This window comes from Dyella sp., assembly GCF_036746095.1.
Taxonomy (GTDB): Bacteria; Pseudomonadota; Gammaproteobacteria; order Xanthomonadales; family Rhodanobacteraceae; genus Dyella_B.
The window spans coordinates 1-51,980 of the sequence record NZ_DAIOEU010000034.1 but is presented as its reverse complement, the minus strand read 5'-3'; the positions used below and the strand labels follow the sequence as shown (position 1 = coordinate 51,980).

67 protein-coding genes are annotated in these 51,980 nt (G+C 60.2%); 45 read left to right on the top strand and 22 right to left on the bottom strand.

All coding sequences use genetic code 11. The features are described 5' to 3' along the window. Both V7M64_RS14250 and V7M64_RS14245 read right to left on the bottom strand, forming a co-directional pair. A partial coding sequence (locus tag V7M64_RS14250; RefSeq protein ID WP_333679943.1) for a site-specific integrase occupies positions 1 to 1,192 on the bottom strand: 1,192 nt, incomplete at its 3' end. Positions 1,193 to 1,357: 165 nt separating this feature from the next. Further along, positions 1,358 to 2,065, bottom strand: a complete 708-nt coding sequence (locus V7M64_RS14245; RefSeq protein ID WP_333679941.1) for a hypothetical protein — start codon at positions 2,063 to 2,065, stop codon at positions 1,358 to 1,360. On the opposite strand from V7M64_RS14245, the gene V7M64_RS14240 reads away from it, so the two are divergent. Together V7M64_RS14240 and V7M64_RS14235 are read left to right on the top strand one after the other, a co-directional pair. Beyond that, positions 2,064 to 2,657 (top strand): hypothetical protein, encoded by a 594-nt coding sequence (locus V7M64_RS14240; RefSeq protein WP_333679940.1) that lies wholly within the window; start codon positions 2,064 to 2,066, stop codon positions 2,655 to 2,657. The genes V7M64_RS14245 and V7M64_RS14240 overlap by 2 nt on opposite strands. Positions 2,658 to 2,720: 63 nt before the next feature. Continuing rightward, complete coding sequence (locus V7M64_RS14235) at positions 2,721 to 3,182, top strand: hypothetical protein (RefSeq protein WP_333679938.1); 462 nt, start codon at positions 2,721 to 2,723, stop codon at positions 3,180 to 3,182. 1 nt (position 3,183) lies between these two features. Here V7M64_RS14235 and V7M64_RS14230 read toward each other — a convergent pair whose 3' ends face one another. Both V7M64_RS14230 and V7M64_RS14225 read right to left on the bottom strand, forming a co-directional pair. Beyond that, a complete protein-coding gene (locus V7M64_RS14230; RefSeq protein ID WP_333679936.1) occupies positions 3,184 to 3,468 on the bottom strand; it encodes a hypothetical protein in 285 nt (94 codons plus the stop codon). After that, positions 3,465 to 4,664, bottom strand: a complete 1,200-nt coding sequence (locus tag V7M64_RS14225) for a DNA methyltransferase (RefSeq protein ID WP_333679935.1) — start codon at positions 4,662 to 4,664, stop codon at positions 3,465 to 3,467. The genes V7M64_RS14230 and V7M64_RS14225 overlap by 4 nt, the downstream gene beginning before the upstream one ends. Positions 4,665 to 4,741: 77 nt before the next feature. Between V7M64_RS14225 and V7M64_RS14220 the strand changes: the two genes are divergently transcribed. Beyond that, positions 4,742 to 5,491 carry a hypothetical protein gene (locus V7M64_RS14220; RefSeq protein ID WP_333679934.1) on the top strand — a complete coding sequence of 250 codons (750 nt, stop codon included), beginning with the start codon at positions 4,742 to 4,744 and terminating at the stop codon, positions 5,489 to 5,491. 23 nt (positions 5,492 to 5,514) lie between these two features. Here the strand turns inward: V7M64_RS14220 and V7M64_RS14215 are convergent, their stop codons facing one another. The 15 genes from V7M64_RS14215 to V7M64_RS14145 form a co-directional block, all read right to left on the bottom strand. Next, positions 5,515 to 6,000 carry a hypothetical protein gene (locus V7M64_RS14215; RefSeq protein ID WP_333679933.1) on the bottom strand — a complete coding sequence of 162 codons (486 nt, stop codon included), beginning with the start codon at positions 5,998 to 6,000 and terminating at the stop codon, positions 5,515 to 5,517. Continuing rightward, a complete protein-coding gene (locus V7M64_RS14210) occupies positions 6,000 to 7,943 on the bottom strand; it encodes a DNA cytosine methyltransferase (protein ID WP_333679931.1) in 1,944 nt (647 codons plus the stop codon). The genes V7M64_RS14215 and V7M64_RS14210 overlap by 1 nt, the downstream gene beginning before the upstream one ends. An 8-nt stretch (positions 7,944 to 7,951) precedes the next feature. Further along, positions 7,952 to 8,296: a hypothetical protein gene (locus tag V7M64_RS14205; protein WP_333679929.1), complete on the bottom strand. Its 345-nt coding sequence runs from the start codon at positions 8,294 to 8,296 to the stop codon at positions 7,952 to 7,954. Positions 8,297 to 8,316: 20 nt separating this feature from the next. Next, positions 8,317 to 8,523 carry a hypothetical protein gene (locus V7M64_RS14200; protein WP_333679927.1) on the bottom strand — a complete coding sequence of 69 codons (207 nt, stop codon included), beginning with the start codon at positions 8,521 to 8,523 and terminating at the stop codon, positions 8,317 to 8,319. Between the two features lie 3 nt (positions 8,524 to 8,526). Then, positions 8,527 to 8,922, bottom strand: coding sequence for a Gp49 family protein (locus V7M64_RS14195; RefSeq protein WP_333679925.1), 396 nt, complete (start codon positions 8,920 to 8,922; stop codon positions 8,527 to 8,529). A 41-nt stretch (positions 8,923 to 8,963) separates the two neighbouring features. Next, complete coding sequence (locus V7M64_RS14190) at positions 8,964 to 10,712, bottom strand: YqaJ viral recombinase family protein (RefSeq protein ID WP_333679924.1); 1,749 nt, start codon at positions 10,710 to 10,712, stop codon at positions 8,964 to 8,966. Then, positions 10,709 to 11,755, bottom strand: a complete 1,047-nt coding sequence (locus tag V7M64_RS14185) for a hypothetical protein (RefSeq protein ID WP_333679923.1) — start codon at positions 11,753 to 11,755, stop codon at positions 10,709 to 10,711. The genes V7M64_RS14190 and V7M64_RS14185 overlap by 4 nt, the downstream gene beginning before the upstream one ends. 20 nt (positions 11,756 to 11,775) lie before the next feature. Continuing rightward, positions 11,776 to 12,072, bottom strand: coding sequence for a KTSC domain-containing protein (locus V7M64_RS14180; RefSeq protein ID WP_333679922.1), 297 nt, complete (start codon positions 12,070 to 12,072; stop codon positions 11,776 to 11,778). Positions 12,073 to 12,142: 70 nt separating this feature from the next. Further along, on the bottom strand, positions 12,143 to 12,952 hold the full coding sequence (locus tag V7M64_RS14175) for a DUF2303 family protein (RefSeq protein ID WP_333679920.1): 810 nt from the start codon (positions 12,950 to 12,952) through the stop codon (positions 12,143 to 12,145). Positions 12,953 to 12,957: 5 nt separating this feature from the next. After that, positions 12,958 to 13,296, bottom strand: coding sequence for a hypothetical protein (locus V7M64_RS14170; protein ID WP_333679918.1), 339 nt, complete (start codon positions 13,294 to 13,296; stop codon positions 12,958 to 12,960). A gap of 37 nt (positions 13,297 to 13,333) precedes the next feature. After that, complete coding sequence (locus V7M64_RS14165; protein WP_333679916.1) at positions 13,334 to 13,630, bottom strand: hypothetical protein; 297 nt, start codon at positions 13,628 to 13,630, stop codon at positions 13,334 to 13,336. Further along, positions 13,627 to 13,851 carry a hypothetical protein gene (locus tag V7M64_RS14160; protein ID WP_333679915.1) on the bottom strand — a complete coding sequence of 75 codons (225 nt, stop codon included), beginning with the start codon at positions 13,849 to 13,851 and terminating at the stop codon, positions 13,627 to 13,629. The genes V7M64_RS14165 and V7M64_RS14160 overlap by 4 nt, the downstream gene beginning before the upstream one ends. A 41-nt stretch (positions 13,852 to 13,892) precedes the next feature. Further along, positions 13,893 to 14,288 (bottom strand): hypothetical protein, encoded by a 396-nt coding sequence (locus V7M64_RS14155; RefSeq protein WP_333679914.1) that lies wholly within the window; start codon positions 14,286 to 14,288, stop codon positions 13,893 to 13,895. 2 nt (positions 14,289 to 14,290) lie between these two features. Beyond that, positions 14,291 to 14,533: a hypothetical protein gene (locus V7M64_RS14150; protein ID WP_333679913.1), complete on the bottom strand. Its 243-nt coding sequence runs from the start codon at positions 14,531 to 14,533 to the stop codon at positions 14,291 to 14,293. Between the two features lie 169 nt (positions 14,534 to 14,702). Further along, positions 14,703 to 15,599: a S24 family peptidase gene (locus V7M64_RS14145; protein WP_333679912.1), complete on the bottom strand. Its 897-nt coding sequence runs from the start codon at positions 15,597 to 15,599 to the stop codon at positions 14,703 to 14,705. A 159-nt stretch (positions 15,600 to 15,758) separates the two neighbouring features. On the opposite strand from V7M64_RS14145, the gene V7M64_RS14140 reads away from it, so the two are divergent. The 38 genes from V7M64_RS14140 (at position 15,759) to V7M64_RS13955 (ending at position 43,904) form a co-directional block, all read left to right on the top strand. Beyond that, positions 15,759 to 16,094 carry a hypothetical protein gene (locus V7M64_RS14140; RefSeq protein ID WP_333679911.1) on the top strand — a complete coding sequence of 112 codons (336 nt, stop codon included), beginning with the start codon at positions 15,759 to 15,761 and terminating at the stop codon, positions 16,092 to 16,094. Between the two features lie 241 nt (positions 16,095 to 16,335). Then, a complete protein-coding gene (locus V7M64_RS14135) occupies positions 16,336 to 17,292 on the top strand; it encodes a phosphoadenosine phosphosulfate reductase family protein (protein WP_333679910.1) in 957 nt (318 codons plus the stop codon). Next, on the top strand, positions 17,289 to 17,675 hold the full coding sequence (locus tag V7M64_RS14130; RefSeq protein ID WP_333679909.1) for a hypothetical protein: 387 nt from the start codon (positions 17,289 to 17,291) through the stop codon (positions 17,673 to 17,675). The genes V7M64_RS14135 and V7M64_RS14130 overlap by 4 nt, the downstream gene beginning before the upstream one ends. A gap of 193 nt (positions 17,676 to 17,868) precedes the next feature. Then, entirely contained in the window at positions 17,869 to 18,774 is a 906-nt protein-coding gene (locus V7M64_RS14125) for a DUF1376 domain-containing protein (RefSeq protein WP_333679907.1), read from the top strand. Next, entirely contained in the window at positions 18,774 to 20,561 is a 1,788-nt protein-coding gene (locus tag V7M64_RS14120; protein ID WP_333679905.1) for a toprim domain-containing protein, read from the top strand. Before V7M64_RS14125 ends, V7M64_RS14120 begins: the two co-directional genes overlap by 1 nt. After that, the gene (locus V7M64_RS14115; protein ID WP_333679903.1) at positions 20,558 to 21,040 is read left to right on the top strand and encodes a hypothetical protein; all 483 of its coding nucleotides are present in this window, start codon (positions 20,558 to 20,560) and stop codon (positions 21,038 to 21,040) included. The genes V7M64_RS14120 and V7M64_RS14115 overlap by 4 nt, the downstream gene beginning before the upstream one ends. Continuing rightward, positions 21,037 to 21,300 (top strand): HNH endonuclease, encoded by a 264-nt coding sequence (locus tag V7M64_RS14110; protein ID WP_333679902.1) that lies wholly within the window; start codon positions 21,037 to 21,039, stop codon positions 21,298 to 21,300. Before V7M64_RS14115 ends, V7M64_RS14110 begins: the two co-directional genes overlap by 4 nt. A 20-nt stretch (positions 21,301 to 21,320) precedes the next feature. Next, entirely contained in the window at positions 21,321 to 21,527 is a 207-nt protein-coding gene (locus tag V7M64_RS14105; protein ID WP_333679901.1) for a hypothetical protein, read from the top strand. Between the two features lie 15 nt (positions 21,528 to 21,542). After that, positions 21,543 to 22,265 carry a hypothetical protein gene (locus tag V7M64_RS14100; protein WP_333679900.1) on the top strand — a complete coding sequence of 241 codons (723 nt, stop codon included), beginning with the start codon at positions 21,543 to 21,545 and terminating at the stop codon, positions 22,263 to 22,265. A gap of 221 nt (positions 22,266 to 22,486) precedes the next feature. Then, positions 22,487 to 23,032 (top strand): glycoside hydrolase family 19 protein, encoded by a 546-nt coding sequence (locus V7M64_RS14095; protein ID WP_333679899.1) that lies wholly within the window; start codon positions 22,487 to 22,489, stop codon positions 23,030 to 23,032. Further along, entirely contained in the window at positions 23,029 to 23,322 is a 294-nt protein-coding gene (locus V7M64_RS14090; RefSeq protein WP_333679897.1) for a hypothetical protein, read from the top strand. Before V7M64_RS14095 ends, V7M64_RS14090 begins: the two co-directional genes overlap by 4 nt. After that, complete coding sequence (locus tag V7M64_RS14085) at positions 23,319 to 23,684, top strand: hypothetical protein (RefSeq protein WP_333679895.1); 366 nt, start codon at positions 23,319 to 23,321, stop codon at positions 23,682 to 23,684. Before V7M64_RS14090 ends, V7M64_RS14085 begins: the two co-directional genes overlap by 4 nt. After that, on the top strand, positions 23,674 to 23,841 hold the full coding sequence (locus V7M64_RS14080) for a hypothetical protein (protein WP_333679894.1): 168 nt from the start codon (positions 23,674 to 23,676) through the stop codon (positions 23,839 to 23,841). Before V7M64_RS14085 ends, V7M64_RS14080 begins: the two co-directional genes overlap by 11 nt. A gap of 32 nt (positions 23,842 to 23,873) precedes the next feature. Continuing rightward, positions 23,874 to 24,173, top strand: a complete 300-nt coding sequence (locus V7M64_RS14075; protein ID WP_333679893.1) for a hypothetical protein — start codon at positions 23,874 to 23,876, stop codon at positions 24,171 to 24,173. A 22-nt stretch (positions 24,174 to 24,195) separates the two neighbouring features. Next, a complete protein-coding gene (locus V7M64_RS14070; protein WP_333679892.1) occupies positions 24,196 to 24,513 on the top strand; it encodes a hypothetical protein in 318 nt (105 codons plus the stop codon). Then, entirely contained in the window at positions 24,506 to 25,951 is a 1,446-nt protein-coding gene (terL, locus tag V7M64_RS14065) for a phage terminase large subunit (protein WP_333679890.1), read from the top strand. Before V7M64_RS14070 ends, terL begins: the two co-directional genes overlap by 8 nt. Then, the gene (locus V7M64_RS14060) at positions 25,948 to 27,957 is read left to right on the top strand and encodes a hypothetical protein (RefSeq protein WP_333679888.1); all 2,010 of its coding nucleotides are present in this window, start codon (positions 25,948 to 25,950) and stop codon (positions 27,955 to 27,957) included. The genes terL and V7M64_RS14060 overlap by 4 nt, the downstream gene beginning before the upstream one ends. A 40-nt stretch (positions 27,958 to 27,997) precedes the next feature. Next, positions 27,998 to 28,282, top strand: a complete 285-nt coding sequence (locus tag V7M64_RS14055) for a hypothetical protein (protein ID WP_333679886.1) — start codon at positions 27,998 to 28,000, stop codon at positions 28,280 to 28,282. Positions 28,283 to 28,285: 3 nt separating this feature from the next. Then, positions 28,286 to 28,699, top strand: coding sequence for a hypothetical protein (locus V7M64_RS14050; RefSeq protein WP_333679884.1), 414 nt, complete (start codon positions 28,286 to 28,288; stop codon positions 28,697 to 28,699). Between the two features lie 13 nt (positions 28,700 to 28,712). Beyond that, a complete protein-coding gene (locus V7M64_RS14045; protein WP_333679882.1) occupies positions 28,713 to 30,137 on the top strand; it encodes a hypothetical protein in 1,425 nt (474 codons plus the stop codon). Positions 30,138 to 30,147: 10 nt separating this feature from the next. Further along, positions 30,148 to 30,777 carry a hypothetical protein gene (locus V7M64_RS14040; protein WP_333679880.1) on the top strand — a complete coding sequence of 210 codons (630 nt, stop codon included), beginning with the start codon at positions 30,148 to 30,150 and terminating at the stop codon, positions 30,775 to 30,777. Between the two features lie 359 nt (positions 30,778 to 31,136). Then, positions 31,137 to 32,207, top strand: coding sequence for a hypothetical protein (locus tag V7M64_RS14035; RefSeq protein ID WP_333679879.1), 1,071 nt, complete (start codon positions 31,137 to 31,139; stop codon positions 32,205 to 32,207). A gap of 9 nt (positions 32,208 to 32,216) precedes the next feature. Continuing rightward, complete coding sequence (locus V7M64_RS14030; protein WP_333679877.1) at positions 32,217 to 33,152, top strand: hypothetical protein; 936 nt, start codon at positions 32,217 to 32,219, stop codon at positions 33,150 to 33,152. 55 nt (positions 33,153 to 33,207) lie between these two features. After that, positions 33,208 to 33,744, top strand: coding sequence for a hypothetical protein (locus V7M64_RS14025; protein WP_333679875.1), 537 nt, complete (start codon positions 33,208 to 33,210; stop codon positions 33,742 to 33,744). 72 nt (positions 33,745 to 33,816) lie between these two features. Next, a complete protein-coding gene (locus V7M64_RS14020; protein WP_333679874.1) occupies positions 33,817 to 34,383 on the top strand; it encodes a hypothetical protein in 567 nt (188 codons plus the stop codon). Then, positions 34,380 to 35,075, top strand: coding sequence for a DUF6682 family protein (locus tag V7M64_RS14015; protein WP_333679873.1), 696 nt, complete (start codon positions 34,380 to 34,382; stop codon positions 35,073 to 35,075). The genes V7M64_RS14020 and V7M64_RS14015 overlap by 4 nt, the downstream gene beginning before the upstream one ends. Further along, positions 35,062 to 35,679: a hypothetical protein gene (locus tag V7M64_RS14010; RefSeq protein WP_333679872.1), complete on the top strand. Its 618-nt coding sequence runs from the start codon at positions 35,062 to 35,064 to the stop codon at positions 35,677 to 35,679. The genes V7M64_RS14015 and V7M64_RS14010 overlap by 14 nt, the downstream gene beginning before the upstream one ends. Before the next feature lie 9 nt (positions 35,680 to 35,688). Further along, a complete protein-coding gene (locus tag V7M64_RS14005) occupies positions 35,689 to 36,123 on the top strand; it encodes a hypothetical protein (protein ID WP_333679871.1) in 435 nt (144 codons plus the stop codon). After that, the gene (locus V7M64_RS14000; protein ID WP_333679870.1) at positions 36,123 to 36,740 is read left to right on the top strand and encodes a hypothetical protein; all 618 of its coding nucleotides are present in this window, start codon (positions 36,123 to 36,125) and stop codon (positions 36,738 to 36,740) included. Before V7M64_RS14005 ends, V7M64_RS14000 begins: the two co-directional genes overlap by 1 nt. A 19-nt stretch (positions 36,741 to 36,759) precedes the next feature. Then, entirely contained in the window at positions 36,760 to 37,926 is a 1,167-nt protein-coding gene (locus tag V7M64_RS13995; protein ID WP_333679869.1) for a hypothetical protein, read from the top strand. 17 nt (positions 37,927 to 37,943) lie between these two features. Next, a complete protein-coding gene (locus V7M64_RS13990) occupies positions 37,944 to 39,590 on the top strand; it encodes a hypothetical protein (RefSeq protein ID WP_333679868.1) in 1,647 nt (548 codons plus the stop codon). A 397-nt stretch (positions 39,591 to 39,987) separates the two neighbouring features. After that, positions 39,988 to 40,740, top strand: a complete 753-nt coding sequence (locus V7M64_RS13985) for a hypothetical protein (protein ID WP_333679866.1) — start codon at positions 39,988 to 39,990, stop codon at positions 40,738 to 40,740. Positions 40,741 to 40,751: 11 nt separating this feature from the next. Further along, a complete protein-coding gene (locus V7M64_RS13980) occupies positions 40,752 to 41,486 on the top strand; it encodes a hypothetical protein (protein ID WP_333679864.1) in 735 nt (244 codons plus the stop codon). 63 nt (positions 41,487 to 41,549) lie between these two features. Further along, positions 41,550 to 41,843 (top strand): DUF2845 domain-containing protein, encoded by a 294-nt coding sequence (locus tag V7M64_RS13975; protein ID WP_333679862.1) that lies wholly within the window; start codon positions 41,550 to 41,552, stop codon positions 41,841 to 41,843. Positions 41,844 to 41,869: 26 nt separating this feature from the next. Continuing rightward, entirely contained in the window at positions 41,870 to 42,211 is a 342-nt protein-coding gene (locus V7M64_RS13970; protein WP_333679861.1) for a hypothetical protein, read from the top strand. A 12-nt stretch (positions 42,212 to 42,223) separates the two neighbouring features. Then, the gene (locus tag V7M64_RS13965) at positions 42,224 to 42,394 is read left to right on the top strand and encodes a hypothetical protein (protein WP_333679859.1); all 171 of its coding nucleotides are present in this window, start codon (positions 42,224 to 42,226) and stop codon (positions 42,392 to 42,394) included. Between the two features lie 68 nt (positions 42,395 to 42,462). Continuing rightward, a complete protein-coding gene (locus V7M64_RS13960; RefSeq protein ID WP_333679858.1) occupies positions 42,463 to 42,939 on the top strand; it encodes a GNAT family N-acetyltransferase in 477 nt (158 codons plus the stop codon). Beyond that, the gene (locus V7M64_RS13955) at positions 42,939 to 43,904 is read left to right on the top strand and encodes a hypothetical protein (RefSeq protein WP_333679857.1); all 966 of its coding nucleotides are present in this window, start codon (positions 42,939 to 42,941) and stop codon (positions 43,902 to 43,904) included. The genes V7M64_RS13960 and V7M64_RS13955 overlap by 1 nt, the downstream gene beginning before the upstream one ends. Here the strand turns inward: V7M64_RS13955 and V7M64_RS13950 are convergent. Further along, the gene (locus V7M64_RS13950; protein ID WP_333679856.1) at positions 43,901 to 44,308 is read right to left on the bottom strand and encodes a type II toxin-antitoxin system HicB family antitoxin; all 408 of its coding nucleotides are present in this window, start codon (positions 44,306 to 44,308) and stop codon (positions 43,901 to 43,903) included. The genes V7M64_RS13955 and V7M64_RS13950 overlap by 4 nt on opposite strands. A 268-nt stretch (positions 44,309 to 44,576) precedes the next feature. Here V7M64_RS13950 and V7M64_RS13945 point away from each other — a divergent pair, with 268 nt between their 5' ends. Together V7M64_RS13945 and V7M64_RS13940 are read left to right on the top strand one after the other, a co-directional pair. Next, on the top strand, positions 44,577 to 46,796 hold the full coding sequence (locus V7M64_RS13945) for a lytic transglycosylase domain-containing protein (RefSeq protein ID WP_333679855.1): 2,220 nt from the start codon (positions 44,577 to 44,579) through the stop codon (positions 46,794 to 46,796). Between the two features lie 497 nt (positions 46,797 to 47,293). After that, on the top strand, positions 47,294 to 48,985 hold the full coding sequence (locus tag V7M64_RS13940) for a hypothetical protein (RefSeq protein ID WP_333679854.1): 1,692 nt from the start codon (positions 47,294 to 47,296) through the stop codon (positions 48,983 to 48,985). Here the strand turns inward: V7M64_RS13940 and V7M64_RS13935 are convergent. Continuing rightward, positions 48,958 to 49,602: a hypothetical protein gene (locus V7M64_RS13935; protein ID WP_333679852.1), complete on the bottom strand. Its 645-nt coding sequence runs from the start codon at positions 49,600 to 49,602 to the stop codon at positions 48,958 to 48,960. The genes V7M64_RS13940 and V7M64_RS13935 overlap by 28 nt on opposite strands. Before the next feature lie 256 nt (positions 49,603 to 49,858). On the opposite strand from V7M64_RS13935, the gene V7M64_RS13930 reads away from it, so the two are divergent. Next, positions 49,859 to 50,662 (top strand): DNA adenine methylase, encoded by an 804-nt coding sequence (locus V7M64_RS13930; protein ID WP_333679850.1) that lies wholly within the window; start codon positions 49,859 to 49,861, stop codon positions 50,660 to 50,662. Between the two features lie 10 nt (positions 50,663 to 50,672). Here the strand turns inward: V7M64_RS13930 and V7M64_RS13925 are convergent, their stop codons facing one another. After that, on the bottom strand, positions 50,673 to 51,107 hold the full coding sequence (locus V7M64_RS13925) for an Arc family DNA-binding protein (RefSeq protein WP_333679849.1): 435 nt from the start codon (positions 51,105 to 51,107) through the stop codon (positions 50,673 to 50,675). A gap of 137 nt (positions 51,108 to 51,244) precedes the next feature. Between V7M64_RS13925 and V7M64_RS13920 the strand changes: the two genes are divergently transcribed. After that, entirely contained in the window at positions 51,245 to 51,595 is a 351-nt protein-coding gene (locus V7M64_RS13920; RefSeq protein ID WP_333679847.1) for a hypothetical protein, read from the top strand. The last annotated feature ends 385 nt before the right edge of the window (positions 51,596 to 51,980 follow it).

Sequence of the window (51,980 nt, the reverse complement as noted above, 5' to 3'; positions counted from 1 at the left end):
CTTCCTTGACATGGAAGGGGTCACAAGTTCGATCCTTGTACCGCCCACCATCTTCTAAGCCAGTATTTTCAAGGTGTTGCGTCAACACTTGGAAATCGGGCTTTTTCCTTACTGACCCCGGTATGACCCCGGCTAATTTGGGTACAAGCGCGGCAAGCTCCTGCATCATCGTTTCCAGCGCCGTCGCCGCTTTCCCTAAATAATCCGGATCGAACTTGGCGTAGATCTCCGAAGTGCCGGCGCGCTTGTGGCCGATCTGGCCCGAGACTTCCCATGAAGGCACGCCACGGCGCCTCATCTCGGTGGCCACCGTATGCCGGATCACCTTTGGCGCGAACCATCCGGGCAGCCCTGCCGCATTCCTGAGTTTCCTCCAGCTCGTCTTGACCGACTTCACCTGTTTGCCGCGCCAGTGGACATACGTCCCGGTGGGGTTCTCCGCTTTTAGAACGACTTCCAATGTCGGAATCAATGGCACCACTGGGCGATATTTCTTCGTCTGCTTGCGACCTGGCGGATTAAGCTGAATCAGCTTCGCCTGAAAGTCGACTTGCTGTGGTGTCAGGTCTCGAGCGGCATCGCCGCGGCAATCTGTGCAGAGGCGAATGATGCAGTACAGCCAGATATGCGAGGACGTTTCAGGGATGGCATTTAGAAAGGTCGCCATCTGTTGAAGTTGGCTGATGTGCGGGTAGGGATCACCGATCGGCGGAAGCTCGATAAAGGGCACCTTGGTGATTTCCTGATTTTTCCATGCACGATTAAGCGCCGCTTTTCCATGGGCTACATAGCGCCGTGCGGTCTGCTCGCTAAGCGCTTTGCCCAAAACAAGCCATGAAAGAAAGTCCTCCTGTTTGGAGAGGGTGAGGTCCGAGACGACCGCATCGTTGCCGAAATATTCCTTCCACAGTGCATTGGCTCGTTTCGCTGGATCCTTGCTGGCAAGTGCTTCGCCGCGTTTACGCATGTAGCGGTCAAGAACGATAGCAATCGTTATTTCTTCTGGCGCCACGTTCTTGATTGTGGCCTCGGACAGGATGATATCCCTGGCTTTTACTCGGGCTTCTCCAATATCCGAAGTGCCCGTAGAGCGGCGTTGTTTTTCACCGTTGCTCCGCCACTCGAGATACCACTTGTCTGATCCTGTGCGTTTGACAAGGGCATATTCGTCGGTGATACGTATGCGTGGCATTCCTGTCTCTCTAGATATTGGGCAATGATGGCTTCGGTGTAGAAGGCGCGGCGCCCGATGGTGATGTGGCCTATCTGCCTAGCCTTTCTGTAGCGCGCAAGGGTTATCTTGGAGAGTTTCAGCTTCTCCGCGGCCTCTTCTTCCGTGAATAGCTCGGGTAACTTCTCAGCTGCGCCCATGTTTCATCTCCAATCGCTTGAACTCGATCACCCACACCCAGGAGTTTGCATCCCAGCTGCCGGCGCCGTTGAGCAATTCCCAAAGGGCTGCGAAGGCCGCGCGCGCAGTTTCACGCATCATGGGGCCCGGCGTGCCCTTACGGTCGTATCCGAACACCGACCCGGGCGAAAGTTTGAATTCGTGCATGCTCTCGGCCCGCGCGTCGGCTTCGCTGATGTCCTGCAGCCTCTCCACGCGCACGCCGGCCACTTCCAGCGTGATGCGGCTGGCCCAGCGGGGCATGTGGATGGAAGGACGCCATGGCGTTGGACCGTCGGCACCTTCCCAGTCAGGTTCGCCATCAGCGCGGTAGTACATGTTTTCCAACATCTCCGCGCGTTGCTCCTCGAGCGGAATTGCAACGCGCTGGCCGTCTACCTCTCGCCAATGGCAGGTAATGGGTTCACCGTCCGGATACGTCGAGTCGTCGCAATAGAAGGTTTCGCGCACCCATAGCCGATCACCAGGCTGGCCATAAGGGCAAGGGAAGAGCACGTTGCCTTCTTCATCTCCCCACTTGCCATCGTCGCAGTCGACAACGAACGATAGGGCAGCCGCTTGGGCTGGTTTACACACTCGGCGCGTCTGCGTCTTGCGGCCTTCTAGGATCGCCCTCACCATGGAGCCGGAGAACAGGATGGGGAGTTCACGCATGAGCGTAGATCCGGGATTTTGGGATTGGAAGATCGGCGACGTTGCCACCTGGGCTGCGGCGGTCGGATCGGTACTCGCGGCAGTCGCCGCGTTCAGGGCGGCGCGCGATGCGTTGCGCATATCGAACGAAACGGCTCAGCGAGAATCCATTCGCTTTGCCCGGCGAGCTGAAGTTAATGCTGCCCATATCTTTACGGAGCTGGCATTGGTATATGAGTTTTCTAAGTTCATTCTTCCGCTCGCGAGCGCCCTCGCTAGCAGGAAGCTCGGAGAAGATGCGACGATTTCCCACGCCAAGCGCATCGCTGAGCTGGCGAAAGAGTGGGAAGCGCTCGTTGCGCGAGTAGATATACCTAGCCTGAGAGAGCTTCCAGACGAGTGTGCTCCAGACACTGCCGGTGCGATTAGCTCCGTTCGCTATGTCTGTTACCTGATCACCTTGATGTACGACGAATGGTGTAAAAAGAAGGATCTCGACAATCTCACTAAAACCGCGGAGGAGGTTATGAAGCGCTGTTACGAAATCCAACAGAACTTTCGGCCTTATGCCGCTTATGCCAAGCGGGTGTTTAAGGCGGAAATTGATGTTTGATCGATCAATCATGTAATAGCTCCGGGAATGCGTTCACGCGGCTCCTATTGCGATAATGGCCCTATGGCCACCCAATCGAAGTCCAACCCCTACCGAGGCCTGTCTCGCAGGACCCTCTACGACGCTGCGCAGAAGCGTGCTGGCGAGCTGATGCAGCCAGGCCCGAAACGTACGGCCAAGGAACGCGCGGCCCTGGCGCTCGATACGGCACACCTGCTGCTGGTGTTGGCCGGGCACGTCGATACCAAGGAGTTCGCCTCGCAGAGCCCGCGGAAGTCCATAAGGGAAGGCAAGCCGCTGGCAGAGGCGTTCGCCGAACTCCACAGCAAGCTGGCCAGCAGCACGCGTTATGCCGTGTTCGTTGACGCCGCTGACGCGGCGCTGGGCGAAGAACGGCAGCGCTCGGTTGCCGACAGCGCTATGGTGCATAGCCTCTACCATGCGGCCGTAGCGTCCGATGAGGGCCTTGTGGACGCACTGGCCAAGCTGCAGGAGCTGCACGAGCGGCGGCGGCGCAAGCGGTAGCTTAGTCACTGGCTTCATCCTCCATCGGTGCGCTCGGCTCCGTCATTTCAACGTAGGCCGACATAATCAAGAGAAATAGATGCTCAGAGCCGCGCTTCTGCGCTTCTTCGCCGAGCTGCATGGCTGCTTCGAGATGGCTTATTTGTTTGGCCTTGGCAACCTGTTCAATCGTGGTGCGCCATTCCGCCATCTTTGCCGGGTACTGCTCACCCCACAGGAACTGCATCGCTTTGCGGATGCGATACAGCTCGGCGGTGATGCCGATGGCCTTTTCTTCCTTGCTCATGCTGTTGCTCCAAGAGGAAGGCCAGGCTGGATGGCTGCAATGCGCCGCTCGGCGATCGCTACGTGCTCCGGCTTGAGTTCGATTCCAACAATGCTGAAGCCCTCAGCTACGGCCCCACGGCCGGTGCTTCCACTTCCCAAGAATGGATCGTGGACGACGCCACCTCGAGGTGTGACCAGGCGGCACAGCCAGCGCATCAGATTGGTAGGTTTTACGGTGGGGTGGTTATTGCGAACAGGTCCAGGTGCACCATCGTTGCGCTGCGTCAAGTGCTGGCCACTGGTGTTACTGACCATGCCACCTTGCTGGAGAGGAAGGTCGTCGCAGCCATCGTCACGGTCGGCACGAGTCGCCTTGGCGCAGTAGAAGAAGCGTGCGGCGGACTTGTCCGACTCAATGCGAGGTTCGGCTGACTCGCGTCTGCCGATAAAGCCGCCGTACATGACGGAATCGGAGAACCCGTTGGTAGTCGGCTCATCACCATGCACCTTGCACTGTTGGCCCGGCGCATCCGGAAATGCCTCAAGCACCTCCTCGCTACCGTCATGGATCACGTTGGCTGGCCAGCGACCAAGCGCCTGGGCTTGGGCAACTTTCCTCGCTGTGCGAGCCGCATGCTCCGCGCGTCTCGATTCGTCGTGCATCCAAGGACGATCCCACTCGGGACCGCCGCAAGTGCTCGACATGTCCGTTGGCCCATTCAGTCGCCCACCGCCAAGCTTGTCGTCCGTCGGCACCCGGCACGCATCTATATTCAGCGCGCCTGTGCCATGCTGAAGGACGGTCGCCGCGACCGTGCCGATGAGCGGCTTGCGAGCCAGGATGATCGGCTCCCATGCTGGCTTGAGGGCTGTTCCCCATCCTTCCCAGTCGCCATCAAGGTTCTTCGACTTCGGAAAGCCAGATCCATACATCCACATCAGCGTGTCACGGATTTCCCAGCCGGCATCCTCGATCGCGCACATCATTCGATGGAAGGTGCGTGTACCGCCAAACGCCAACAGATGCGCCCCAGGCTTCGCTGCGCGCAAAGCCGCACGCCACGTCTCCGGATCGAACGCAACGCCGCTGCTATCCCATTCCTTGCCCATGAAACCCAACTCGTAGGGTGGGTCTGTGACGATGGAGTCCGCCCAAGCCTCCGGCAGCGTGCGCAGCACATCGCGGCAGTCGCCCACGTGGATGGTCACACTCATGCTGCTATCCCCGGCGGCTGCAGACTGCCCGAGCTGCGTGCTACGGTTTGCAGCAATTCAGGTGCTGGGGGACGACGGTGAACTGGCTTCGACGGATGCGCGGCCGCACAGGGCTGGTTGTAGGGTGGATTGGCGCCGTATTGCTTGGATACTGGGCTGGGTGGGCGACATTTCGCCTTCCCGTGTACGCGTGTGGTCCGTTCAATAGCGATCGTTTCGCGCTTTGGGCAGCTGCTATAGCTGGTAGCGCGGCGGCTGGTGCGACGTATTACGCCGCGCGGATCGCGCTCAGCGGCGGCAAGGAGGCAATTGAGAATGAACGCAGCCTCAGAGATCAAGAGGCGCAACAAGTTGAGGAGGAACGGAAGCGTAAAGCTGCCAATGTCGCCCACCTCATTGTTCCGTCCCTTTACGAACTCGCATTCGGCGTAGTGTTCTGGCATCGCCTTGCGGGAGACAGCCGGTTCACAACCAGCTTGGTTTCCAAGTATATGTTGTCGTTCAATCTCGACACCCTCAATGCCGCAGCCGAGAAGGTAGATCTTCTTGACGCAGTGGCGGCGCGGAATTTCTCCATCATTCTTGGCCTTGCGCGCAACCTGCACGATCAAATGGCTGCGCTGCAGCCTGAAATCGTGTTGCCCGACAACGCCCACATGACGATAGTTCGAGAAGGCATCGCGCGAGCGACCGCGGAGATGCGGGATAACGCGGTAAACGTATATCTCTTCTTCAAGCAACTTGCTGGAGACATGTCCCCAATGGAGTATCCTCGCGAGAGGGCTGAGCGTGAATACGAACGCCTCGCTGCGCAGTTCGAGACGTGAATTTTCTTTGTGCGTCGACGAGCTCATGCTGCAACCTCTGCAGCGGTAGGCGGACATACCCAGATGTACTTGTTGCGGCCAGCTCGGCCGGTGCGGCTGTCCATCCCGCTGCGGCTGTAGCCGGCGCGCCGCCACCCATCGAAGCGGTAGGTGTTGCCGGTGTGCAGGTCGGCGTCCTGGTAGCTTATGGCCGCCGCCACGCCCAGCCCGGGAAACACCAGTTCGCGCCACAGCCGAAGCACAACCCGGCACGCCCACCGATCGCTGGCGCACAGGCGACTCAGCTCGATGGCGTTCGCTCGGGTGAGGTGAGATAAACCGCCACCCACACGCTCACGGATGAGGCTGGAAGTGCATGCGAGGCCAACAGGTTTCCCATGCACAAGCAACGCGTGACAGTGCAACGCAGCGCTGTTGCCGCGTTCCGGCCCCATGGGGTGCTGCCACACCTGGAGCAACTGGTTTGCCTCGGTCAGGTTGATGGTGTCGAAGGCGGCGAGCGGGAACATCACGCGTCCTCCATCAGCGCGCGGAATAGCGAGGCGGCGGTGCGGCATGGCACGGCGTTACCGATTTGCTTCGTGATCTCTGTGCTGTTGCCAGCGAAGTCATAGACCTCTTCGCCATCGTCGAACGACATGGCGCGCGCGAGCTCTCGGTAATTGAGCATCCGGTAGAGGATGTCGATGCGAAACGTCTGTGTCGCGGGTTGAGCAATAGCAAGTTCGCCACGGTTGGCGCCGGTGATTGTCCGCAGGGGATCGTCCACGCTGTAGACGCGCCCCTCGCCGTGGTGCGTCAGCGGAAACACAAAAGGCTCGGCCAGTTGAATGTGCCCGTGCGCGGTTACTGTGGGCAGCGGATCAGTGAGTGCATGCGTACGCGGCGTCTGGCCTTCACGCTCTCCAAAGTTCGGTACCAGGAATGGCTGCGCAAGACCCGCGTTCTGCTTGCTCACGATCGTGTGCACCGGCTCATCGGTACTGCGCACACCATTGGCGCCGCTGCCCGTTTGGTCCGTGCGGATGATCACTGGCTCAGCCAAACCGAAGCGTGGCTTGGTCGTCACTGCGGGTACCGGCTGGTCAACGCTCAGCGCCGTGAGACCACTACCACCGCCGTAATAGGGCGCCAGGATCGGATCGGCCAAGTAGCCAGCGCCGCGTGTGGTTGCGGTGGGCATGGGGTGATCAATGCCCTGTGCGTCACGGTTCTGGAAGCCGTTGCGTGACACGATCAATGGCTGGATCAGTTGCGGCCGCGCGTTGCCCGGGCGCTTCTCCGAGCAGGCACCTCCGGTGGTGATTGTCGGTACCGGGTCGGCAACCGCCTTGGCCGTGCCGTTGACGCCCATCAGCAGCGGCGTCACGAAGTGCGGCGCCGCCCCGTTTCCGCCGCCAACGATGGTCGGCACCGGCTCGGAAACGTCTCGCGCGGCACCACCGCTGGCGGTCGCCATCACAACGCCGACATGCGTGCCGCCGGCAGAAATGGTCGGGACCGGATCTTCTATAGTGCGCGCCGAGCGTTCGACCTGGTCGTCCGACGTTCCACGAAACTGGGCGAGCATCGGATCAACCTCACTCGCGGCAACGTCGAGCACAGGGGGGCGCCCGTCGAGTAGCGCCTGCAAGGCGTCGATGTAGGGCTTCGGCCAGTTGTAACGCTGCGCACCGGCGAGGATGCGGCGCAACGTATTCGGTACCAACGGCTTCTTGCGGGTGAAGATCGACTTGCCCGGCTGGTCCCAGTCGATGATTTCGATGGCGCCACGCCATTGCTTGCGTGAGCCGAGCAGGTCGGTGGTTGCCTTGCGGGCATGGGTTGGCTCAGGCCAGCGCAGACGCTTGCCATCGCTGCGGCCGATCAGGAAAAAGCGCTGGCGCGTGGTGGCATCGCCGAAATCGGCACAGCAGAGGTCGCGCCAATCGATCCGGAAGCCGATAGACCGCAACGCTTCGCTCCAGGCGCGGAAGTATTCGCTTTTGCGAGAACGTATCGGGCGGCCGGTGGTGAGACTGCACGGCCCCCAGTCGACAAACTCAGGCACGTTCTCGATCAGGAGGCGCTTCACGCGCAACTCGGTACACCAGCGCACGACGTGCCAGGGATCCATGCGCTGCTGATCGGAGACGGGCTTACCGCCACGGGCGCGGCTGTGATACGTGCACGTAGGCGAAGCGATCAGTGCGTCTAGGTAGCCCTCCGGTACAAGCTCAATCGGTCTAGCGCTTTCCAGATCGGCGCAATGATGGCGGAAGCCGGGGTAATTGCGGCTGTGCGTTTCGATAGCGGTGGGCCAATGGTTGACCGAGACCACCTCCAGCTGCACCCCCATCTTCTTGGCAGCGCGCATGGCGCCAGTGATCGTGCCACCCGCGCCACACCACAGATCAGCGATCAGTTTCTTGCGCGTCTTGGCACGAATGCCGATATTGGAGCCGTCTGCCATGACTCAACTCAATCCTGATTCAACCGTTGCAGGCACCGAATCGTCGTGTCATCCGGCACGTCAACTTCCAGCGCGAATTCGAAGGGGCGATCGGGGTTTGGCTTGATGCGCATGGGCCACGCCGGCAACGGCAAGTCATCCCCGGATTCATCGTGCGGTGCTACGCCCACAAGCCAGCCGTTTGCATGAGAGGGGCAGTACTGACCGAACACGATCAGGCTGCAGTGCTCGCTGGCAGATTCCACCAACCACTCGATAGGGTTGCCGCTGGCGCAGTTGTCGAAATCGTCGCCGCCAGGCGTCACTTCGCCAAAGGTGTCGTCGCTGTAGCCGCCGAAAATTAGAGTTTTCATGTTTGGTGTCCGATCTTCGTTCATTGATGCGCTACCTTTTCGGCGCGCTTGTTGGTGGAGAACCCGCATTGCTCGCAGGCCTGTCCAAAGTCGGTTTCCTGGAGAAGGCCATGACCGTTGGGGCACAGTCCGCTGCGAATCTTGAAATCGCTTTCTACGAATCGGCGGGCGTCATCGTCGGTTCCGCCGAGCACGTGGATCCGTGAGATGTCGATGCGCTCGATCATCGATCACGCCTCAGTGCTGGCCGCAAGCTTGTCGCGCAGGCGGAAGCCCAGCAGCATCCACACTTTCTCGGCCGCGTTCTCGAACGCGATCTTGCGGCCGATTTCTGCGTTGAAGTTCTCCGGGCTGGCGCAGGCGCTTTCGCCGGTGACAGTGAATCCGTTGCGCAGAATCAGCACGCAGAAGGTGAGAAGGCCAAGTTCTGGCGGTATGGGGCGGATCTGCGCGGCGTTGATGGTGACGCCATTGGCGAACGCGCCATCTTCCAGCATCTTTGCATCGCCCTGGGCGGCGGTGAAAAAGTGCGTGCTGACGATTTCGGCTTCGATCTCCGCGAGCGTTACGCGCGGGGCCGTGAGACCTTTGGCCTGAATGTCCTGTTCGATCGTGTCGATTTTCATGGGTGGGTCCTTTTTGAAAAATCGTTCTTGCGCATTCGACGTCATGCCGCTTTGAGCGGGGCTGTGTGATGGTCCGCAGCGGCGATCAGCGAACGCTGCATGGCGGCGCACATGGCGGGGAAGGCGTTGGCGGGATAGAGCTTTGCGGCGCGCTCCATGCCGACGGGGGCGAAGCCCAGCTTGGCCAGGCCTTCGGCGGTGATCGCAAGCGGGGCGATCAGCGTGTTGATATCGCCGAGCCGCAAGGTAGAGGTGGGTGGTTTTGCTATGACCCTTCCCGGTTCTCCAGCCGCCCGAAGCTCCCCGGTGTAGTCGCCCATGCCTCCGCCGGCAGGGAGCGACGCCTGCTCGGGTTCGATGGCTCTCGTCGTGGTGTCATTCTGCTGCGCACTTTGTTGACGTGCGGCTTTCTCGGCGCGCACTTGTTCACGTTGTGCGTCCAGCTTGGCCTGCTCGTGCTGCCGATGTTCGGTGATGCGCGCCGCGATTAAGTTGCGCAAGTCTTCCGGTGCCTTCGTCGTGCACAGCTGCACGCGATCAGGGAACAGACTGGCGTAGGTCGACTGGTCGGCAAGGATGGCAACGTTGGTTCGTACCCGCTCGGCCATCTGGTTGGCGGTGATCTTGACGTTGGCCACCGCGGCATTTATGGCTTCCTGCATGTTGGCAATGGAGCGCTTGCCCTTGATGGCAGCGCCCATCTCATGCGCCAGGCCATCGGGAGCGCGAAGCGCACATTCGCCGAGCGTTGCATTGAGGGTGTTGTAGTGGTCAAGCACGGCCAGACGCCCGGCATCTACGATTTCGCCGCGGCGCGCTTCCTTGCGGTCTTTCACCAGCTTGTCCAACTCCAGCCGAATGCGGCGCGTTTCTGCAGATACGTCGTCGATGGTGCGAAACACGGCTTCAATGTCAGCGGTTTGGCTAAGCGCGTGAGCTTTGGCGGCTTCCAGCTTGTCTTCGACCGTCTTGGCCCATTTCACCGTCTGTTCGGCATCGGCGAAGTCTTCATCGGTTTGAAGGTCGCGGTTGATGCCATCCAGCACGGCCATGGCGTGCGCCTTGAAGTCGGCCAGATTGCTGGCGGTGACCATGCCGGTGACTTCAATGCGCAGGGCTGGCAGCGTTTCGGGCGCGCGGCCGATGGGCAGCGGGGCTGCGGAAGGTTCTGGCTGGTAGACGGCTACATCGGCAGCGAATTGGTCCCAGCCGGCAATGATTCGGTCACGCAGACCCAAGTCGGGGTAGTACCAGCAGTGATGCTCTTCGATGAGGTGATCGCCTTCCCACTTCGATGCCATGAAGAGCACGCGCTGTGCGCTGGATACCAGGCACTGATGCTCCATCTGGATGCGATAGAGTTCTGGCAGCAACTGACCAGCGTGCCGTTCTCGGTGCTCGGGCGCGACGGCTTCGATCTCGACGAAAGCGGCACGTAGTGCTTCGTTGAGGGACTTGTGCTCGAAAGCGGTGTCTTCGAGCAGCGTCAGGCCATCGAACGACGCGGAATAGCGCTCTTCCTCGCCCACGCACGGATACAGATCTTCGCCAACGATGCTTTCGGCGATCGCACGGGCCTTGGCTTCGTAGTCGTGACCGGCATCAAGGATGCGCTCCTGCACGTAATCGCTGAACTCACGCTGGAGGCCACTGGCAACCTCCCTCAGCAGCTCCGTGCGTTTCTTGTTGTTGGACGCGCCAAGCATGGCTGGGGCGTCGCTGGCGTTGAAGTGGGTGGCACGGTGTGCGTGCCACTCCGGCGTACCTTGAACGAGGTTGAGGACCTTCATGGGGCGGCACTCCCATTCGCCCACGATGCGATTTCTGCCATCTGCGCATCGGTAAGCAGTTCTTTGGTCTGGATCATGGCGATCAGATCATTGACGGCCTTGCCACCTTCGATGGCCTTGCGCCATGCATCCTTCTTTTTGGCGAATGATTCTTCGCTGCACGTCGGCAGCGTTTTCAAATCAGCGCCCTTGGTTTGTTCGGCTTTGTTCTCCATGACACTCTTCCACGAGGATTCACCGTCGCGGATCGCGCCGTAGATGCCCCGGAGGTTGACCAGCTCTGCCGGCGAACAGGTATCCAAGGTGTGACCCAGGAATTCGGCCAAGTCAGTGGCCTTGACGCCGATTTCTCCGAAGGCATCGGCGATGCGTTTGCGTTCGGCGTTGGGATCGCGTGCGGCTTCGTCCAGGCGGATCGATTTGATGATGCTTTCGGCTTCGTCCTGCAGGTCGCCTGGAATGATGCGCAAGCCCAGGGTACGGATTGCCTTGGAAATTTGCGCGGCGCGCTTGTTCAGCAGATCATCGTCGGTGGCAGGCACCGTATACACCGGTTTGTTATAGCTGTTCTTGCGCACGCTAATGTAGGTGCCGTCGTCGGAGGGTTTCGACCGTTCGACGGTTTTGGTGACGCGTACATCGAGCGGATAGGTGAGGTTGGATTCCAGGTCGGTGACGGAGACACGGTGAATTTCCTTCACGTCGTCCTCGAAGACCATACTGGTCTCCACCAGCACGTTGGTCATGCAGCGCAGCGCGACTTCCACGAAGCGGATGCCCAAGCCCTCCACGCCATTGCCGATGGGTTTGCGGTAGTAGGCGCTTTTGTTATTGGCGAAGCTGGGGCGCTTGCATTCTTTCAGCAGATCCTGGCGCACTTGATCCCACTGGCGTGGGCGGCGCAATGCCATCACGTAACGCGCTTCGACCATGGCCTTTGCTTGCGCAGCCACAGCGGTGGAAGATGTTTCAGGGATTGCAAGAGTGGTGTTGGTGCCGTCGAACTCCTGTCGAACGGCGAGGGCTTGAGCGGAGGAATTCATCGAATGGGTCTCCTAGCGCTTTAAGCGGCCGTTGCCGGCAATACATCGACCCGCCGATACGGGTACTTATCCGCATGCGGTTTGATGTGATCGCGGAAGTGTTTGCCCAGCGACTCGGCAGCCCTGAACGCTGCGAAGTCTTCGGATGAGAACCCGCTGTAGTGATAGAGCGAACCCGGAGTTTTGTCGCTGCCATAGCCTTTGAAAAAGCGGATCGCGAGCGTATTCGTCGTGGGATCGTGGCCGATGCTGTGAATCTGCGACGATTGAACGTCGAGCATGTCTATGCGGGGCGCGCTTTCCTTTGTGGCACTCATGCTTGAATCCTTTGCCGGCTGTCCGGCCGGCTCGGTGTTGTATGGGTGACGTAGCGAAACGGTGCTGTCGCTATTTGCCGGGTTCGAAGGTGCCAATGGTCAGCGTGGCGCTATCACCAAGCTGATCGCCAAGCACTTGCTTGAACTCGTGTGCGATGTCTTCCTGTACCTGTTCTTTCTGCAACCAGCGCAGCACGAGTGCAGGCTTGTCGCCGCCCGTCAGCACGGAGAGCTTCAGGGTGAAGGTGCGTTCGCTGAGGCTGTCGTAGGGTGTGGTGACAAGAAAGAACGCGGTGGGCAATGCGTCGGAGCTGGAGGCTTCGACTTCTTCCAGCGCACCGCGACTCGCGGTGAAGTCACCTTTGACATGGGTTTCTTCGGCCTTGGTGGTGATCTTCAGTTTGCGAATAGCCGTGATGGCGCGGGCCAGGGAGTTGTTGCCATCGGCAAACTCCACATTCAGTACGTGATGCCAGTCTTCCAGCCAGTCGATCAAGTCGGCCTGGCTGAAGCGTCTGCCATTGGCTTGGGTGAGCGCCAGATAGGCAGCCGTCGGCTGCATGGACAGCGTTGCGCGCCAGTCGGCATGTCCCGGAAACTCTTCATCACCAAGGTTGAAAAACACCGTGGCAGCCATGCGGTCAACATCGACGAATCCGGGGTAGATTCCTGCGGTCTGCGCTTTGACGTAGCTGGCAAAGTCCAGCAGCGAATTGGTTTTAAGCGAGCCGCGGAAGCGTTGCCGAGATCCCTGGTAGGGCTCCAGCGATTCGAGGTGTTCGTCTTTGGCCAGGGTAATCAGGTCTGCCTGATCGGCACGAAAGCGACGTGCGCCGGCCGCGGTGACGGCAGTGTCCTGAATGAGCTTGATATCGTCCATGGCGCTCAGCCCTCCGCCTTCTTGGGAGCACCTTTGAACATGCTCTCTTGTTTATCAGGGAACACGCTTAACACGCCGCCGGTACCGACGTAGACGGGAGTCTCCGTGGCGTTTTCTTCAGTGACCTTGCCGTTTGGTGTTGGCTTGGTCATCTTGATGGCGTGCTTGATGTGCACTTGGTTGCTGGTGCCGATCTGCTTGAGATCGAAGGTGAGCGTTACCTTGCCCGGCTTGCCGGTGGTCACCGACCCAAGTGCCACATCGGCAAGGCTGCGCGTGACCTGGTTGATAAAGATGCCGGCGTCCAATTCGCCGAACAGGTCGTATAGCTGGTTTTGTTTCATGGGTTGCTCCATGGTGGGGCGGCTCAGTGGCGAGCCATCAGGGATTGGGTGAGGTGCCAGCCGCGGCAGAGTGGGGACAGGGGGAGGGAGATTCCTCTGCCGCAGCTGGCGAAACGGTGGAATGCATGCGTGCGCGTTCGAGCAATGCTTTGCGCTCGTGAAATCGCGTGGAGCCTTCGCCTTCCATGTGTGCACGCTGGATGTCGCCCATGGCTTGGAGTAGATGTTCGCCATGCAGGTGCGAGAGTGTGATCAGGATGATGTCGTGCGCTTTGCGCAGTTCTTCCACCAGTTCATCCTGAAGCGTTGCGGTGCAGGGTGCTGGTGTGTTCACGCGCACACCTGGTGCGTGTTCTGACGGAGTTGCGCGTAGCTGTCGGCGATGATGCGCGCTGGGCTTCGCTGGCCAGCGTTGTAAGTGTTGCGCGCATGACCTGCCGCTTGCTGGGCGGCGTCGATGGAGTAGCCCATGCGCTTGGCGGCAATCAGCGTGGCTTCGAAAACACCGGCGGCTTTGGCGGCGTTTGTGGCATGCAGTTGAATGACATTGCTCACGGGGCGATCTCCTTTCGATGGATGAAGGACGTCGAGGGGTGTCATGCGGCGTTGTCCCAGACGTAGGCGGCGAAGTCGTTGGCTGCCTGTTTCTGCGCGCGATCCATCCACCGTTGAAGTGGCGTCGTGCCGGCGCGCTTGGTGTGTGCCCAGGTTTCAAACTTGACTTCGAGTGCGTCCAACTGCGTGACGATCCAGTCCAGGCGCCGAGTGTCGGAAGGGAGGTCATTACGCTGGGGCAAGCCGCGAACCATCAGGTGCGATAGCAGCGTGGCAATGTCGGCGCCGGTGTCGGCCAGGAAGTCGTTGATCTGCTCGCTGTCTTCGAGCATGGCTTCCAGGGCGGCGGTTTCGGCTTCGGCGTCGCGGGTGGCTAGATCATCGTGATGCTGGCGTTGACGGTCAGCGTAGTCGACGAAGCAGGGGATGGTGTTCATGCTCATGCCTGCTTGCCTTCCGTGCTGATTGCGAGCAGCGAGGCAGTGCGGTCTTCCTGATCGAGCACGCTATGGAGTGTTACGGCCACTTTGTCAGCCAGCGCGGCATATACGTTGCTGCGGCTCATACCTTGATGCAGGGCTTGCACGGCGGTGCGGCGATGAAAGGGTTGGCTGAGAAACACCGCGGCGAGTGCCGGATCGATATCGCGGATCAGTGCGGCGGCATTGGCGATGGAGTTCATGCTCATCTTCCTTGCCGGTGGTGACCGGCGATGAGCAAATATTACGGAATACCGTTTACCAATGTCAACGGTATTCCGTAATTAATTTTAGAACGATAGAGTGTAGAAAATGGATGGCCTAAAAAAAGCCCGCACGTGGCGGGCTTGAGACGGAACAGAAAAAGGTGCTTTAGTCGATCCAGCCGGCAATCCAGCGGATACGGCCAGCAATCTCAAGCCTTCGCGACGGGTCGAGACGCTTGGGTTTACGCCACCTTGGGTCGGTGCCGTTATCGCTCTTCGCATACCACATGCCGTCCAGCTCCATCAGTCGCTTGGCAAACAACTCACCATCATAGGTGATCACGAAGAGGCCACCATCACGCGGTTGGGTGTCGCTGGTGTCGAACAGGATGGCATCACCGTCTTTGATGGTAGGCTCCATGGAATCGCCCTTGCCATAGACAACGGCCAAATTCTTCGCGTTGAGATGTTTTCGGCGCAGGCTCTCGGAGCGGAATTTCAGTTTGTGGGTTTCGGCGTATTCGTCTGGCACGGCGCCGTCGCCCAAGGCTGCAGCCTGCTTGACGCCCAGAATGTCCGACCATCCTTCCTCGCGGTTTTCTTCCTCTTCGCTTTCCATGGGACCTCTACCGGTCTCCAGCCAATCAACGCGAACTTTCAGGCGCCTGGCGATTTTGTAGAGCGCAGTGGTCGAGTTTGATTCGCCATATTCCAGGTCAGACAGGGTGGAATAGGCAATGCCGGCATAGGTGGCAAGCTCCTTCCTTGAGACCTTGCCTGCCGGGCCATGCTCGCGGGCGAATTTGATACGGTCACCGATTGTATTCATGGGGTGAAATTGCAACGGAAATCCGTCACGGAATGCCGTTGACTTCTTGTTACGGAATACCGTATGTTGAGCGGTATGAAAACTTGGTCCTCCCTTATCGCTGATCTGAAGAGCCTCGGCATGACCTATGCCGAGATTGCCGAGCAAACCGGTTGTCCGTCGCCATCGACCATTGGTGACCTTGCCTCGGGCCGAAGCAAATCCCCTCGAGGGAACCTCGCTATCAGGCTTCATGAGCTGCACCTCTTGAGGTGCGGAAAGTCTGGCGATGAGTCGAAGCTGGCGAAAGTGGGTGCGGAGACTGAGCGAAAGGTGGCGTGATGTGTGTCCATCCAAAAAATTTTGCCGGCCACGGCTGATAAGCACCGATAAGACTTCGTATCAGGCATTTCCATGCAACAGCTTTCCCTCAGTTTTGAACCTGGCCTTGCGCAGCGTTACAGCAGCATTCGTGAATGTTTTGCGGCGTGTGTGTATCAACGTGGGCTTGGCCGGGTGGCGGCGGCGATTGATTGTCAGCCGTCCAATCTCAGCTCGATGCTCAGTGGCGATCGCAACTTGGATCCGGCTTTGATCGAGAAGTACATGACCGAGTTCGGCGATCGCACGCCTGCGCTGTATTGGGCTGCGCGCCATCTGCAGGACCAGGCCACGCTGAAACAGCAAGCGCTGGCGGCTATCCCTGGCGTGGTGGAGCAACTGCAACGATTGATGCAGGAGGTGGCGTGATGGAAACGGTGTTGAATCCTGCGGTGCCGATCAAGTTGCCGCGATTCCAGTCGCGGGCAGATGGCGAATACCGGCTATGCCCGCGCTGTGCACAGCTAGGTTATGGCGTGGATAGTTATCACCCTGCCACACGGGAATTCTGGACGGTGCAGCATGGCCGCCTATGGTTTGGCCGGTGTCTGGCATGTGCCGGTGAGCTGAGCGCCCGCAAGCATGGGGTGGTGCCTGAAAAGGAGGCTGCATGAGCTGTGGGCATCTCTCTAGGGTGCAACACCTAGTGAATGTAAGTGGCGGTAAGGATTCGACCGCGACTTATCTGCTCGCCATGGAGTCAGGCCGTCCGTTTCGCGCTGTGTTCGCCGATACCGGTAACGAGCATGAGTTGACGATGGAATATGTTGCTCGCCTGCATGAGCGGACCGGTGGTCCCAAGGTGGAGGTGGTGCGTGCCGATTTCTCGCGCCAGCTTGCCAAGCACAAAGCCTACATCCTGGAAAGGTGGCCTCTAGAAGGCATTCCGGACCACATTGTGCAGGAAGCTGCCGCCTTACACGCGCCGACAGGGAATCCTTACTTAGACCTTTGCATCAGCAAGGGCCGATTTCCTTCCCGTATGGCTCAGTTCTGCACTGATGAATTGAAGACAATTCCGATCACATTCCAGGTCGTCGGCCCCATGCTGCGCCGCGGACCGGTTCTTCAATGGCTTGGCATTCGCGCAGCCGAAAGCCGGAATCGTGCAAAGCAGCCGCGCTTCAACCATCACGAAGCCGGTTCCATGCTGTGGCGACCGATCTTTCATTGGTCACTGGAAGATGTCTGGGCGATGCATCGCCGGCATGCCCTGAGGCCCAATCCCCTCTATGCGCTCGGCATGGGGCGAGTCGGGTGTATGCCCTGTATCAATTGCCGAAAGAATGAGCTGCAAGAGATTGCACGCCAGTTTCCCGATCATATCGATCGCATCGAGCAATGGGAGGCGATTGTTGCGGCGGCAAATAAGCGTCGGTCCTCAACCTTCTTCGCCGCAGTTACAGATCCCACGGACGTAGATCGTCCCGGTACTTATTCAGGAGTACGCACTTTGGTGGAGTGGAGCAAGACTAGCCGTGGTGGTAGGCAGTACCAGATGTTCTTCGATCAACAGTCAGGCGGTGGGTGCAGTTCTGACCTTGCATTGTGCGAGATGGCCGCATGAGCCTCACGATCGGCCTGACGGCTTATCACGCAACGGGAAACCTGGTGTTCGTTCGCGTCCCCAGCGAGCGCGGGCGCTATATGTTGACGGATGCGTCAGTGATCTTGGTGCCGTGCGCTCATTGCGGGGCTATCGTGGGCGAGCCGTGCCGCGGCTTGTATGGTGATCCGCATGCGCACGGCGTTTCGGTGCATGTGCATCGCAAGGGCGACGCCAGGCATGCGTTCGGACACGGTTATGGCGCGCGTGTCGCACGTTTGTCGCGGTTGCGATTGCATGCGGATGACGTGGCCGCCGCGCTTCGTGATGGTGTCGATGCGGCGTCACCGCCGGGCGGGGTTGATATCGATTTTTCAGTGGTACGAAAGGGGATAGCTGCATGAGCAAGCATCCCCCAGCATGGCATGACCTCCAGTTCGCGCAGGTCCGCCGGGGGCAGGCGGATGGTGATGTGCGCCACGTGCGGCAACCGCATTTGTTCTCCGCATCACCTGATACAGGCTCGGTTACTGACGGAAGGGAGCATCGTTCTGCTGGGCCGGCACGGAGCGACCAATGAGGGAGCCGCTGGTCCCCATGGATGTCGATTTGCGCGGGCTGCCGTTTATGCCTCTGGATGTGAATCGCTTGCGCGACAGCCAGCTTGCGATCAGTGCCAGCGGGGATGAATTTCGCGCGGCGGTGCTGCTTTGGTGCGCCTCATGGAACCAGGTGCCTGCGGCAAGTTTGCCCGATGACGATGCTTCGCTGGCGACGTACGCCGGCTATGGTCGTGATCTAAAAAGCTGGAAAAAGGTGAAGCAGGGGGCAATGCGCGGCTTTGTCCACTGCTCGGACGGCCGGTGGTATCACCCAGTCGTGGCCGACAAAGCGCTGGAAGCGTGGACGCAGCGAGAAGACTTCCAAGCTGAAAAGGAAAACGAGAAGGTACGTAAGCAGCGCGAACGCCTTTGGCGCAAGGCTGCTTTTGCAGCGCTGCGAGCTATCGGCGTGGTTCCGCACTGGAATGAAAGGACGGCGGCGTTGCGTGACTTGGTGGAACAGCGTGGCCTTGCGGTCACGTTGCTGGAACACCAAAACGTCACACCGCCTGTCACGGGTCATGTCACGCCACCTGTCACGGTGACATGTCACGGACCTGACACGGCTAAGAGAGGGACAGGGACAGGGATTAAAGAGCAAGAGCAAAAGCTACCGGCTTCGCCGGGCGCTGAGGCGCCGGAGCCGCCTGATCCGATTTTCGGGACAGGGCTGAAATTCCTCTGCCGCAAGGGCGTGCAGGAACGGCCGGCGCGCAGCTTCCTCGGATTGCTGCGCAAAGACGTGGGGGACCTGTGTGCAGCGGAACTGCTGGCCAAGGCCGAGAGCGACGACGTGACCGATCCCCTGGCGTGGCTTCGGGCCTCGGCCAAAGCGCGCAAGACGCCTCCCATCGGCGCGGCTGACGAAAGCTGGGCCGAGCAATCGCGGAGGGCGGTCTGATGCGCGCGTCCGAGATTGCGCAGCGCTTGGCCTCGCAGGTGGATGGCGTGGTGCGCTTGCTGCTGCCGCACGGCAAACGGGCAGGGCAGGAGTGGCGCGCCGGCTCTACGGAAGGCGACGCGGGGCAGTCGTTGGGCGTGCATCTGACCGGCGATAAGGCGGGCGTGTGGGCGGATTTCAGTTCCGGCGAATCGGGTGATCTGATCGGGCTGTGGATGGCGTGCCGCAAGCTCGACTTGCGCGATGCGTGCAAGGAGGCGATGGACTACCTGGGCATCCGCGAAGATCGCCTGGACCCGCCGGTGAAGCGTTATAGCCGCCCGACGCGCGAAGGAGTTCACGGCTTGTCGGCCGAGCATTTGGCGTGGCTGACGGGTGAGCGCAAGCTGGCGGAGGCCAGCGTCCGCGCGTATCGCGTGGCGACACGGGATGGTGCGGTCATGTTCCCGTATTTGCGTGACGGCGAGCTGATCGCGGCGAAGTATCGCAAGCTGCCCAAGCAGTTTCGCCAGGACGCGGATTGCGAACCATGTTTGTTCGGCTGGCAGGCCGTGGCGCCGGATGCGCGCAGCGTGATCATCTGCGAGGGCGAGCTGGATGCGATGGCGTGGCACACCTACGGCTTTCCCGCGCTGTCGGTGCCAATGGGCGGTGGCGGCGGTGCGAAGCAGGGATGGATTGCCAGCGAGTTCGACAGGCTGGCGCTGTACGACACCATTTACCTGAGCCTGGATAGCGACGGGCCTGGCCAGCAGGCGGAGCGGGAAATTACCGATCGCCTGGGTCGCGAGCGTTGCAGGGTGGTGCGCCTGCCCTTCAAAGATGCCAATGACTGCCTGAAAGAGGGCGTGTCGGTGGTCGACATGGCCGGGTGCCTGCGAGACGCGCGCACATTGGATCCTTCCGAACTGCGCTGCGCGGCGGAGTTCGAGGATGCGGTGATTGCGGAGCTGCATCGGGTCGACGATGGCATGGTGTTGCCCTGGCGCAAGACGCATGAGCTGGTGAAGCTGCGTCCCGGCGAAACGTCGATCTGGGCAGGTGTGAATGGCCACGGCAAGTCGGCGGTGGTGTCGCACGTGGTGGCTGATCTGGTGATGCATGCGGCGCGCTGCTGCGTGGCGTCGATGGAGTTCCGTACACCGGTGTGGCTGATGCGCATGGCGCGGCTGATTGCCGGTACGAATACCCCCACCGAGGCGTACTTGCGGGAGATTGTGCGCGCCTTGAAGGGCTGTCTATGGGCGTTCGATGTGGCAGCGGCCGCGAAGGCGTCGCGCATCCTGGAGGTGTTCCGCTATGCCCGCAAGCGGTATGGCATCGAGCTGTTTGTCATCGACAACCTGACCAAGTGCGGGTTTGCGGATGACGACTACAGCGGGCAGAAGCAATTTGTGGAAAGCCTGTCCGATTTCGCGCGCATTGAAGAGACGCACGTTGCCATCGTGGCGCATATGCGCAAGGGCGACAACGAAAACCAGCCCGCCGGCAAGATGGCGGTGAAGGGCTCCGGCGGCATTACCGACATGGTCGATACGGTGTTCGAAATCTGGCGCAATAAACCGCTGGAACGCTTTCTGGAGCGGTATGCGGATCAGGAAGAAAAGCCGCCGTTGCCTCCGAACATGAGCCATGCGCACACGTATCTCAACGTGCTGAAACAGCGCGCCACGGGTCTGGAGCCGTCGATTGCTTTGTGGTTCGACAAGGGCACCACGCAGTTTATGGGTGGGCCGGACGTAAAGCCGCGCCCGCTGCTGGATATCCATTTGAGGTCGGTGGCATGAGCCAAGCCACGCATAAGCGCCGGCCCGAGCGCTTTGCCATGCGCGTGCATAAGGGCGCGCTGATGCCTGCCGATCAGGTGACGGTGGCGCGGCTGCGCAACCGCGGCTATCACCTGGGTGACCTGGTGTTCGTGGAAATCAAGAAGCCGCGCAACCCCCGCTTTCACCGGCTTGCTCACCAGCTGGGAGCCCTGTGCGTGGAGAACCTGGAAGCGTTCGCAGGCATGGACGCGCATGCGGTGTTGAAGCGGCTGCAGATCGAGGCGAACGTGGGCTGCGACGAGATTGCGTTGAATTTCCCCGGTATTGGGCCGTGCAGCTATCGCGTGCCGCATTCGCTGTCCTTTGAATCCATGGATCAGGGCGAGTTTCACGCTGTGATGGCCGGGCTGTGCCGCTACATCTCGGCGCGGTATTGGCCTGATCTGGCGCCGGAGCGGATTGAGGCGATGGCCGATTGCATGGTGGAGGCGGCATGACCACGAAAGCCGAAAAGCGGCACATGGATCGCGTAGCCACGCTGCCGTGTTCGGTGTGCGGCGCGCACGGCGTGCAGCTGCACCACATCCGCGAAACGCTTGGCATGGCGCAACGGGCCAGCAACTGGCTGGTGATTCCGTTGTGCCCCAGTTGTCACACTGGAAAGCATGGGATTCATGGCGATCGCGCCATGCTCAAGGTGATCAAGGCCGACGAACTGACGTTGCTCGCGGACACACTCAGGGCGTTGGCAGCGTGATAACACAAAGGAGCGACACGATGACTAAGAAGACGGAACGGAATGGAACACACACCCTTCAGGGCTGGATTCCGCACCTGGAGATTTGCAGCGATTTCGGAGCGATCTATTGCCCTGTACGCGTGGTGACGAGCCGTCGCGATCTCAGCAACTTGCCGTTACCGTCCCGTGATGAACGTGGCGCGCTGATCTATGCGTTGCCTGGCGGCGGGGAAATGCAGGTATGAAATGCGCTGACCGAGATGCGCCGCGAACAAAACTCCGGAAGAGGGAGGAGTAGTGCCATGCACGTGGGCAAACTGATGGCGAGGCTCAACGTGAAGAACGTTCGATTCGATGTGGGCTCGGGAGGCATCCCGGAATTGACACCGCAGGACGTGGCCGCGGCCCTTGGTTATGTTGAGGATGGAATCGGCAGGGAAATGCTTTGCCAAGTGTGGTGGCCGGATGGAGCCAAACTCACCGAACGCCATTTGCTCGAGATCCTTGCCGAAGCGCAGCGCCTGGAGTGGCAGCGGCGGGAGGATGCGATGCTCAACGCGATGCTGGCGGTAGCGGCACATGGCAACAAGGCGCAGATGCTCTACGCAAAGGCCCATGGCGATCGTTGGCCACGCATGGCTTGGATGGAGCAAGGCATTCCTGTTCCCGCCCAAGGTTACACACGCGTACGTCGTGCCGTGATCGATGAAATGAAGGGAGCCGGACTTTGCAGCGGATGCAATGGGCGCGCGTACCGATCGAACGATACGGGCGCGCTGTGTTTGTGCCCGCTTTGCCTGGGTAGTGGTCATCGCCCCATCAGCGAGCGATCGCGTGCTGAAGCTTGCGGCGTAAGTTGGATGGGGTATCGCAAAGGGTGGGATCGTGTGTACGAGTGGACTATGGCGCTGTGTACGGAGAGCATGCGGCGCGCGTCGCAGCAGTTTCACGACGGCCTGGGCACTGTAAGGGTGCCCAATTAATCCCTAATATGCGTATCAGTCAAAGTTAAGCCCGTTTACGAAGCCCTGCATTTGTGCGGGGTTTTTTGTTAGTGGGCCTTTGTTTTGATTTGCCGGCCCAGCCGTTACATGCGCCCTTGATGCCCCGGTCGTGAGACCCCGGCGCGCTGCGGCCTTCGATTCCCCCTGTTCCCGGTCGCTCGCTGACTGGGCCGGCCTTTTATGCCGAAGAGAGCGCGTTTATGGATGTTGAAACCTTCCGGCTTGTCACGGGAGTGCCCGCGGCACGCGCTGCTGAATGGGCACCGCACGTCAGCGCGGCGATGGATGAATTCCAGATCGACACGTTTCCGCGCGTGGCTGCCTTTCTTGCGCAGACGGGGCACGAGTCGGGAGGTTTCGTCTACACGAAGGAAATCTGGGGACCGACGGCGGCGCAATCGCGTTATGAGGGCCGTGCGGACCTGGGCAATACGGTGAAAGGGGATGGGTATCTATTTCGCGGCCGTGGGTTGATTCAGATCACGGGGCGGCTCAACTACATGCAGGCGGCGAAGGGGCTTGGCCTGGATCTTCTGCATCACCCTGAACTGTTGGAGCAGCCCGTAAATGCCGCTCGCTCGGCAGCATGGTGGTGGAAGACCCACGGTTGCAACGAAATGGCTGATCGCAATGACTTCGTTGCGTTGACGCGCCGTATCAACGGCGGCACCAATGGCCTGGCGGATCGGCATGAGCGCTGGGCGCAGGCCAAGTCCGCGCTGGGCATGCAGGATGGCGTGGCGTGACGAAGCTGGAGCAGTTCGTGACCGTTTGCGCGCTGACGACGATTGGCGCCGGCTACCGGATTGCGCAATTGCTCAATGGCTCCGAACCGTTGAAGTGGCGGGTGCTGATCGGCCATGCCATTTCCGGTGCGGTGACATCGCTGTCTGCGGGCCTGGCGATTACGCAGTTTCCGCACATGGGCATCATGGAGTTGATTGGCTTGGGCGCCATTCTTGGTATCGGTGGGCCGCAGGTGATCGATTTGCTCTTTCGGCGCTTTGCCGGAGCTACGCGGGGCGAGGATAAGTGAAGGCGTGGCTGATCCTGCTGGGCGCAATGGGTGCCTGCGCGATGCTTACGCTGGCGTATCAAGCCGGTGAAGGCGTTGCGGAACATCGATGCGAAGTCGCCCGAGCGGTAGCGAAAGATGCTGCCCGGAGCGAGGCGGAACGTCGTGACGGCGAAAGTGCCGCCGGTACCGCCCAGTTACACGACAACCTCGGCACGCAGCTGCCGGCGATGGAGGCCGAGGCGCATGCCGCGACGGAACGAATACGCACGATTTACGTTGAGGCCCCTGTCTCTGGTGTTTGTACTCGCCCTGACGGCGTGCAAGCCGAACTCGACGCGGCCCGAGCACGTGCCAATGCCGCCGCCGCGCGTGGACTGTAACGCTGGCTCTGCCGAGATGGTGCCGCCGTTCCCCGAGTTGTGGGACATGGATATCTGGGCGATCCAGATGATGAGCGTCTACCAGGCCGAAGTGACAAAGCGTGCCTTGGAGCACGAATGCGTGGAAGGGCTGCGTGCCACTGGTGTGATTCGTTAGGTGCGTCGCAGCGCCTTGGTTCTGTTGATTCCTTGAAGGAGATCTTGCATGGCCTGTTCCTCTTGCCGTGGCGTTTCGCGTTCGGGCATGCCGTCAAAGCCTGCCAAGCCTTTTACCCCACCGACGCCCAAGCCGAAGATGGTGCAAAAGCGCATCCCGATAAAGATGCCGAAGTCCCGTTGATGAAGGGGATTGGCTGGGCACTGCACCGTGTTGCGGATGCGTTCTATATCGATTGTTCGACGTGCCTGTTTTGGCGTGGAGCGGCATTCGGTGGCGTGCTGGGCATCCTGGTCACTGGCTTGGCGTGTGCCCTGCTGCGCCTAAAGTAGACCGCAAGTAGACGAGAAGTAGATGAAAGGCCAGAAATCGGGTGGCCGAAAAAAAGGCACCCCTAACAAGGCGACCACGGAGCGAGAGAAAGCCGTAGCGGCAAGCGGCCTGACGCCGTTGGACTACATGCTGAAGACCATGCGCAATAGCAAGCTCCCCGCGGCCATTCGGTTGGACGCAGCCCACAAGGCCGCACCCTACGTGCATCCGAAGCTCGCATCGGTGGAACACAAGGGCGCGGTGGGCACCATGGACGTGGGCGACACGCTGACCAAAGAGCAGCAGGAATCCATTGCGCGCGAAATGCTTCGCGGCGTGGGATACGAGTTCGATGAATAAGCAATCAGCCGCGATGATTGCCGCCGGGCGCGACAGCTTGACGGTCTATTCGCTGCTGATCGATCCAAAGTACCGGCCAAACACGTTTCACCGCTACTTGGCCAAGGTGCTTGAGAAGGCCGTAGCCGAGGGGCGCGGGCGCATCATCATTCAGGCGCCACCGCAGCACGGTAAGTCGGAGCTAGTGTCGCGCAAGTTGCCGGCGTGGATACTGGGCAAGCATCCGGAATGGCCGATTATTGCGGCCAGCTACGGAGACGATCTGGTGGCGCTGAACGGTGGCGCGGTGCGTGCGGCGGTTTCGTCGTTGATGCATCGGGCGATCTTCCCCGCATGCGACCTGGATCCAAGCAGTACGGCGAAGACGGATTTTCGAACCACATCCAGCGGCAATTACCTGGGCGTGACGATTCGCGGCGGCGGCACCGGCTTTCCGGCCAAGGTCTTCATCATCGATGACCCGTTCAAATCCCGCGCAGAGGCCGAGTCGGTCACGTTCCGTAAGCATGTGCAGCAGTGGTATCAGTCGGTGGTTTATCCGCGATTGGCGGAAGACGCCATCCTGATCGTGATGCACACGCGCTGGCATGAGGAAGACCTCGCCGGCTGGTTGCAGCATGAACATCCGCATGAGGACTGGCAGGTGATCAACCTGCCGGCGATTGCCGAAGAGAATGACTTGCTTGGGCGCAAGCCCGGTGACGCGTTGGTACCGGAGCGGTTTTCAGCGGAGGCACTGGACAAGAAGCGCATCACGGTCGGCTCCCGCGAGTGGACAGCGCTATACCAAGGCCGGCCACAGCGGCAGGGCGGTGGCGTATTCCGCAAGGAATGGCTGCGCTACTACGACATGAAAACGTTGATGAAGGCGGTGTGGGCGATGAATCGGTACATCATCATCGACCCGGCGCGTACGCAGAAGAAAACCAGCGACTACACGGCGATGCTGGTGATCGGCTTGCACGTCGACGAGAACTATTACCTCGTTGATGCCGTGTACGACCGGCTGACGCTCAAGCAGCGCGCCGAAACGGTGATCGAATTGCACCGCAAATGGCGACCGCTGGCCACCGGCTACAAGAAAACGGGCCACGAGCAGGACATTGAATACCTGCAGGAAGCCCAGAACCGAGAGAACTACCGCTTCCCGGTGCTGGCGCTGGCCGAGCATGGCGCGAAGGAAGCGCGCATCGAGCGCTTGGCACCTGACTTCGAATCGAACCGCTGGTGGCTGCCGGACACGCTTTGGAAAACCGACAGCGAAGGCGTAGCGCGTGATCTGATCGCGCAATTTCGCGATGAGGAATACCAGCCGTTTCCCGCCGGGCGGCATGACGACTTTTTCGACGGCCTGTCCGGCATCAAGGACATGCCGGTCAAATGGCCTCGGCTGGACAACCGCCGGCCGCGTAGCAATCACGAGGTGTTGATCGTATGAGCTTGCCGGAGTTGCGCGACAAGGTTGTCGTGCTGGCGGCGGCTCCGCCACCGGGCGCGCGGTTTCAGGCAGAAAAGGATATCCAGGCGTCGCACCCGATCAGCCAACTGGCTGCGCATATCCGCGAATGCTGGGTGGAAAACCGCAACCACAAAGTGAATCGCGGCATCCAGGAAACGATGCTGCAATGCACGCGCCAGCGTAACGGCGAGTACGACCCGGACGACAAGGCCAAAGTGGGCGAGGTGGATGTTTACATCAACGTCACCGGGCTCAAATGCCGCGCAGCCGAATCGTGGATCAAAGACGTGCTGGTCAACGCGGAGGATCAACCGTGGGTGATCGAGCCAACGCCACTGCCCGACTTGTCGGCGGACTTGAACGTGGAGGTGGCCGAGCTTGTGCGCCGGGAAGTGATGGCGCGCGGGTATGTCGATAGGGAGCAAATCAAGCAGCGCGTGGAGGAACTGCGCAACACCGCGCTCGCCGAGCAGCAGCGCCTGGCCACCGAGGCGTGCGATCGCATGTCGCGCAAGATCAACGATCAGATGACGGAAGGCGGCTGGAAGGCGGTCTTTGAGCAGTGGCAGTCAGATATCGTCACCTACCCAGCCGGCGTGCTGAAGGGGCCGGTGGTGCGCAACCGCCGCACGCTCAAGTGGGACGGCAACAGCCTGGTCACGTCGACCGAAGCGATGCTGGTGTGCGAGCGCGTTTCACCGCTGGACTTGTACCCCTCGCCGGAGGCATCCACGCCGCAGGACGCCAATTCGATCATCGAAATCATGCGGATGACCAAGGCCAAGTTGTACGAATGCATTGGTCTGCCCAATTTCTCCGAAGATGCCATTCGGCTGGCGCTCGACGAATACGAGCACGGCTATCGCGATTGGCTTTCTGATAGCGGCGAACGCGCGCGCAGCGAGAAAAAGCAGGCGAACCTGTGGGCGTCCGGCGAGACGATCGATGTGATCGACTTCTGGGGCCGCGTGCAAGGCTCGGTGTTGCAGGAATGGGGCATTGAGGTGGAAGACGCGCAGGCGCAATACGAGTGCAATGCCTGGCTGATTGGCGAGTACGTCATTCGCGCACTGATCAACCCGGACCCGCTCGGCCGGCGGCCCTACCGCGTGACCAGCTTCAACAAGCTGCCGGGGCAGTTCTGGGGCGAAGGCATTCCGCAACTTATCCGCCATCTTCAGCGCTCGGCCAACGCGGCAGCGCGAGCGCTATTGCGAAACATGGCCTACGCATCCGGCCCCATCGTGGAGGTGGATGTGGACCGTCTGGACGAATCGGAAGACAGGCCCGAGGAAATCAAGCCTTGGAGGTTGTACTACACCAAGCCATCAAACGCGCCGGGTGGTGGAGGTGCCGCCATTCGCTTTATCACAATGCCATCGATAGCCGGGGAATTGATGGGCATCTTCGACCGCTTCATGGTGATGGCGGACGATTTCAGCGGCGTGCCGGCGTACAGCTACGGCAACACGTCGGCGGTCGGCGGTGGCGCGAAGACCATGGGCGGCTTGTCGTTGCTCTACGGCAATGCGCTCAAAGGCATCAAGAACGTCATCATGAACATGGATCGTGACGGCATCGAACCGACGATCACCCAAATATGGACGTTCAACATGTTGTATGACCCGGACGAAAGCCTGAAGGCGGACGCCAAGGTAGTGGCAAAAGGTGCAGAAGGCTTGCTGCAGAAAGAACAGGCACAAGCGCGCAGCATCGAGACGCTGCAAGTCATCAACCCTCTCATACAAGCCGGCATCATCCCGCGACAAGGCGCTCAATACCTGGCGCGCGAATGGTTGCGCCAGCAAGGTTACGACCTGTCCAACTTCTTCCCGAACAGTGATATCGATCAGGAAATCGCCGGCACGTTCGGCAACGGTGCGCCAGGCGCGCCGCAGGCATCGCCGCAACCGGGAACGTCGGCGCCGCCGCTCGATGGCCGCCAAGGCGCCGCTCTGCAAGCGCTGCAAGACAGCCAAATCTGAGGCCCGGGCAACCGGGCTTCGTCATTACTGAGGAAAGCCCATGAAATTGGATGGCTACGACGTAGAAGCCGGGGACCCTGTGTACGACCTTTTTCACGGCGAGGGCCGCGTGAAAAGCGTGACGGCGGACGGCCATGCGGTGGTGGTGTTCGGCGGCCGGTTCATGACGTACGACGATCGCGGCATTGGCCAGCACGGGCGCCGTTCGCTCTACTGGCACAACCCCATTCTGCTGACGCCGATGAAGGACGAAGCCGCGTGGAATTTGCAGCGCCGGCTGAATCAAGCGATTGCGGCCGAGCTGCGTCCTGGCCTGGGAGCGTAAGCCATGGCACTGCATACCAGCGTGGGCCGCGTGAATGCGCGCGGGTCGGGCGACAACGAGGGGCCGAACACGCTGTTCGGCCCAACCAGCGACAGCAACGTGTCGCCCGTGATCCAGGTGGAGGATGACCCGATTGTGGTGCGCGCCTTCAACTTGGTGGAAGGTGACGTGGTGCTGGTGGAAATGGTCGATGGCGAAGGTGCCGGCCGCGACTATGCGCCGTTCTGTCCGTTCGATGGGCAGTCGAACCTGACGCGCACGCGCAACGTGCTACCCATTGGCGTTCCAGGCCGCTATCGCTTCGTGCTCGCGCGCGATGACGGCGGCGAACCCTCCATTGGCTTGTGCACCGTGCGCTACCAGCGCGCAACCATGTCGCACGAATGGCTGGTGGCGTACCTGCGCTGCAGCGCGTAATGAGGGCGCAAGCATGTCGATAAGAACGGGAGGCTCCGGCCGCACGACGCCCACGGCGTTCATGGCGACCAACGAGGGCAACGAGCTGTTCGGCCCGCAAAGCGTGGAGCCGATTTCCAACACCATCCAGATCGACGACGAACCCGTGATCGTGCGTGCGCACCAGCTGGGTGTGGGCGAATCGGTGCGCGTTGAAATGGTGGATGGCGCCGGCGCCGGAGAGTACTTCTCCCCGTACATGCGCGGCGGCTGCCAAGTGCGCATGACGCGCAAGTGCAATCAGATCGCCATTGCGGTACCGGGGCGTTATCGCTTCATTTTGGACGGCATCGTAGGTACGGCCTACGTGCGTTATTTCCGCGCGTCGATGACGCACGAATTTCTTCTGGAGATGCAGCAGATGGGCAGTTGCGACGAGTATCCGGCCACGTTGCCGCCATCCGGCCCGGCGGGTGGCGATCTGGAGGGGCAATACCCCAACCCGACCATAGACGGCGTCAAGGCGGCACAGCGCATTGCCGAAAGCAGCACGGCAACGAGCGTTCTGGCGGGTGCCATGTGCCAGGCGATGGAGCCATGCATCGACGATCGAATCGTCAGGCAGTTGCCGGCAATCCCGACGTCACTGCCGCCTGATGGGCCGGCCGGGGGCGATCTGGCAGACAGCTATCCGAACCCTTCCATCAACGGTCTTGCCGCTATCACGCGCATCCTCGACGACAGCAATGCGAACGCTCTGCTTACGCAACTGGTTACGAGCCATGTGCCGGCGACACTGCCACCTTCGGGACCTGCTGGCGGTGTGTTGACGGGCGCCTATCCCAACCCAGGCATTGATGCGCTGAAAGTGGTAGATCTGATCGCGCAAAGCGAATCCGCGCAGCAGATCATGGCAAGCGCGCTGTGTGCTGCGTTGGAGTGCTGCATCAAAGATGCAGTGAAGGACATCAGCGCATCGCCCGATGTGATCGCCGCCGTCTTCAATCGCTGCGACGGCTCCAAACACGTGCCCGGCAACGCGTTGCCGACGTGCCAGGAGGTCGACGACAAAATCACACAGGCCATCGGCAGTATTCCGGCGGACAAATACCTGGAAATCGTCGGTTACGACCCGGATACGCATACCTTGACCTTCCAAGTCGGCGAAGGTGGTCCCACGTTCGAAGTCAACTTGAGTGAATTGCAGCCGATCAAGACCGGTGCCGGGTTGCAAGGCACCGGAACGGTCGCCGACCCCGTGATGTTGCTGATCAAGTCCGGCGGTGGGCTTACCGCCGACGATACCGGTGTTGCGGTGTCGTTCGGCTTTGCCCAGGCCCCTGCCACACAAGCCGGTACCGACTTGCCTACGAATCTCTACGGCGCGCGCACGGCGTTGCTGGGCGCGCCAGACGGTTGGTTCGACGTGGAAGGCAAGAAAGTGCCGTATTGGAATTGAGACGAACGCGATGGCCATAAAAACGCCGCTCATTTCCGACGGCAATCTGCACAAGCCGCTCGCCAATCCAGACGCTATCTCGGGTCGGGCCGTGCAACTTTCCAGTGACGCAGGCAACAAACTGACCGTCGGCAGCGATGGCGGCTTGATGATGAGCGAAACCGCCGCGCTGCCCAGTTGGTTTGATGCAGCTTTCACGGTGGGCGCTAGTTATCCCGCTGGCACACCGGTTCCCGAGGCGGGGAACGGCTGGCAATTGGCGCCGGTGCAGCGGCTTCTTGCCGCCGGTGCAGGCACGTACACGAAATACGTGTCAATCGTTTCGGGCGGTGTGGTGCTGCAACCGGGCAAATACTTTGGCAATGGCGTGCTGACGGAATTCAACGTTCCGCCCAATGGCAACCACACCCTGTATCTGACCAGCATGGCCACGGACGGATCGAACGACAACAACCCGCCGCGCATCAGCATTGGCGTGGCGCTGCAGCCCTTTCCCAGTCGTGACGGGACGTATCGCGTGCTCACCGGGCCGATTGCGTTTTCCGTCGCCAAGCCATCTGCGTTGCGGCTGCTCTATACACCCTATGGTGCCAGCTGGAATCTGGATTCCGAGTTCCAGTTCTGGGTTGCCCCACTTTGATCCACGGCTGCGCGAAGTGAAAGCACCTGATATCAAACAACGCGAAGCCCTCGAAGCTTTGCAGAGACGAGGGCTTCAGTGGGAAGTATTTCTCATCTGGCTTTCGCAAAACCTGGACCGCGCGCAAAACGAATGCATGCGCGCCGACGATGACATTCACTTGCGACGTGCCCAAGGCGAAGCGCGTTGCCTGGCGGACTTGATTGAGCACTTGAAGCCGAAAGGCTGACAAGAACCCACCTCTTTGATCGGCCGGATAGGGCAAGCCCCGTCCGGTTTTTTTATGCCCGCGACATGGCCTCACACCCTCGCGGGTCACAACGTGACTTCCGCACTTGCGGCTCACAGGAGATTCACCCATGCCTCTGCCTCGACATTTGCAAGGCCGTTTTGACGATAAGAACGGCGCACCGATCAGTACGGACCAGTCTGGCGACAACGCCACCACCTCCGATGATCCGAATGCCACCACGCTCACCGACAGCACAAGCACCGCATTGCCAGCCGATGACACCGCCACGACCACACCGGCGGACGATTCGACTGCAGCCCATACCGATGCCACGACCACCGCCACTACGCCGCAGGACGTGTCCACCGACGACGGCGACGGCAAGAAAGACGCCAATTACGCGCGCATGGAAGGCCGCTACAAGGCGCAGCTTCGGCGGCAAGAGGAGCAGATAGCCGAGCTGAAGGAACAGGCGCGCGGTGCCAGCACGTTGACCGATCTGCTGATGCAGACCCGGCAGGAGCTGGCCGCCTTGCAGGCAGCCAACAAGTCGGCAACCAGCAATGCGCAGGAAGATGCCGATACCACCGCGCTGACGGCCGATGAGCAGCAGCTCTATGGTGACTTTGCACCGGTAGCGCAGAAGCTGGTGGAGCGTGCCACCGCACCGCTACGCGCGGAAATCGAAGCGCTCCGCAGCAAGACCGGTGCGGTGGGCGAAGAAATTGGCAAAACGGCAGAGCAAGTCTTCGTGGGCCATGTCCGCACGCGGGTACCTGGCTTTGACGATATCCGCAACAACCCGGACTGGGCAGCGTTTCTGGAAAAGCCCATTCCGCTGACGAGCCATACCCTTGGCAGTGCCTTGCAAGAAGCGCACAACGCTCGCGACCTCGATCGCGTGGTGTCCATCTTCCACGCCTTCACCTCCGGGCAGAACCCCGCCACAACGCAGGCCGACAGTACGGCAACCCAAACCCAACCGGCGACCACCAAGGCCAAACCGGGCCTTGAGCAATTCGCCACCCCCGATCGCACCGCAGCGAACCCACCGGGCAAGCCCAAGGCCCAGTTCCAGGACAGCGATTACCGCGCCAGGTTGAACGACATGCGCGCCGGCCGCGTTTCCAAGGAACAGTTCCTGCAGTTCGAAAAAGAGTTCTACGAGGCCAAACGGGCAGGCCGCGTTTCAAGTTAGGAGTAACCCATGACTCTTCGTGCCTCTGCTGGCTACACGCAGTATGCCGATGCCTTGATCACCCCGCAGTTTGGCGATCGCCTGATTGCGCGCGGCTACTGCTCATTCGTGGCGGGTGATATCACTGACACCGACTACGCGGGCGACCTTACCAAGTGCGGCGATCAAATCACCTACTTCGTGGACCCCGAAGTTGCGATCAACGAGTACCAGAAAAATCAGGTGCTCGATCCGCAAGAGCTGGAAAGCGAATCCGTCACCATGGTGGTGGACCGCGCCAAGTACTACAACGTCAAACTTGATCGCGTCGACGAGAAGCAAATCTGCTTTATCGACAAGTGGGTGGAAAGCTTCCTGCGGCGCGCCGAGTACAACATGAAGCGCTTGCTGGATCCGGAAGTGCTGATGCGCATGGCGCTAGAAACCGCGCCCACCAATAAGGGTATGGGCGCCGGCAAGGAAAGCCACAGCCAGGATCTGGGTGAAATCGGCAATCCGGTACCGATCACGGCTGCCAATGTCATTGACGTGCTAACGCGCCTGGACGTGGTGCTGCGCGAGGCCTGTCGCTGGGAAGACGGCCAGATGTTCGTGGTGCTACCGAACGTGTCGCGCAATGCCTTGATTGCATCGGACCTGAAGGCCGCTTACCTGACCGGCATGGCGCAAAGCCCCATGCTCAACGGGAAGTTCCCGATGGTCATCTGCGGCTTCGACGTTTACTTCACCGACAACGTGCCGAAGGTGCCCGACCTGGCCACCAACAAAACCGCGTACTGGATTGTGGCTGGCAATAAAAAGGCCACGGGCTTCGCCCAGCAGTTGGAAGATCACGAGATCGTGTCGATGGAAAAATCCTTCGGCAAGTTCTATCGCGGCCTCTGGGTGTACGGCCACAAGCCCTTCCTGCGCGACGCGCTCGCCGCGCTCTACGCCACGTTCTGATCGCGTGCGCCGGCTGCATGCCGGCCATCGCGACGTCTCACTACAGGAGCCATCCATGACCATTCATTACCTGCATCACGGGGGCGCCGGCGTGCGCAACCCGAACTGGGAAATGTACCCGGCCGCAAAGCCGGTAGCCGGCGTGCAACTGCGGCCGGCGGCGCACAAAGAGCCGATCGCTTTCGGCATTACGCGTCTGCTGGATTTTTCGCAGAAAGATGGGCGCCGCCAAGCGGGCCTGCAGCAGTACCTGGAGCGCGCCGCCAACGACGGCACGCCATTGCAAGCAGGCGATACCTGCACCCTGTCGTGCGTTCCGGCGCGCTCGCTGCTGCTGGGTTATGCCTGGGGGGTTGAAGTGCCGGAACAGGGCGTGTCGTTCGACATCACCCTGGCGCAAAAGGGCGAGACCTTGGCCAGCGGCATCAGCGGTGCGGCGGAAGGTTCGAACGCCGAGTTGCTGGATAAGCCGCTCTGGCTGCCGGACGGTGATGTGCTCGCCGTGACCTTCAACGGATTTCCCGCCAAGGGCGCCACCGACTTGACCTTCTGGGTTACGCCGATCGTGATCGTGCCGAAAATTGGCAACTGACGGGCGACGGTCTCGTCCTGACGGCCGTGCGGTTCCACCGTCGCGGCCTTTTGTTTTCGAGAGGAAAGCGACATGACCAAGCAATTCGCCTATCAGGATGCGCACGGGCACGTGTACCCCGCGCACGCCGCGCTCGCGTTTCAGCCCGGCCTGGTCCCAGGATGGTACGACACCGACAAGCGCACGTTCACCCCGAACGGCAACCCCCAAGAACAAACCGGCAGCATCATCACCGACGCGAATTTCGGCGGTGGCAAGGAACAGGTGTTGTCCGGCCTGCGCGATGACCGTGGTGCCGGTACCGCGCCGATTCAATCGGGTGTGGCGTTCACGTCACCGCACGATGCGGAGGAAGCGGCAGAAGTGGCCACGCGCCTGTCCCAGGCACAAGCCGAACTGGAAGCGTTGCGCCAGCAGAATGCCGTGCTGCAAGCGCAGAACGAGGTTTTGCAGGGCGTGAAAGCGGAAAGCACGCCGCTGCCGTATGCACCACTCAGCACCGCGCCCGATGAATCGAGCACTCCACCGGCAGGCGACGAAAGCGGCGAGCTGCAAACGCCAGTGGCCGATCTGCAGCATGAGAACGATCCGCCCGATGCGGAAGCCCCGGTCAAGCGCGCCCGCAAGGTCAACAAGTGACCACCAGTTCCCGCGCCGCGTTGCTGGCCGAAGAGGTCGCGCGGCTGCTGAACGATGCCGAGCACGGCTATGCGTACACGCGCTGGTCGCAAGATGAGCTGATCGAATACGCCAACGATGGCGTGGCGCAGATTGCCATGCTGCGCCCGGATATCGTAGCGCGCGAAGAAACGATCACGCTGCAACCCGGCGCCCGGCAGGTCGTGCCGGAGGGCGCTACGTTTTTCCGGGTGGAAGGCACGCTGGACCGTTACGGCCGCAGGATTGGCCAGCCCAGCAAAACGGATGGCCAGGCCGCGCGCGTGGCGCAAACGTGGTTTGCGGTGCTGGCATGTCCGCGTCCCGGCGACTACGTGGTGCTGTCGTTTGCGTTCGACGACGCGCAGCCAAATGTGTTCTACGTTGAACCGCCGGTGCCGCCGGGCAAAGAAGTGAAGGCCGTGATATCGATGGCGCGCGTGCCGGACCCGTTCGGCGCGAACGATGCGGTGCCGCTGGACCGTCGTTTCCATAACGCACTTATCGAGTGGATGCTCTACCGGGCATTTTCCAAGGACCAGGACAGCGCGCCCGATGCGGGCCTGTCGGCCAGCCACAAACAGCACTTTTACGAGATGCTGGGCCTGTCGCAGCAGGCCGATGACCGCTACTTCAAGAAATCGGCAGGGGAGGCGGCACGTGTCGCTCGTTGAACGCGTGGGGCTGGACGAGTTTTTGCCGTTCGTGATGGCGGCTTGCCCCGATCTGCCCGAGGCCATGGCGACCGCCTACATTCGCCAGGCGTGTATCGATTTTTGCACGCGCAGCGGCATTCTCCGGCGCAAAACGTGGATCGATCAGCAGCGCGACGTGCGTGCTTATCCAGTGTGGCCGGACGCGGGCGAGACCATTGTGCGCATCAACGAAGTACACGTGGACGGCCGCTGCTACCGCGGCGCACGCAACCGCTGCTGCTTCGATCATTTCGGCATACGCTTCACCGTCGACGACGGCATGCTGCGCCTTTCCTCGCCGCCCGGTCGCGATAAACCGCAGGCCATCGAAGTGCGTTTCGTGGCCGCGCCGGAGCGCAACGCGTGCGAAGTGGATGCGCTGCTGTACGAGGACTGGGCCGATGCCATCGAAGACGGCACGCTCGCCAAGCTGTACCTGTTGCCGGCCTATTCGTTTGCCTCGCCCACGTTGGCCAAAGCGCGCCGCGGTAGCTACGACGATCACGTGCGCCGCGCTCGCGTGCGCGCATTGAAAAGCGATACCGGCGATAGCACCGTCGCCATCGCGCCACCCTTTGTATGAGCCAGCGCCATGCGCCGATCGCCAGTAATCGTGATTGACCGCTGGGTGGCGCGCACCGCCTTTCACATCGAAGGCTGTGCTGCGTTGCCCGAACTGGTGATGGAGCTACATCGCGCCGGCAGCAAAGAGCCACCAGATATCTTCGCGCCGCTGACCGTCGACGACGATAACCGCGCCGTCTTCGCGTGGGGCGATCGCTTGTGCCGCCGCGAGCCCGGCTTATACGTCGCGCGGTTTTCGGCATGTGGCCAAGCTTGCGGCGAAGTGACCCTGCAGCTGGGCGACCGCTGCCGCGTGGGCGCTGCGGAGAACATCGACTACGCGCCCATATGCGACGGCCCGGCCGATCCCGGCGGCTCCAGCACGGTATGCCTTGTGCCGCCCAGCTGCACGCCGGCACCCGTTATCTACGTACCCCCTTACGACGTTCCGCGAGGTTGCTGATGTTCCAGCCTGCCATGGGCTTCAAGGCGCGCCTGAAGACCAAACTATCCCCCGATGACCGCGTGCTGCCGCTCTATCCGCACGACGTGGCGCGGCTCGCTTCCGTGTTGGTCGCCGCGGATGACTACACGCGCCTCTGGATCGGCGATGGCGTCGAGCACGAAGTGGTGAAAGTGACGGGCCTGGTGCAAGGCTCTGCGATCATCGACCGCGCGGAAGAGGGCACCAGCCCCACGACCTCACCTGCAGGCAGTTGCGCTTCCTTCGCATGGACACCGGCCAACCTGGCCGACTTTATCCAGCAGGGCATGGGCGGACTTCAGCCGGCGGTGTGCAGCGTGTCGGCCGCGTCGGAGCGCGTCATCGTAGACAACGATCGTTGCGCAGTGAGCATCGATATTCCTGCATGCGCTGGCGCCCGTTGGCGATCCGGCAATCAGCAATTCACGCAGGACGATGCCGGCTGCGTCAGCGCGCAGGCGGTCGACACGCCCTTGGTCGATGGCGAGTACGTCAATGCGACCGTGACGGTGCGCGACGGCCACATCGTGGCGATCAAGTCCGGTACCAACATCGTGTATTCCGGCGGTGGCTGCTGCGGATGCAGCGGCGAGTGACCATTCACAGGAGCAAACCATGGCCATGAAACAACCGATTGTGCTTTCCATTAGTGAGGGGGCGCACGAAGCGCTGTCCAACCCGGACACCTTGCCCGCCTCGGCCGTGCCGATAAGCACAGCACCAGGCAATCTTCTATCCACTGACGATACTGGGCTGAAGGCCACCCTTCCTGATACGTTGCCGGGTACTGCGGTGCCCATTAGCACGGCGTCGGGAAACCTCATATCCCGCGACGCTACAGGGTTATTCGCGACTGTTAGGGCTGCCGACACGGATGCGATTAAGTTTGCAGGCACCGGTTTGGCTGCCAATCCCTTGAATGCAAATCTGAAGATATCGCCCCAGACTGGCAACAAAGCACAAGTGATATCAGGCGGGTTGTATGTTGCTGGCTCAGCAGTCTTCAACCCGAACGTCACGCAATCCATTCGTCCCGGAGGCGCGGCAACGATCACGCCCAGATTCGATGCCGCGTATGACGGTGAGCAGCTCTATCTGTACGGGCAGAACACCACTTTCACTGTGGACGTATCGAATACGCCTGCCGCGATCTCCAACAAAGGGCAATACACCATCCGGATCGTCATGCCTTTTGATGGGGCGGTGGGCACGAGCTTTCTGAAGTTCAAAACGCAATCAAATAATATTCGTGATCCTTACGGAACGTATATTTCTACGGTGAATTTCGCTTATCCGTACGGTGGATCTGGACGAGTGGCCATCGTGGATCTGATCTACACCTTGGGTACGGGTTGGCAGGTCATCGAAGCGGTGCCATCCATTGAGGCAACGCAGGTCTTCGCGCAATCGGTGGTGGTTGGTCCAGAAGGCGGCACCTGCACAATCGACATGAGTGCGCTGCCGTACTACCTGTCATCGTCAGCGTGGAGTTTGCAGCCGTCCGTTTTCGTGACCACGGCTGACGCGAGTTTGTACTCCCGAGGCATGCAGGTTCGGTTGGGCTCAACGGTGATTTACAACGGTACTTTTCCGATGACCAACGGGACACCTGGCGTACCCGCACTTCCGTCATTTGTGGCAGCGCCGACCCAACAAGGCGCAACATGCGCGCTCCCTTCGTTGAGAGTCGACTTGGGCATCGGGCCTGCAACGGCGACTGTATCGGCCAAGTTGATTTGCAACCGCCTACCGCTGGGTACGGTCGTCGGCGACGCACTCTAAGAGCATGTCCGTCAGCGATGCCTACGATTCGACTGAATCAATTCGGCGGCGTGGTTCCGCGCTATCACCCATCGGTCATCCGCGATAACCAGGCCAGCCACGCGCACAACTGCAAGCTGTGGCACGGCACGCTGGCACCGTTCCGCATGCCGGCACCCGTATACGAAGCGCCTGAATCGTGTGTGCGCACCATGTACCGCTTCGAATGCTGCTGGTTGACCTGGGACAACCCCTGCGTGGATGTCGCCGAGTGGTTGCCGACGTGCAGGCGTGTTTTCGTCACGGGGGCGGATGTCTATCCGCTGGTGTCCGAACTGCCCGCCGAAGGCTGCGCGTTCGACTTCAAACGTGTGGGTCTGCCAGCGCCAGAGAATGCCCCGCAAGTGGTTCCGGTGGATGCCAGCAAGCCCATCCAGACGACCAGCAGCCGCGTTTACGTCTACACGTATGTCAACAGCTTCGGCGAGGAAGGCGTGCCGTCGCCGCCCAGCGACGCGCTGCTCGACATGTATGAGGGCGCTGCCGCCGTGGTGAGCATCGATGTACCGCCGGCTGGCTGGGACATCGCGGCCATCCGGCTGTATCGCGTGCAAGAAGGTGTTCTCGACGGCACCGCTGCGGCTGCGCCAACTGGCAGCGCGTATCTGTTCGTCACCGAGCTACCGCCGCAAGCACAAAGCTTCACCGACGACATACCCGCCGACGGCTTAGCTGAGGGCAATGTCTCCCTGACGTATTCGCCGCCGCCCGACGGCCTGCGCAACATCACCCAGCTGCCGGACGGCGTGTTGGCCGGCTCGGTCGGGCGTCAGGTGTGGTTCTGCGAGTCATACCAGCCACAAGCCTGGCCACTGGACACCATGCTGCAGCTGGACGATGACGTCATCGCGCTGGTGTGGAGCAACGGCGTGCTGTATGCGCTCACCGATGGGCACCCGTACGCCATCAGCGAGCAGTGCGTGGATGGCAATTGCTGCCGCGAGGCGTGGCGGTTCCCCAAGCCCATGCCGATAGCATCAAAGAAAAGCGCTGCGGCTGCCGCCGATGGGGCGGTGTATGCCGGTGCCTCGGGCCTGGTGCTGCTGGCCGGCAAGCGCATGGCCGTGATCACCGGCCCCTGGTTTGGCAAAGACGACTGGCAAGCGTTGCTGCCGCACACCATGACCGGCGCCATGGTTGATGGCCAGTATTTCGCATCGACCTGCAAAACCACGTTCCTGTTCTCCCTGCGCGATGGCGTCGAAAACGACGGGCTGCAAGGCAATGACCTGATGCCGCTGACTCTCACGCCCAACGCGCTGCACACCGCACGCGACGGCAAGCTGTACCTCGCCTTTGGCAACGTGGTGCACGAATGGGATGCCGGCGCCGACTTTCTGCCGTATTGCTGGCGCAGCAAGCAGCTGGCGCAGGTAGGGCAAACCAACTTTGCGGCCGCCAAAGTCACGCTGGACGGCTACCCGTACCCTGCGCTGGCACCGTTCGGCGTCACGTTTCGGCTGCTGACCGATGGGCGCCAAGCGCTGGCACGGCCGGTGAAGCACTCTGCGCCGTTCCGGCTGCCTTCGAACAGGCGAAACCTAAATTTCGAAGTGGAAGTATCAGGCACGGAGTCCGTGCGCGACATTGTCCTGGCAACAAGCATGAGCGAAATGTCAGCGTAGACCTACGCAATATCGGATTACTTCGATTGATCGCGGTATCGGTCGCTGGCATGTTTCGAGACGAGTGATGCGGAGTCCAATCCAGCCATAGGCAGAATCCCGGATTGCCGCTTACTTGTTGTAGGTGCTTGGCTAGCTGACGTTGCGCGAGAAGGATGGCGTGGCGGTAAGTAAAGCCTTCGAGCCTTCAGGGTGCGACGCCGATGCGCGCGCATGGTTGTTTTTATAGTTTGGAAGCGCGGGTGCATAAATCCCGCTTGGCACAACAAGGAGGTCCTTAAGGATGCGTAAGTTCTTTTCAAACCTATGTTCGCCTTTACGGTGTGCGGCTGTCGGTCTGCTCGTTCTAGGTGGCGCTCACATCGGTGATGCTCATGCCAGTCCGCAAGACGCCGCCGTGAACGACGTCGGTGGTAGCTACACGGTTTGCCATGATGTCGCCGTGCCGCCCAGCTATGCCCTTGTCGGCATACAGACCAACGCGGGATGTAATCACGGTACGTCGTATACCGTCGCGCCGGCCAGTCCCGGTATGCGCATCTGCAATTTGAGTCAGACGGTAGGCGGTGCTCCCTACCAGATGCCGTTCCCGGACGGCTATATCGTGCAAACCATTCAGGAGGTACAGCCACAGCAAAGCCAGTGCGGTGGTGCGACAGCCATCTACATCATTCAGCCCGTGGCCGAAGGTACAACGGCCTGCAGTGGTACGCAGATACCTACGGGGTGGTCTTATACGGCGTCGTCTCCTTCGCCGGGTTCATGCGGCACATTCGAGCGCATTGAGCTACATCAGTCCGTCGCCGGCATGCGCATCTGCTCGCAATCGCCGTATCCGAATGGCTTCGTTGTGGGTGCCGTTGAAAGCATGGCCGCGTGCGGCTTGCAAGAGCGGTATGTGCTGCAACCTACTTCGGACGGCGTCAAAGCATGTGGACCCACCCACGTTCCAGCCGGCTACGTTATTACCAATACAAACCAGTCAGGTCAGTGCGGCAGCTATCAAACGCTCACCTTGCGTGCTGCCTATGACGGTGTTGTGGTGTGTCCCGCCTCGCCCATTCCGGATCGGTACGTCATTCAATCGGCAGTGCCTTATAACGGTTGTGAAAACTTCACCACTGCCAATCAGCTGAAGTACATACCGTAAGGGGCAACGACATGGATAAGAAAATTATGAAAATGTCTTCAAAATGGATTATGGGCATGTCGTGTGCGCTCGCGATGGTTTTCGTGACGCTCTTTACGCCACGTGCGAACGCTCGCCCCGATGATACTCAGGTTGTTGTGTCCGACATTACAACCATCTGCGCCGGCTGGCCCGTGCCCACCGGGTACGTGATAACGGCTTTCAATGGGTTTACCGCTGCTTGCAATGGGGTATCGGAGTACTCCGTATCGTTGCCAGCGGTGGGGATGGCGGTTTGCTCCAGTGCCACCCTTCCAGATGGCTTCGTTGCGACCAGTGAATTCGAAGACACGACCGCTTGCGGCAATCCGAGCATCCCGGTCAAGTCTTATCGCCTGTCTGCAGTGGCCGAGGGTGTGGCGATGTGTAGTGGTACGCCGCGACCGGTGGGTTTCGTCACAGACCGCGTCGTGGCAAGCAATCAATGCCTTGGTGCCAACGCGTACGTGCTAAAGCCCGTGTCGGAGGGCGTCGCTGCTTGCAGCATGTCGCGTACGCCGGATGGCTACGTTGTTACCTCAGGTACGCCGACGGGCAGCTGCACGGACGCCAGTGTGACCGGGGACTGGTGGACCTTCAATCAAGCCTACGATGGTATCCAGGTCTGCCCGTATTCGCCCATCCCGGCGGGTTACTACAACATGGGCACTGTGCAAAAAACGGATTGCTACGGTGCATCGTTTGGCTATCTCTTGAAGAAGGGATAGTCAGCTAACCGAACGATCAATAGCGGAAAAAGTCTCGTATCGTTCGAAATTCTCGGAGGTTTTATGTATCGCAATCTGATCCTGGCCCTGGCCTTTGTAGTCGCAAGTGCCTCGGCTTATGCAGGAACGTCGCTTCGCGTCGGCAGCAGAGTGCTGACGATCGGCGATAGCGCCGTGCGCGTGCTGGAACTGATGGGAGAGCCGACGGTGCGAGCCTTTTCTCAAGGCGTCGCGAGCGCACTTCCAAATAACCAGCTGTCCGCCGGAGAGCAGTGGCAATACGCCCAAGATGGCAAGACGATCGTTATCAGCGTTGTTGGTGGAAGGGTAGCCAACATCGAAACGCTGTATCGCTGAAGATGGAGACGGAGCGGAGCACAGTCATGCGCATGAAGTTCGTGATGCTTTTAACCGGGATGCTGTCGGCGATCCATCTCGCCGGTTGTTCTTTGCCTTCCAGCCTAAAATATCGCAGCTCGTCAGAAATGAGTCGGATATCGACCGGCATGTCGCAGGAGCAGGTCGTTGCTATTTTGGGCATCCCGGCAAGCAAAACATCATCGTCTGGATTGGAGTGTCTGCAATTTTCGCTTGCTGAGCCATCACGCACCTATCCGGGCAGTTACGGTGTTTATTTTGACCGGAATCAACGAGTGGCTGAGTTCGACTCGAACATTTGTCAGTCCATAAGGCTTGATGCGCTGGCAAAACGCCGTAATGGGTAGTGGCAATGCCCCATGAAAATTGTTTCACGAGTGGTTGGTTTCGCCTTCTTAGCTGTTGCCGCTTTTTTTGCCTATTTTTGGTTCACGGAACTATCTGACGAAAATCAGTTTCGAGTCACGGTGAAATGCGGCTTGGGGATCATCATCGGCTTGCTCTGGGATATTGGCAGACGACTTAGATAGCTGAGGCGAATCCGTCATTTTCAGAGCACACGCACCCGCCTATATGGCGGGTTTCTTATTGAGGCACCATGACCATCAAAATTTTCACCCAGACCGAGTGCAACTATCGCCACATCCAGGAAGTTATTGGGATGATGCCCACCGCCACACGCGAGCTGGATACCAACGCCAAGCCTGACACCATACGCGCATTGAGCGCGATTACCACAGCAGTGACTGGCGCGAACCCGAACCTCTTCTTTGCTGTGGCTGAGTCAGATGGTGTCACGACAGGCTTCATGGTGGGTGCGATGGCGAATTTTCTGTTGGAAAACCGGCTGCTTGCGCAAGATATTCTGCTGTATGTGATGCCCGATCATCGCGGTAACGGAGTGGCATCGGAATTGATTCAAGCGTTTGCAGCATGGAGCAAAGAAAAGGGTGCCTGCGAGGCCCGCATAGGTCTAATGAGCAGTGTTACAGAAGCGGCGCTCACAACTGTGACGGAAGAACTTGGTTTTACGAAGGCCGGAATGGTTGTGGCGTTTAAGCATGGAGGTGCGTAATGGGCTCTTCCGTCATCATCGGCAATTGGGAGCAGATGCAAAACCCGTTGCAGGGCGGCTTCTATGGCGCTGGCAATCAGATTTGGCAGAATCAGCAGGCCAATGCCGACACTTGGGCATCGCAGGCAAAAGCCAACGATGATTTGTGGCGCCAACAACATGACAAAGACGTCCAGGCATGGAAGGACAATCAGAGCGATTGGCTCTTGGCGTGGGGTATCGCCCAAGCCGCCTACGCCGCTGCACAAGTCCTTCTCGCCGAGAAATCCTACGACGCAGCCAAAGACGCTGCCGACAAGCAATACGACATCGCCAACCGTCAGCAGACGATCGCCGACGACGAATACGCCCGCTACAGCGCCCACTTCGCCCCGTGCGAAAACGCCACGATCGATGCCGAGTGCGCGCGCCCCGAATACACCGAAGACATCGAAACGGAAGCCAACCGCGCCGTAGCCGATATCCGCCGCCAGTTCACCGTGGCGCGCCAGCAGTTGCAGCGCCGCCGACAGCGGTACTGCGTTGGCCCCATGCTGGCGCAGGAACGGCAACTGGCGATCGAGGAAGCCCGTGCCGTGGCCGACGCCAAGGAAAAAGTGCGCCGGTATCTGGAAGAGCGCCAGGAGCAGCGCCGCGATAAGTACTTCAATCGCAAACTTCAGTTGTTCAACATTGGTCGCGGCATCAAGGCCGATGCCATTGGCGAGTTGAATCAATCGCTGGCAGGCGTCACCGCCGGCAACGACATTGCCTTGGCCGCGCGCAATCAGTATTACGGCGCCATCCTGTCCAGTTTCGGCGGCTTGATAGGCGCAGGCATGAACTTCTTCGGTGGCTCGGCCAATGGCGTCAACGTTCCGCAATCGGCTATGAGCGGCGGCGGTGGGTTCGTGGGCATGCCTGGTTTTGCCCAGGCCAGCCCGGCCATGTGGCAGGGCGTTGGCATGGCGGGGCGTGTTGTTTAATGCTGAGCGTTCGTCGCCTCACGCGCCATTTCATGCTCAGCCGCCATCGCAATAAAGCTGGAGCGTGAAAGGTGGCGTGACTTGGCGACGCTATCAATGCGATGCACCAAGTATTCCGGCAGGCTGATGTTGAGCCGTACGGCCTTCGTGCTGATTTTGGACAGATCGATATCAAGCATCAGCCAAAAGCCGCCTTGATATTCAGGATCATCTTTCCAGCGCTCGATCGTGGAGGCAGGCGCCGGCCCGCTCTCCTCGCCCTCATACATCAGTTCCACGGCTTCCTGGACCATGGCCGGGAGGTCTTCGAGTTCATCCGCGGCCGAGTTGACGCCGGGCATGTCGGGAATGGCGGCACCGTAGGCGCTGCCGGGATCTTTGAAAACATAGACGGGGTAATACATCACTTTCTCCATCCGGCTTGCCGGTAAATGCTGTGGACAGTACCTATTGGTAGGTCTCTCTTTGGGTGAGGGACTATCACGGTTCTGCTCCCCTTGCGGAATTTGTGGTGGCTTCCGCTCACCGATACTTCCTTGAATCCGTCGGCGAGCAATTTCTTGATGAGTGTCCGGCTGTCCATGTGTGTAATTATACACACTATTACACACGAATACACAACAAAATTGCCCTTCTGAGTGTAGGGCTTTTCCGTTTTTGAGGATTTGCTATATGGCTGCATACCCCGGCATCGCGGCTTATGCCAGCGATTTCAACCGCGCGCGAGACGATTCCTTGCTTTCCGGCGAACGCGCCCAAGCCGCGCACCGCCAGAACTGGCTTGAGAATTACCAGATGCCCGAGAAGATGGCGCAGAGCACCGCCAACTATCTCGGCAACGCCATCAAGGCGGGCACGCTGAGTGGCGGCTACGGCGATTACGTCAACGCCGGCATTGCCGATGCGCAGCGCAGCGCGCGTGAATCCAAGATCAACCTAGGCAAGGTCGTGGCGGGCCAGACCATGGCGCGCCTGCGCGGCGAAGCAACTGCGCGGGGCGCGAAGTCGCCCGAAGAGATCGCCGAATATGTGCACAAGAACATCGACCCGGCCGAGGTCGCTGCCAATCCGTATTTGGCAGACGCCGTGCTGGGCCAACGGCAGCAAACGGGCCAGCAGATGCTGAATCTTGGCATGGCACTGGGCGGAGACCTCGGCGATGCCATGGCCAATCGCGGCCTGCAGACGGCCGGCTACGGCGTGCAGGCGCAGCGGGATGCTGCAGGCAACGTGTACTGGACCGATGCAGCCGGCCATCGCAGCGAAGCGGTGGCGCGCGGTGGGCAGATTCCCGCCGCTATGGCACTGGGCGGCGACGTGGGTGCGCTGGCCAAGTATTTCGGCGAACAGGATGCTCAACGCAGCGCCATGCAGCAGAAGTTGCAGGAAATGCGCATGAAGGCGCCCACCGTGCAGAACTTCTACGCGGGCGATCAGGAGGTACAGCGCGTCTGGAACCCCGAGACCGGCCGCTACGATGACGTGAACAACTACATGGCGGGCACTGGGCCGTTAGCGCAGGCTGTCATGCAGCAAGAATCGGGCGGCAATCCTTATGCCGTGTCGCCCGCTGGCGCGCGCGGACTGATGCAGTTGATGCCAGGCACGCAGCATGATCCGGGTTTCGGCGTGATGCCGGCGCGTGACGGCTCACCCGCCGAAAACATGCGTGTCGGTACCGATTATCTTAACGCCATGCTTGGCCGCTATGGCGGTAATCAAATGCTGGCGCTCGCCGCTTACAACGCTGGCCCCGGCCGTGTGGATTCGGCGCTGCAAGCGACCGGTGGCGATGCAGGTGCCGCGATAGGCATGCTGCCGGCGGAAACGCAGAACTATGTACAGCAGGTGCCGCAACGCGCTGCGGCGGTGGCCACTGGTTCGCCATACGGTCCGGATGCGAGTGGCGCAGCCGCTCCGATGCGGCTCGGTATAAAGAACGCAGCAGCAAGTCAGGGCACGGCGTTGGAGCGCGACATCAAATACCTGACGGATCGCGGTATGACGTACGACGAGGCCTTGCACGCCAAGGGCATCAACACCGGTGGCCCCGCGGTCGATCCAATCGATCCGAATGCGCCTGTTGGCGACGCGTACCTGCAAAGCCTGCCCACCGATCGCCGCAACATTGTCAAGGCCGTGGTGGATGGGCGCTATCCCATACCCACCGGCAAGCAGGCCATGTCGCCGCAGTGGGCAACCATCATTCGCGATGCGCAACAGGTTGATCCTGACCTGGACGGCGGCAACTACTCCGCGCGCGTAAAAGCGCGCCGCGAGTGGACTTCGGGCAAGGATGCTTCAACCACGGCATCGCTCAACATGACGGCCGGACACCTGGGTGAGCTGGCCGATGCCATTCGCGAGTTGGATAACTCGAACTTTGCGCTTATCAACGCGGCAGGCACCAAGAAAGCGGAGGCCATGGGTGGCCAACGCGCTAAAGCGCTCGGCAACTATCGTATTGCGGCCAAAGCGCTGGGCGATGAGGTCGCGAAGCTGTTTGCAGGCGGTCAAAGTGGCGTCGGTGATCGCGAAGAGTTCATGAAGCTGTTCGACCCCAACGCGCCTGCCGATACACAGCGCGCCAATCTGATCACTGCCGTAAAGCTCATTCAGTCGCGTATCGAAGCGCAGCAAGATAAGCGCGACCAGGCGCTTGGCGAGGGGGGTAAATCCATTCAAGTCCTTTCGCCGAAGTCACGGCAATTGTTCGACACGTTCGCCAACATGTCCGTCGATAGTCCCTGGTGGCGACAACGCGGGCGCACCGCAGCGCGTGCTGTATCTCAAACAACAGCGCCGGCCACGCCGCAGCCAGGCACGATCGTCGATGGCTATCGATTCAAGAGCGGCAACCCCGCCGATCCGCAAAGCTGGGAGAAGATGTAATGGCAGGCCCTTGGGAGAAATACCAGACGCCGCCGACACAACCACCGGCGCCGGAAGCAAGCGGGCCATGGGCAGCTTATCAGCAGCCAGCAGCTTCGCCTTACCAGGCTGACGTAGCCGCACGGGCAACAAGTGCCGCAGTGCCACCTGCCTATCAGGCCAGCGCCACGGACGCGGCGGAGGACACGCCGACCGAAGCCGAATGGTCCGCGATGACTCCGGATCAACGGCGCGAACTGGCGCAGCGCACGTACCAGAATCAGCCGTGGTATTCGCGTGTGCTCTCCAGTGCTTTCCACGAGCTACTCGGCAACGAGGCTGCCATTCGCCAGGCCGCGTCTCATGCCATGGGCACGCCCGAAGCCCAGGCGCGCACGCAGGCATACGTGAACAGCTTGCGGCCGTCGAACGAGGCAAGCTCGGAAGGCGTTACGGGTGTTGTCGGGCACGCATTGCCCTACCTGGCCGGCGGTGCAGGCTCCGCCACGCTCCGTGGCTTGGCTGCGGGTGGTGCGAGGGCAGGCGGTGCTATGGGAATGTTGAGTCCTGTCTACACAGACGAAGGTCAAACGCTGAGTACGGCCGACTATTTACGCGCGAAGGGAGTGAATACGGCCGCTGATGCGATAGCCGGTGCCGTCGCGGCGCCTGTGGCGAAGGTGGGGTTAGAACGTATTGTTGCGCCGGCCGTTGGCAAGATGGTCAATACGGTGCGTGGCGTGGTGGACCCGGCGCTGCAAGAAATCCAGCAGCTGGGCCAGAAATACGGCGTGCGCTTGAGCACGGGTGATATCACGCAGAACGCATTACCAAAGCGGGCGGAGGTTGCGCTGGAATCGGTGCCTGTTGTCGGTACAGGTGGATTTCGCGCGGCCCAGCAGGCCGAGGCGAGCACGGCGGCCAAGGGCGTTGCTGATGACATGCGCGAGGCCATGATCAACGCGCCGTTCAAGGGCATTGACCAGGTCGAGAAGGCCGCCGCCGATGGCAATAAAGTGGCGATCGCGCTGAAAAACGAACTCGCAAACGCCGGTGACGACTGGAATAAGATCGTGCAGGCCAGCGGCAACTTGCAAGCGTTCCGCACGAAGCAGATTGCTGACAAGCTTTACGGCCAAGTGGAGCAAATGGCTGCCAATGCCGGCAACGTTCCTGCTTTCGGAACCATCAGGGCCATCGATGAGGCTCTTGCGGAAGCTACCAGCTCCAAGCTCCCTGACGATTCCATCATCAGCATGCTGCGAAAGCTGAAGGAGTCGATGGCCGGTAAAAAGGTGGATATAACCGACCCAGTCATGATCGGTTCCGGCGAGGCAACCCAAACCGTTCGCATGCCTGATACCGATTTCAGCAGCATGCGCAAACTGCGCTCGGATCTTGGCGACATGATCAGCGACTACTACAAGGGCGCGAACGCGGTCACCGGCAGCAAGGGGGTTGGACTGTTGCAGCGAGTGCGTTCGGGCGTTGAGCAAGACATGCAGGATTTTGCGTTGAACAGCGGACGTGATGATCTTGCCTCGGCATGGCGTCGCGCGGATCGCTTCTATCGCGAACGCGTCGTGCCCTACAAAGACCGCTCGCTCGCCACTGCGTTGAAAGATGCGCCGGCGGACGAAGTATTCGGTCGCTTCATCCAGGCCGGTAAAGGCGAACGCGCACGCAACTTCTATGGCGCCCTTGATCCGAAAGGCCAGGCCGCAGTGCGATACGGCATGGTGGCCAACGCCATGGATAAAGCGCTCGATGAAACGCGTAATGTCTTCAGTCCCGCCAAGTTTGCGGGCGCCCTGGACCGCATACGCGAAGCACAAGGTGCCTTCTTTCGGGGCGATGCACGCCGCGAGATAGACGGTTTTTCGAAACTCATGCGGCACGTCGAACGCGCAGGCCAGTTTGCGGAAAACCCGCCAACAGGCGCCCGGACCATTCCGTGGTTACTGGGAGGCGCCGCGGCCATGAATGCGCCGCTCGCGGCCAAGGCGGCAGCCGTTGCAGGCGTAGCAAAAGCGTTGCTCACCACGGCGCCAGGAAAGCGATTCCTGCTGGCGTCCTCCAAGTTGGAAGAGGGTTCGCCAGCGATGGACAAGCTGTTGAAGCGGATCAACCAGGTAATGCCCAAATACAGCGGGATCAGCGCCAGCGATGCGGTGCGTAATAGTCAGCAGCCGGAAGTCGGCGACGAATGAGTGAAGCGAGACGCGATACCTTCCGCGGCCAAGATCGCATCCAGGCGGTCAAAGTGAAATTCACGGATGCGATTGCGTTCGGCAAGCTCGGCGAGCATTTGCGATAGCGTTCGCTTTTGCTTGTCGTAGCCAATGATGGTGTTGACGGCTTTTACCTTGCCCGGAAAAGGTTCTCGATCGCAAAATTTTTCAAGGCCGTTCTTGATCTCAAGCAGGGCTCCGCCTGGCGACGTCTCCCACGCGACAATCAATAGCTGGATGGCATCGTGAAGTTGCTTGGCTGTTGGGTGCCATTTTTTTGAAGGTGACGCCGCTGAACCGTCGCCCCCGCCCCATCCACCCGAGGTGGCGTCCGATACAAGCGGATTGAAACACGTCAAAACGGGGTGTTTGATCAGCTCCAAGAAATGCTTGGCGGTAGGCTCACCACAATAGAACGAGCCCTTGTCCTTCGGATTGGTGTGGGACTCATAGGCGAAGCAGTAATACTGATCCGTAAGAGGGGCACACGCGCAGCTTTTCTTGGTTTGGCCATCGAGAAGCTTTACATGCGCGATCGGCTGTACCTTGTATTTCTCAACGATCTCTCTACGTGTCGATTCGCCTCGGCAATACATGACAGTCCTCGAGTGAAAATAGTGTCCAGCCCGGCGGCGCTTGCCTGCGTTCAACAAGGGGGAATACTTGGGTGTGTTTTTCGTAGCAAGCGCACCGGGCCTCACGGGCGGGCTGCCGAACTTGGACAGAAACCATGTTCTGGAATCGATGGACGGCAGCCAATCAGATTTTGGAGTGTAGCGGTGTCAGGCAATTGCGTCGTCAATGTCGGTTGGTGATGCATCTGACTCCAACTTTAAAGCCAGAGAGGAAGCCATGTCAGCGGTGCCAATTATCCCGTGGATTGGAGGCAAACGGCGGTTAGCCGCCAAACTGCTACCGTTGTTTCCGCCACACGACTGCTACGTCGAAGCACTCTGCGGCAGTGCTGCCTTGCTTTTTCTGCGCGACGTCCCCGCCAAAGTCGAGGTGATCAACGACATGAACGGCGAACTCGTCAATCTCTACCGCGTTGTGCAGCACCATCTTGAGGAATTCGTAAGGCAGTTCAAATGGGCGTTAAGTAGCCGGCAAGTGTTCGCCTGGCTTCAGGAGACCAAGCCCCACACGCTGACGGATATCCAACGCGCGGCGCGGTTCTTCTACCTGCAGCATCACGCCTTCGGAGGAAAAGTTACAGGACAGTCCTTCGGTACGGCAGCAACCGTGCCCATCGTAAACCTGCTACGGCTCGAAGAAACCCTAAGTGCGGCGCACCTGCGGTTGACCGGGGTGACGGTCGAAAACCTCCCCTGGCTCGAGTGTGCGGAACGTTACGATCGACCTCACACTTTCACCTATCTGGATCCGCCGTACTGGCAAGCAGAAGGCTATGGCGTACCCTTTGAGTTTGGCGAGTACGAGCGGATGGCCGCATTTGCGTCCTCAGCAAAGGGCCGGGTGATGATCAGCATCAATGATCATCCCGACATCCGTGCGGTATTTCGCGGCCTGCATGTTCATGAGTTGACCATCCGGTACAGCGTCAACAATTTGAATCGCCAACCGCCGGAGAGCAAAGAACTGGTCATTACCAGCTACGAGCCTGCTGCTTCGGGCCTATTCGCTTGCGTGCAATAGCACGGGTGCGCTACTTGCGCTTGGTCCGTCCACTGCCGGCTTTGATGGTTGCCTCCAGCGTGGAAGCTTGCGACTTCGACAAGTACGCCTTGGCCTTCGTGTTGGGGGCCACCGTCAACACCACATGATTCGCGTCCGCTTCGGCAAAATCGAGCCGGCGAGCGTCCTTCGCATCCATCACCACCGTCCACCGCGCGGTAATCGCCACGTTACCCTCGGAGAATCCCACCTGGGGCGCACTCATCCGGTCGTGCAACGCGCCCACGAGGTCGCTGAGCTTGTACGTTGGCTCTTCTCCCGCTTCTGCTTCGACACTATCTCGAAGGCGGGTCAGTATCTCGGCATGCAGGCTGCGACTGTGCTTCTTGCCCATCATTTCCAGGCTCTTGCGCAGCGCTTTAGGCAAACGCAGGGGGTAAGGGGTTTCTTCGTGTCGGTCGCTCATGCGCCGGCATTGTGGGTAGCGAATAGGCAGTCACTCAATGAGTCATATTGCTATCCACATACACACAAGCGCAAGCTCCACGGTCCCCGTACTCACGCAGGGGCAGGCGGACCAGGACATCCCAAAATGGAGGCGTCATGAAGACGAGAAAAAAAGCGGTACATGTCCCGAGATCTGCGATGGCTCCGCGCCGGAAGCCGGCCAGACCTTCCATGGAATTGAAAGTGGCTGCTGCGCTGTCTGATTGCTTATGCCTGGTCGAGGGCGTGAACGGAGTGGTACACGTCATGATCCTAGGCATGGAAGGATGCGAACTGTGGAAGAATCCTCAAATTGCCACACGGGCGATGTACGCGATTTTGCATACGATGCGCAATGTGCAAGATAAGCTGGCCGAGGTTGAGTCGGCGATGATGGTGTCGGGATATGACGCTCCTGGAACCCATGGTGCAGCTGAAGCCATGGCTGCGCCCGGGGCGACCGTGTAGGCCATCGCGGTCAGCAAGTGGTGGTGATGGACGCTTTTAACCATCCTGGCGAAGGTGCGACGATGCAGCGCATCGGCGTTTCCTCCCCCCTGAGCGCCGGTAGCTGAGCATCACCCACTGTCTCTGGTGGGTGATTTTTCCAAGGCCCCCGAAAGGGGGCCTTTCTATGTGCGTGGTTCACCTCGTGGCATAGGGTAGGCCATTGGTATCTCTGGACATGGACGGCCCTATGGGTGACCCCGAACTGACCCCGCGTTTGCGGTAACTCATTGAAAATATGAGGTAGGACTTGATCACTTCTGATTGTTTAAGTCACTGATTTTACTATTCTTCTTCTTCCTTGACATGGAAGGGGTCACAAGTTCGATCCTTGTACCGCCCACCA

Excerpts from the sequence above, each read along its gene's own strand:
- V7M64_RS14060 (WP_333679888.1), top strand. The coding sequence starts at position 25,948 with ATGAGCTTGCCGGAGTTGCGCGACAAGGTTGTCGTGCTGGCGGCGGCT.
- V7M64_RS13930 (WP_333679850.1), top strand. The coding sequence starts at position 49,859 with ATGTCAGCGGTGCCAATTATCCCGTGGATTGGAGGCAAACGGCGGTTA.
- V7M64_RS14105 (WP_333679901.1), top strand. The coding sequence starts at position 21,321 with ATGACTAAGAAGACGGAACGGAATGGAACACACACCCTTCAGGGCTGG.
- V7M64_RS13980 (WP_333679864.1), top strand. The coding sequence starts at position 40,752 with ATGGATAAGAAAATTATGAAAATGTCTTCAAAATGGATTATGGGCATG.
- V7M64_RS14235 (WP_333679938.1), top strand. The coding sequence starts at position 2,721 with ATGGCCACCCAATCGAAGTCCAACCCCTACCGAGGCCTGTCTCGCAGG.
- V7M64_RS14215 (WP_333679933.1), bottom strand. The coding sequence starts at position 6,000 with ATGTTCCCGCTCGCCGCCTTCGACACCATCAACCTGACCGAGGCAAAC.
- V7M64_RS14115 (WP_333679903.1), top strand. The coding sequence starts at position 20,558 with ATGAGCCAAGCCACGCATAAGCGCCGGCCCGAGCGCTTTGCCATGCGC.
- V7M64_RS14120 (WP_333679905.1), top strand. The coding sequence starts at position 18,774 with ATGCGCGCGTCCGAGATTGCGCAGCGCTTGGCCTCGCAGGTGGATGGC.
- V7M64_RS13960 (WP_333679858.1), top strand. The coding sequence starts at position 42,463 with ATGACCATCAAAATTTTCACCCAGACCGAGTGCAACTATCGCCACATC.
- V7M64_RS14050 (WP_333679884.1), top strand. The coding sequence starts at position 28,286 with ATGGCACTGCATACCAGCGTGGGCCGCGTGAATGCGCGCGGGTCGGGC.
- V7M64_RS13950 (WP_333679856.1), bottom strand. The coding sequence starts at position 44,308 with ATGTATTACCCCGTCTATGTTTTCAAAGATCCCGGCAGCGCCTACGGT.
- V7M64_RS14245 (WP_333679941.1), bottom strand. The coding sequence starts at position 2,065 with ATGCGTGAACTCCCCATCCTGTTCTCCGGCTCCATGGTGAGGGCGATC.
- V7M64_RS14020 (WP_333679874.1), top strand. The coding sequence starts at position 33,817 with ATGACCAAGCAATTCGCCTATCAGGATGCGCACGGGCACGTGTACCCC.
- V7M64_RS14025 (WP_333679875.1), top strand. The coding sequence starts at position 33,208 with ATGACCATTCATTACCTGCATCACGGGGGCGCCGGCGTGCGCAACCCG.
- V7M64_RS14195 (WP_333679925.1), bottom strand. The coding sequence starts at position 8,922 with ATGAAAATCGACACGATCGAACAGGACATTCAGGCCAAAGGTCTCACG.
- V7M64_RS13975 (WP_333679862.1), top strand. The coding sequence starts at position 41,550 with ATGTATCGCAATCTGATCCTGGCCCTGGCCTTTGTAGTCGCAAGTGCC.
- V7M64_RS14000 (WP_333679870.1), top strand. The coding sequence starts at position 36,123 with ATGTTCCAGCCTGCCATGGGCTTCAAGGCGCGCCTGAAGACCAAACTA.
- V7M64_RS14170 (WP_333679918.1), bottom strand. The coding sequence starts at position 13,296 with ATGAAACAAAACCAGCTATACGACCTGTTCGGCGAATTGGACGCCGGC.
- V7M64_RS14230 (WP_333679936.1), bottom strand. The coding sequence starts at position 3,468 with ATGAGCAAGGAAGAAAAGGCCATCGGCATCACCGCCGAGCTGTATCGC.
- V7M64_RS14190 (WP_333679924.1), bottom strand. The coding sequence starts at position 10,712 with ATGAAGGTCCTCAACCTCGTTCAAGGTACGCCGGAGTGGCACGCACAC.
- V7M64_RS14135 (WP_333679910.1), top strand. The coding sequence starts at position 16,336 with ATGAGCTGTGGGCATCTCTCTAGGGTGCAACACCTAGTGAATGTAAGT.
- V7M64_RS14185 (WP_333679923.1), bottom strand. The coding sequence starts at position 11,755 with ATGAATTCCTCCGCTCAAGCCCTCGCCGTTCGACAGGAGTTCGACGGC.
- V7M64_RS14040 (WP_333679880.1), top strand. The coding sequence starts at position 30,148 with ATGGCCATAAAAACGCCGCTCATTTCCGACGGCAATCTGCACAAGCCG.
- V7M64_RS13970 (WP_333679861.1), top strand. The coding sequence starts at position 41,870 with ATGCGCATGAAGTTCGTGATGCTTTTAACCGGGATGCTGTCGGCGATC.
- V7M64_RS13945 (WP_333679855.1), top strand. The coding sequence starts at position 44,577 with ATGGCTGCATACCCCGGCATCGCGGCTTATGCCAGCGATTTCAACCGC.
- V7M64_RS14045 (WP_333679882.1), top strand. The coding sequence starts at position 28,713 with ATGTCGATAAGAACGGGAGGCTCCGGCCGCACGACGCCCACGGCGTTC.
- V7M64_RS14030 (WP_333679877.1), top strand. The coding sequence starts at position 32,217 with ATGACTCTTCGTGCCTCTGCTGGCTACACGCAGTATGCCGATGCCTTG.
- V7M64_RS14125 (WP_333679907.1), top strand. The coding sequence starts at position 17,869 with ATGGATGTCGATTTGCGCGGGCTGCCGTTTATGCCTCTGGATGTGAAT.
- V7M64_RS14205 (WP_333679929.1), bottom strand. The coding sequence starts at position 8,296 with ATGAAAACTCTAATTTTCGGCGGCTACAGCGACGACACCTTTGGCGAA.
- V7M64_RS14150 (WP_333679913.1), bottom strand. The coding sequence starts at position 14,533 with ATGAACTCCATCGCCAATGCCGCCGCACTGATCCGCGATATCGATCCG.
- V7M64_RS13995 (WP_333679869.1), top strand. The coding sequence starts at position 36,760 with ATGGCCATGAAACAACCGATTGTGCTTTCCATTAGTGAGGGGGCGCAC.
- V7M64_RS14175 (WP_333679920.1), bottom strand. The coding sequence starts at position 12,952 with ATGGACGATATCAAGCTCATTCAGGACACTGCCGTCACCGCGGCCGGC.
- V7M64_RS14155 (WP_333679914.1), bottom strand. The coding sequence starts at position 14,288 with ATGAACACCATCCCCTGCTTCGTCGACTACGCTGACCGTCAACGCCAG.
- V7M64_RS14130 (WP_333679909.1), top strand. The coding sequence starts at position 17,289 with ATGAGCCTCACGATCGGCCTGACGGCTTATCACGCAACGGGAAACCTG.
- V7M64_RS13965 (WP_333679859.1), top strand. The coding sequence starts at position 42,224 with ATGAAAATTGTTTCACGAGTGGTTGGTTTCGCCTTCTTAGCTGTTGCC.
- V7M64_RS14005 (WP_333679871.1), top strand. The coding sequence starts at position 35,689 with ATGCGCCGATCGCCAGTAATCGTGATTGACCGCTGGGTGGCGCGCACC.
- V7M64_RS14180 (WP_333679922.1), bottom strand. The coding sequence starts at position 12,072 with ATGAGTGCCACAAAGGAAAGCGCGCCCCGCATAGACATGCTCGACGTT.
- V7M64_RS14070 (WP_333679892.1), top strand. The coding sequence starts at position 24,196 with ATGAAAGGCCAGAAATCGGGTGGCCGAAAAAAAGGCACCCCTAACAAG.
- V7M64_RS14140 (WP_333679911.1), top strand. The coding sequence starts at position 15,759 with ATGCAACAGCTTTCCCTCAGTTTTGAACCTGGCCTTGCGCAGCGTTAC.
- V7M64_RS14210 (WP_333679931.1), bottom strand. The coding sequence starts at position 7,943 with ATGGCAGACGGCTCCAATATCGGCATTCGTGCCAAGACGCGCAAGAAA.
- V7M64_RS14095 (WP_333679899.1), top strand. The coding sequence starts at position 22,487 with ATGGATGTTGAAACCTTCCGGCTTGTCACGGGAGTGCCCGCGGCACGC.
- V7M64_RS14200 (WP_333679927.1), bottom strand. The coding sequence starts at position 8,523 with ATGATCGAGCGCATCGACATCTCACGGATCCACGTGCTCGGCGGAACC.
- V7M64_RS14055 (WP_333679886.1), top strand. The coding sequence starts at position 27,998 with ATGAAATTGGATGGCTACGACGTAGAAGCCGGGGACCCTGTGTACGAC.
- V7M64_RS13955 (WP_333679857.1), top strand. The coding sequence starts at position 42,939 with ATGGGCTCTTCCGTCATCATCGGCAATTGGGAGCAGATGCAAAACCCG.
- V7M64_RS13935 (WP_333679852.1), bottom strand. The coding sequence starts at position 49,602 with ATGTATTGCCGAGGCGAATCGACACGTAGAGAGATCGTTGAGAAATAC.
- terL (WP_333679890.1), top strand. The coding sequence starts at position 24,506 with ATGAATAAGCAATCAGCCGCGATGATTGCCGCCGGGCGCGACAGCTTG.
- V7M64_RS14225 (WP_333679935.1), bottom strand. The coding sequence starts at position 4,664 with ATGAGTGTGACCATCCACGTGGGCGACTGCCGCGATGTGCTGCGCACG.
- V7M64_RS14100 (WP_333679900.1), top strand. The coding sequence starts at position 21,543 with ATGCGCCGCGAACAAAACTCCGGAAGAGGGAGGAGTAGTGCCATGCAC.
- V7M64_RS13990 (WP_333679868.1), top strand. The coding sequence starts at position 37,944 with ATGCCTACGATTCGACTGAATCAATTCGGCGGCGTGGTTCCGCGCTAT.
- V7M64_RS13925 (WP_333679849.1), bottom strand. The coding sequence starts at position 51,107 with ATGAGCGACCGACACGAAGAAACCCCTTACCCCCTGCGTTTGCCTAAA.
- V7M64_RS14145 (WP_333679912.1), bottom strand. The coding sequence starts at position 15,599 with ATGAAGCCTGATAGCGAGGTTCCCTCGAGGGGATTTGCTTCGGCCCGA.
- V7M64_RS13920 (WP_333679847.1), top strand. The coding sequence starts at position 51,245 with ATGAAGACGAGAAAAAAAGCGGTACATGTCCCGAGATCTGCGATGGCT.
- V7M64_RS14110 (WP_333679902.1), top strand. The coding sequence starts at position 21,037 with ATGACCACGAAAGCCGAAAAGCGGCACATGGATCGCGTAGCCACGCTG.
- V7M64_RS14240 (WP_333679940.1), top strand. The coding sequence starts at position 2,064 with ATGAGCGTAGATCCGGGATTTTGGGATTGGAAGATCGGCGACGTTGCC.
- V7M64_RS14035 (WP_333679879.1), top strand. The coding sequence starts at position 31,137 with ATGCCTCTGCCTCGACATTTGCAAGGCCGTTTTGACGATAAGAACGGC.